General features: G+C 69.5%; 43 protein-coding genes (1 of these 43 running past the window's edge). 27 read left to right on the top strand and 16 right to left on the bottom strand.

All coding sequences use genetic code 11. The annotated features are described in order from the left end of the window. Positions 1-74, top strand: partial view of a nucleotidyltransferase domain-containing protein gene (locus ACFYW5_RS30785; protein WP_389420471.1) — the 3' end only. Its footprint begins 418 nt before the window's first position; 74 of the gene's 492 nt are visible here — the last part of the coding sequence; its start codon lies off the left edge, out of view; it ends in the stop codon at positions 72-74. A gap of 87 nt (positions 75-161) precedes the next feature. On the opposite strand, the gene ACFYW5_RS30780 is transcribed toward ACFYW5_RS30785, so the two are convergent. Further along, entirely contained in the window at positions 162-623 is a 462-nt protein-coding gene (locus ACFYW5_RS30780; protein WP_389420387.1) for an ATP-binding protein, read from the bottom strand. A 481-nt stretch (positions 624-1,104) separates the two neighbouring features. Here ACFYW5_RS30780 and ACFYW5_RS30775 point away from each other — a divergent pair, with 481 nt between their 5' ends. Further along, a complete protein-coding gene (locus ACFYW5_RS30775) occupies positions 1,105-1,419 on the top strand; it encodes a hypothetical protein (RefSeq protein ID WP_389420386.1) in 315 nt (104 codons plus the stop codon). A gap of 68 nt (positions 1,420-1,487) precedes the next feature. Here the strand turns inward: ACFYW5_RS30775 and ACFYW5_RS30770 are convergent, their stop codons facing one another. Both ACFYW5_RS30770 and ACFYW5_RS30765 read right to left on the bottom strand, forming a co-directional pair. Beyond that, entirely contained in the window at positions 1,488-4,274 is a 2,787-nt protein-coding gene (locus tag ACFYW5_RS30770) for a GH32 C-terminal domain-containing protein (protein WP_389420385.1), read from the bottom strand. A 267-nt stretch (positions 4,275-4,541) separates the two neighbouring features. After that, positions 4,542-7,475, bottom strand: coding sequence for a GH32 C-terminal domain-containing protein (locus ACFYW5_RS30765; RefSeq protein ID WP_389420384.1), 2,934 nt, complete (start codon positions 7,473-7,475; stop codon positions 4,542-4,544). Positions 7,476-7,738: 263 nt separating this feature from the next. Here ACFYW5_RS30765 and ACFYW5_RS30760 point away from each other — a divergent pair, with 263 nt between their 5' ends. The 9 genes from ACFYW5_RS30760 (at position 7,739) to ACFYW5_RS30720 (ending at position 15,319) form a co-directional block, all read left to right on the top strand. Further along, positions 7,739-8,773 (top strand): LacI family DNA-binding transcriptional regulator, encoded by a 1,035-nt coding sequence (locus ACFYW5_RS30760; protein ID WP_389420383.1) that lies wholly within the window; start codon positions 7,739-7,741, stop codon positions 8,771-8,773. 141 nt (positions 8,774-8,914) lie between these two features. Further along, entirely contained in the window at positions 8,915-10,219 is a 1,305-nt protein-coding gene (locus tag ACFYW5_RS30755; protein WP_389420382.1) for an ABC transporter substrate-binding protein, read from the top strand. A gap of 74 nt (positions 10,220-10,293) precedes the next feature. Continuing rightward, on the top strand, positions 10,294-11,229 hold the full coding sequence (locus ACFYW5_RS30750; RefSeq protein ID WP_389420381.1) for a carbohydrate ABC transporter permease: 936 nt from the start codon (positions 10,294-10,296) through the stop codon (positions 11,227-11,229). Between the two features lies 1 nt (position 11,230). Further along, complete coding sequence (locus tag ACFYW5_RS30745) at positions 11,231-12,103, top strand: carbohydrate ABC transporter permease (RefSeq protein ID WP_389420380.1); 873 nt, start codon at positions 11,231-11,233, stop codon at positions 12,101-12,103. Between the two features lie 40 nt (positions 12,104-12,143). Next, the gene (locus ACFYW5_RS30740; protein WP_389420379.1) at positions 12,144-13,628 is read left to right on the top strand and encodes a glycoside hydrolase family 32 protein; all 1,485 of its coding nucleotides are present in this window, start codon (positions 12,144-12,146) and stop codon (positions 13,626-13,628) included. Between the two features lie 112 nt (positions 13,629-13,740). Next, positions 13,741-14,181, top strand: coding sequence for an ATP-binding protein (locus ACFYW5_RS30735; RefSeq protein ID WP_389420378.1), 441 nt, complete (start codon positions 13,741-13,743; stop codon positions 14,179-14,181). Further along, positions 14,174-14,602 (top strand): phage holin family protein, encoded by a 429-nt coding sequence (locus ACFYW5_RS30730; RefSeq protein WP_389420377.1) that lies wholly within the window; start codon positions 14,174-14,176, stop codon positions 14,600-14,602. Before ACFYW5_RS30735 ends, ACFYW5_RS30730 begins: the two co-directional genes overlap by 8 nt. Further along, positions 14,599-15,027 (top strand): DUF3618 domain-containing protein, encoded by a 429-nt coding sequence (locus ACFYW5_RS30725; protein WP_389420376.1) that lies wholly within the window; start codon positions 14,599-14,601, stop codon positions 15,025-15,027. Before ACFYW5_RS30730 ends, ACFYW5_RS30725 begins: the two co-directional genes overlap by 4 nt. A 25-nt stretch (positions 15,028-15,052) precedes the next feature. Beyond that, positions 15,053-15,319 carry a DUF4235 domain-containing protein gene (locus ACFYW5_RS30720; protein ID WP_389420375.1) on the top strand — a complete coding sequence of 89 codons (267 nt, stop codon included), beginning with the start codon at positions 15,053-15,055 and terminating at the stop codon, positions 15,317-15,319. Between the two features lie 235 nt (positions 15,320-15,554). Here the strand turns inward: ACFYW5_RS30720 and ACFYW5_RS30715 are convergent, their stop codons facing one another. Beyond that, positions 15,555-16,262: a TetR/AcrR family transcriptional regulator gene (locus tag ACFYW5_RS30715; protein ID WP_389420374.1), complete on the bottom strand. Its 708-nt coding sequence runs from the start codon at positions 16,260-16,262 to the stop codon at positions 15,555-15,557. A 283-nt stretch (positions 16,263-16,545) separates the two neighbouring features. On the opposite strand from ACFYW5_RS30715, the gene ACFYW5_RS30710 reads away from it, so the two are divergent. The 5 genes from ACFYW5_RS30710 (at position 16,546) to ACFYW5_RS30690 (ending at position 22,870) form a co-directional block, all read left to right on the top strand. Further along, a complete protein-coding gene (locus tag ACFYW5_RS30710; protein ID WP_389420373.1) occupies positions 16,546-17,817 on the top strand; it encodes an MFS transporter in 1,272 nt (423 codons plus the stop codon). A 54-nt stretch (positions 17,818-17,871) separates the two neighbouring features. Further along, positions 17,872-19,659, top strand: coding sequence for a glycoside hydrolase family 3 protein (locus ACFYW5_RS30705; protein WP_389420372.1), 1,788 nt, complete (start codon positions 17,872-17,874; stop codon positions 19,657-19,659). 102 nt (positions 19,660-19,761) lie between these two features. Then, a complete protein-coding gene (gene surE, locus ACFYW5_RS30700; protein ID WP_389420371.1) occupies positions 19,762-20,856 on the top strand; it encodes a 5'/3'-nucleotidase SurE in 1,095 nt (364 codons plus the stop codon). Between the two features lie 21 nt (positions 20,857-20,877). Then, positions 20,878-22,335 (top strand): carboxylesterase/lipase family protein, encoded by a 1,458-nt coding sequence (locus ACFYW5_RS30695; RefSeq protein WP_389420370.1) that lies wholly within the window; start codon positions 20,878-20,880, stop codon positions 22,333-22,335. A 376-nt stretch (positions 22,336-22,711) separates the two neighbouring features. Further along, positions 22,712-22,870, top strand: a complete 159-nt coding sequence (locus ACFYW5_RS30690; RefSeq protein WP_389420369.1) for a hypothetical protein — start codon at positions 22,712-22,714, stop codon at positions 22,868-22,870. A 63-nt stretch (positions 22,871-22,933) separates the two neighbouring features. On the opposite strand, the gene ACFYW5_RS30685 is transcribed toward ACFYW5_RS30690, so the two are convergent. Both ACFYW5_RS30685 and ACFYW5_RS30680 read right to left on the bottom strand, forming a co-directional pair. Beyond that, positions 22,934-23,680, bottom strand: a complete 747-nt coding sequence (locus tag ACFYW5_RS30685; RefSeq protein WP_389420368.1) for an SAM-dependent methyltransferase — start codon at positions 23,678-23,680, stop codon at positions 22,934-22,936. A gap of 195 nt (positions 23,681-23,875) precedes the next feature. Further along, the gene (locus ACFYW5_RS30680; RefSeq protein ID WP_250072339.1) at positions 23,876-25,561 is read right to left on the bottom strand and encodes a ribonuclease J; all 1,686 of its coding nucleotides are present in this window, start codon (positions 25,559-25,561) and stop codon (positions 23,876-23,878) included. A gap of 199 nt (positions 25,562-25,760) precedes the next feature. Between ACFYW5_RS30680 and ACFYW5_RS30675 the strand changes: the two genes are divergently transcribed. Continuing rightward, a complete protein-coding gene (locus tag ACFYW5_RS30675; protein WP_389420367.1) occupies positions 25,761-26,120 on the top strand; it encodes a hypothetical protein in 360 nt (119 codons plus the stop codon). A gap of 108 nt (positions 26,121-26,228) precedes the next feature. Here ACFYW5_RS30675 and ACFYW5_RS30670 read toward each other — a convergent pair whose 3' ends face one another. The 3 genes from ACFYW5_RS30670 to ACFYW5_RS30660 form a co-directional block, all read right to left on the bottom strand. After that, the gene (locus ACFYW5_RS30670) at positions 26,229-26,543 is read right to left on the bottom strand and encodes an SCO5918 family protein (RefSeq protein ID WP_389420366.1); all 315 of its coding nucleotides are present in this window, start codon (positions 26,541-26,543) and stop codon (positions 26,229-26,231) included. A gap of 177 nt (positions 26,544-26,720) precedes the next feature. Then, positions 26,721-28,217 carry a DEAD/DEAH box helicase gene (locus ACFYW5_RS30665; protein WP_389420365.1) on the bottom strand — a complete coding sequence of 499 codons (1,497 nt, stop codon included), beginning with the start codon at positions 28,215-28,217 and terminating at the stop codon, positions 26,721-26,723. Between the two features lie 309 nt (positions 28,218-28,526). Next, positions 28,527-28,730: a cold-shock protein gene (locus ACFYW5_RS30660; RefSeq protein WP_014145516.1), complete on the bottom strand. Its 204-nt coding sequence runs from the start codon at positions 28,728-28,730 to the stop codon at positions 28,527-28,529. Positions 28,731-29,367: 637 nt separating this feature from the next. Between ACFYW5_RS30660 and ctaD the strand changes: the two genes are divergently transcribed. Together ctaD and ACFYW5_RS30650 are read left to right on the top strand one after the other, a co-directional pair. Continuing rightward, positions 29,368-31,017, top strand: coding sequence for a cytochrome c oxidase subunit I (ctaD, locus tag ACFYW5_RS30655; protein WP_389420470.1), 1,650 nt, complete (start codon positions 29,368-29,370; stop codon positions 31,015-31,017). Positions 31,018-31,162: 145 nt separating this feature from the next. Beyond that, positions 31,163-32,383, top strand: a complete 1,221-nt coding sequence (locus tag ACFYW5_RS30650) for a PP2C family protein-serine/threonine phosphatase (protein WP_389420364.1) — start codon at positions 31,163-31,165, stop codon at positions 32,381-32,383. A gap of 28 nt (positions 32,384-32,411) precedes the next feature. Here ACFYW5_RS30650 and ACFYW5_RS30645 read toward each other — a convergent pair whose 3' ends face one another. The 6 genes from ACFYW5_RS30645 to ACFYW5_RS30620 form a co-directional block, all read right to left on the bottom strand. Continuing rightward, complete coding sequence (locus tag ACFYW5_RS30645) at positions 32,412-32,849, bottom strand: VOC family protein (RefSeq protein ID WP_389420363.1); 438 nt, start codon at positions 32,847-32,849, stop codon at positions 32,412-32,414. A gap of 48 nt (positions 32,850-32,897) precedes the next feature. Next, on the bottom strand, positions 32,898-33,164 hold the full coding sequence (locus ACFYW5_RS30640; protein WP_389420362.1) for a DUF6199 family natural product biosynthesis protein: 267 nt from the start codon (positions 33,162-33,164) through the stop codon (positions 32,898-32,900). A 61-nt stretch (positions 33,165-33,225) separates the two neighbouring features. Continuing rightward, positions 33,226-35,658, bottom strand: a complete 2,433-nt coding sequence (locus tag ACFYW5_RS30635; RefSeq protein WP_389420361.1) for a glycoside hydrolase family 3 C-terminal domain-containing protein — start codon at positions 35,656-35,658, stop codon at positions 33,226-33,228. A 178-nt stretch (positions 35,659-35,836) separates the two neighbouring features. Then, positions 35,837-36,913 (bottom strand): DUF1996 domain-containing protein, encoded by a 1,077-nt coding sequence (locus ACFYW5_RS30630; protein ID WP_389420360.1) that lies wholly within the window; start codon positions 36,911-36,913, stop codon positions 35,837-35,839. An 86-nt stretch (positions 36,914-36,999) separates the two neighbouring features. Next, entirely contained in the window at positions 37,000-39,168 is a 2,169-nt protein-coding gene (locus ACFYW5_RS30625) for a discoidin domain-containing protein (protein WP_389420359.1), read from the bottom strand. A 284-nt stretch (positions 39,169-39,452) separates the two neighbouring features. Beyond that, on the bottom strand, positions 39,453-41,648 hold the full coding sequence (locus ACFYW5_RS30620) for a discoidin domain-containing protein (protein ID WP_389420358.1): 2,196 nt from the start codon (positions 41,646-41,648) through the stop codon (positions 39,453-39,455). Positions 41,649-42,508: 860 nt separating this feature from the next. Between ACFYW5_RS30620 and ACFYW5_RS30615 the strand changes: the two genes are divergently transcribed. The 8 genes from ACFYW5_RS30615 (at position 42,509) to ACFYW5_RS30580 (ending at position 57,180) form a co-directional block, all read left to right on the top strand. Beyond that, entirely contained in the window at positions 42,509-43,579 is a 1,071-nt protein-coding gene (locus tag ACFYW5_RS30615; RefSeq protein ID WP_389420357.1) for a LacI family DNA-binding transcriptional regulator, read from the top strand. 326 nt (positions 43,580-43,905) lie between these two features. Then, complete coding sequence (locus ACFYW5_RS30610) at positions 43,906-45,177, top strand: extracellular solute-binding protein (protein WP_389420356.1); 1,272 nt, start codon at positions 43,906-43,908, stop codon at positions 45,175-45,177. 86 nt (positions 45,178-45,263) lie between these two features. Then, positions 45,264-46,265 (top strand): carbohydrate ABC transporter permease, encoded by a 1,002-nt coding sequence (locus ACFYW5_RS30605; protein WP_389420355.1) that lies wholly within the window; start codon positions 45,264-45,266, stop codon positions 46,263-46,265. After that, the gene (locus ACFYW5_RS30600; RefSeq protein WP_389420354.1) at positions 46,262-47,155 is read left to right on the top strand and encodes a sugar ABC transporter permease; all 894 of its coding nucleotides are present in this window, start codon (positions 46,262-46,264) and stop codon (positions 47,153-47,155) included. The genes ACFYW5_RS30605 and ACFYW5_RS30600 overlap by 4 nt, the downstream gene beginning before the upstream one ends. A gap of 83 nt (positions 47,156-47,238) precedes the next feature. Next, on the top strand, positions 47,239-48,933 hold the full coding sequence (locus tag ACFYW5_RS30595; protein ID WP_389420353.1) for a glycoside hydrolase family 13 protein: 1,695 nt from the start codon (positions 47,239-47,241) through the stop codon (positions 48,931-48,933). Between the two features lie 116 nt (positions 48,934-49,049). Beyond that, positions 49,050-52,409: a pullulanase-type alpha-1,6-glucosidase gene (pulA, locus tag ACFYW5_RS30590; protein WP_389420352.1), complete on the top strand. Its 3,360-nt coding sequence runs from the start codon at positions 49,050-49,052 to the stop codon at positions 52,407-52,409. Between the two features lie 237 nt (positions 52,410-52,646). Then, positions 52,647-55,223, top strand: coding sequence for an alpha-amylase family glycosyl hydrolase (locus ACFYW5_RS30585; protein ID WP_389420351.1), 2,577 nt, complete (start codon positions 52,647-52,649; stop codon positions 55,221-55,223). 232 nt (positions 55,224-55,455) lie between these two features. After that, positions 55,456-57,180: a discoidin domain-containing protein gene (locus ACFYW5_RS30580; RefSeq protein ID WP_389420469.1), complete on the top strand. Its 1,725-nt coding sequence runs from the start codon at positions 55,456-55,458 to the stop codon at positions 57,178-57,180. A 98-nt stretch (positions 57,181-57,278) separates the two neighbouring features. Here ACFYW5_RS30580 and ACFYW5_RS30575 read toward each other — a convergent pair whose 3' ends face one another. Continuing rightward, on the bottom strand, positions 57,279-57,545 hold the full coding sequence (locus ACFYW5_RS30575; RefSeq protein ID WP_389420350.1) for a hypothetical protein: 267 nt from the start codon (positions 57,543-57,545) through the stop codon (positions 57,279-57,281). Positions 57,546-57,671 lie beyond the last annotated feature (126 nt).

The following is a 57,671-nucleotide window of genomic DNA, read 5'->3' as shown; positions in this document are numbered from 1 at the left end:
ACGAGCCCACGGACCGCGATCGGCAGGACATGGCGGAACTCCGCCGAGCTTTCGGGATCGCCACCCACTTCTGAGCTGCGATGCAAAACCGTCACGGCCACCAAACTCCCTCCCGTTCCGCTCCCCAGTCCGGTGCCGATCAACTCCGCACGGCTCATCCGTCACATCAGACGGCCCGCCGGATCCCCGCCGGGATCGTCGGCCAGCACGATGCCGGCCGTGATGCGCTTGCCGACCGGCTCGCGGCGCATCTCGAAGCTGTGGCACACGCCGATCACGATCTCCAGGCCATGCTGCCCGACCCGGCCCGGATCAGGACTCTGGGCCACCGGAAGCGTCGGATCGGTGTCCCACACGCTGACCTCCATAGCCCCGTCGATGACCTCCAGATCCAGCAGGCAGGGGCCCGGCGCGTACTTCTGCGCGTTGGTCACCAGTTCGCTGACGACCAGCTGCACCATGCCCATCGCACGATCCGACACCGGGATGCCGTGCACGGCTTGCACATCGCTCAGGAAGGCGCGGGCAGCGTCGCGCGCCTCGGCCACCGGCTCATGGCCGGCGAAGGTCACCGTCGCAAGGATTGGGCGGTCGGCCAGTGGCAGATCTTCGTTTTCGGGCATCACTGGGCCACACCGCCACCCTCGTCCTGAGCAATACGGCTAAGAAACCTCGCCTACCCCCAAAACCACATCCCACACCTGAGTCGTACCTGGCCGATTTCCGGCGTCCCGCGCGTCCCCGTCCGGCGGTGGCCTGCCGCGCTCCCGGAAGCTGATCACCGCCGCCCGGGCGGGCGGTGCCACCGCTAGCGAAGGAGCAGAGCCGCAAGTTCGGCAACGCGGTCAACCAGGCCGGTGTCGGCCCCGGTGTCACCACCGTGTACAACGAGACTCACCAGCGGCCAAGGGCAGCTGGACGTAAGACACTGTTCAAGCACCTGAGCTGGGGAAAATGGACCCGTCTGTAACAATCCTGGGGTCTTCTACTCCTCATAGACAACACTTCGCCGTCATGGCCGCCGTTTGCGCAGCCACTCTGTTGGTGTGGCTTGTGGACGGCCCGCCCGGCAGTCCGGGCAGGGGGACCGCGCTCAACGGCGGTATGCAATCCGCGGGGGACATCGGCTACGAGCATGCGCAGATCGGCGACGAGTACTGGGCGGCGCTTCCTCTGACCTGGAACGTCTCCGATGAGGATCTGCGTATCACGCGCGCCGAGTTCGGGCACGTCAAAGTGAAGGCGAAGTCCGGAGCCGACCACTACTACATCGCCCGCATCAAAGTCACCGGCCCGGTCGACGAGGCGCTGAAGGACTGCCGCTACTGGTACGACCAGGACGGCGAGCACTACCGCCAGCAGTTGGACTGCTCGACGATCATCCGCCTGGGTCCGCCCATCGTGTACGACGACGTATAACAAACGGACGCCCCTGCTCTGCCGCAGGGGCGTCCATGAACGCGATCTCCGCTGTGGGTGTTGCTGGGTCAGCTGGTCATGCTGTTCATCTTCCAGACGGTCATGGACTTGACGGTGCTGCCGTCTCCGAAGAGGCGCAGGCCGAGAGAGTCCTGGCGGAACGGGTAGGCGCGGGTGGTTATCGACTTGTGGGAGTTGGCGTAGGCCTCGATCACCGAGCGGTCGACGAAGACGTCCAGGCTGAGGGTGCCGTTGGAGAGTGTCAACGGGCCCTTGTGGATGCCGAGGTTGGGTTCGGCGCTGGAGTTGTTGCCGGATTTGGTGCGGTCGACTCCCAGTTGGGCGGCGGCTGCGTCGTAGAAGAGGCGGGTGCGTTCTTCGTCTCCCGGGCTGCGCAGGACATCGAGGCCGAAGGTGCCGGCGGTGCCGCGTTCGAGGGTCAGCTTGATGTGGAGCATGTCGCCCTTGATGGTCGCCAGGCGGTCGTTCGCGGCGGCGATGGATGTGGGTGTGGTGATGTTGAGGAGGGGTTCGCCGTCGTGGAGGCGTGAGACCTCTTCGACGGGACGGAATCCGAGGTCGCCGTCGGGCCGCATGGACAGCTCGATGGGCAGACCGGCGTTGTGGGCCCAGCCTGCGTCGTAGTGGGCGCGCTCGGTGCGGCGGTCCTGTGCGATGCTGAAGACCAGTGAGCGTTCCTTGTCGTCGACCATTCCGCTGGGGCCGGTGAAGTGGTCGCCGTAGTCCATCAGTTTCGGCTCCGTGGTGTCCGGCGTCCAGCGGCGGGCCTGCGCGTCCCAGGTGCCGACCCAGTAGTAGACGTACTTGCTGCTGTACTCACCCGGGCCGGCCGGGAAGGCCGGGTTGATGAGCAGGGCCCGGCGTTCGCGGCCCTGGGCGTCCTTGCCGATGGGCAGGAACGTGGGGAGTTCCCAGACCTGGCCGGTCTTGGGGTGGGCCGCCACGTCACCGACCATCAGCGGCCCGGAGTACGTCCAGTCGGTGAGGTTCTTGGAGGTGTACAGCAGGGCCGTGCCGCCGATGTCCTTGCCGTCGGTGCTCTGCACGCCGGAGCCCATCAGCTGGAACCAGGTGTCCCCCTCCTGCCACACGAACGGGTCGCGGAAGTCTCCGAAGCGGACCTTGCGCCCGGCGCCGACATCGAGGTCGGCCCTCTGGCTGGTGACGAGGGTGGGGTGCATCTTCCACTCGACCAGGTCGCTGTCGCCGGGGTCGACGGGGCGGGCCAGTCCGGTCGCCTGGTTGGGGCGCTGGGAGTCGTTGCCGGCGGTGAACAGCAGGACGGGCACGCCGTTCTCGTCGTAGGCCGCGTCGCCCGACCAGACTCCGTCAGGGGCCACGCTGTCCTCGGTCGGCGCGAGTGCGACGGGCAGGTCGCGCCAGTTGACCAGGTCCTCGCTCACCGCGTGTCCCCAGGCGATGTTGTGCCAGTAGGGGCCGTGGGAGTTGTGCTGGTAGAAGAGGTGGTACTTGCCCTTGTACTGGATGGGGGCGTGGGGCTCGTTCATCCAGTGGTTGGGTGCGGTGAAGTGGTAGCCCGGACGGTAGCGGTCGCCGTCGTAGCGCGAGCGGTCCATCGTCATGCGGGCCGTGGGTGTGACGCCTCCGGCGAAGGTCTGTACGTCCTTGGCGTGTCCGGCGGCCACCGATGCGGGGGTGAGCGCTCCGGTGTGGATCTTCACCTCGTCGATCAGTCCGTTGAACATGTTCACCGCGAACGTGCCGTTGATGATGGCGGGTTGGTTGTGCCGGCCGACGATCAGGGGCACGTCGGCCTTGGCCAGCCGTGCGCTGGTGGGGACGGCGGTCTGGGCGACCTGCTCGCCGTTGAGGAAGAGCCGGATCGCTCCGTCACCCGGCGCGAACACGGCCGACAGGTGAGCCCACTTGCCCGCCGCCAGCGCGGCCGGCTTGGGGACGGTCAGCTCGTACCACGCGTCGCCGGTTCCGACGCCGAACTGCCACCTGCCGTGCCGGCCGACGCCGAGGGAGAAGCCCCGTTTGGCCCCCTTGTCCTGCTGGTTGACGACCGCCGAGGGCTTGCCGTCGTCACCCCACTCGAACGCGCGCGGCGCGACCCACGCCTCGACGCTCAGGCCGTCCGTGGGCAGTTGCGTCTGCGCGGCGCGGGTGACCCAGGTGGAGTAACCGTCGAAGAGCAGCGCGCCGGACAGTACGCCGTCGCCTTCGCGCCGAGGGCGCCACAGCGGATCGCTGTCCGGCTTGTACTGGGCGTCGTTGAAAACGTAGCTGATGGGGTCGGCGGCCTCGCTGATCTTCTCCCTGGTCGTGGTGCCCTTGCCCTCGGAGAAGTCCCAGTGGGCGGCGAGCCCCGTCGGTGAGGGATCGGGCGCCTTGTCGGTTCCGACGCGGACGTCGTCGAGGTTGATGTGGCCCCAGCCGCCGGTGGCCTTGTCGACGACCGTGACGCGCAGCTGTTCGCCGAGGTGTGCGCGTGCGTCCCAGGTGACGCGGCGGTAGGTCTCGTCGTCCGTTCCGGTGGCCTTCTTCAGCACCGTCCCGTCGAGGGTGGTGAGCGCGACATAGAGGTCGCTGTCGTTACGGCCGCCGGAGACCAGGGCGCTGACCATGCCCGTGCCGGTCAAGGTGAACGGCTCAGACGTCGCCGTTCCCGTGGCAACATCCCCGCCCGCGGCGAAGCCCCACAGGTGGTAGGTGCCCTGCTGATTGAAGCAACAACCCCAACCCCAACCCGGCTTGTCGGTCACCGCTCCCGTGAACGGCGTCCCGGTCGTCGTCCAACCGCTCAGATCGCCGGACTCGAAATCGGGGTTCGACAGGGCGGTCCCGCTTGCTCCGGCGGGTGATGCCATCAGGGGCGAGGCCAGTCCGAGACACATCGCGAATGCCAGGAGCAGCCTCAGGAGGATGGGTGAGGGCCTGGTCGTGGCTCTCACCGGTGAGCGTGGGCGCATGCGTACCTCCGGTTGTGGGGTGTGGTGCAGGGCTGGGGAGAGCGGTCGCCGTGAAGGGCGGCGGTCGCGGTCAGGTGAGGGGCAGCGAGTGCCGGACCGTCTGGTGGGGAGCCAGCCTGGTCGACCGGGCGCCTAAGGGCAGTTGGCCGCCGTAGCGGCCGAGGCTTACTTGCGGCGGACGGGGACGTTCACGTCGTCCACGTTGATGTGGCCCCAGCCGCCCGTCGCCCGGTCGACGACCTCGACGTAGATCCGCTCACCGAGGTGGGCGGCGAGGTCGAACACGACGCGGCGGTACTGCTCGCCGCCGCGGCCGGTCGCCTTGGCCAGGATCTTGCCGTCGTCGGCGCGGACCACGGCGGCGTAGAGCCGGTCAGGGTCGTTGCCGCCGGAGACGAGGAGGTCGACCACGCCGTCTCCGCCGAGGACGACCGTGGCGGAGCGCAGCACCCCGGTGGCGTCGTCGCCCCCCGCGTCCGGGTTGAAGCCCCACAGGTGGTGGCCGGCTGCGTCGTCCTGGGTGTCGGCCTGGTAGAAGGGGCCGCCCCAGCCCCAGTCGGTGCGGGTGGTGACGTTGGCGTCGCTGAAGGTGGTGCCCTCGACGACGGTCCATCCGGTGAGGTCGCCGGTGGCGAAGTCGTGGTTGGGCAGGGCGTCGACGTCCGTGGGGCGGGGCGGATCGTAGACGGCCGGCGCGACGGGGGTGTCGTAGGCGCCGTTCATCCGCCAGACGTCCAGCACCAGCACGCTCGGGGAGCCCTCTTCCGCGGTCAGGCGCAGGCCGGTGGCGTCTTCCCTGGTGGGGTAGACACGGCTGGTGATGCTGTTGGCTCCGTTGACGTACGCCTCCAGCATCGAACGGTCGAGCAGGACGCGCAGGTGCAGGCGGCCGTCGTCCAGCTCGACTGTGCCGCCGTGGACGCCCTTGCGTACGTCCGGATCGAGGCTGGAGCGGTCGCGGTCGATGGAGAAGCGGCGCTTGGCGGTGTCGTAGGTCAGCAGGGTCTCCTCGGTGCCGTCGGGGCAGGCCCGCACTGCCAGGCTGATCGATCGCGCGCCGCGCGGTTCGATGACGGCGTGGAGGTCGAGGAGGTCGCCGCGGACTCCGGCGAGTCGGCGGTTCGCCTCCTTGAGGGAGGTCCGGCGGATGCGGGCGAGTTGCTTGCCGCGCAGTCCGGCGGCCTCGGCGATCGGCTCGACGCCGAGGCGGCCGTCGCGGCGCAGCGAGAGGCTGACGGGCATTCCGGCGTTGTGGGCCCAGCCGGACTGGGCGTGCTGCTGTTCGCTGCGCCGGTCCTGGGTGATGCTGAAGACGACGGAACGGCCGTCGGGGGTGACGAAGCCGGACGGGCCGGTGAAGTGTTCGCCGAAGTCGAACTCACGGGGTTCGTCGTGGTCGGGCAGGAAACGGCACGCCCGCTTGTCGAAGGTGCCGATCCAGTAGTAGGTGTGCTTGACGGCGTTCGGGTTGAACCCCTCCCACCAGGGACAGATCAGCAGGATGTGCTTGCCGGTGCGCCTGCCGCCGGGTCCGGGCAGGGGAAGCAGGACGGGCAGCTCCCACACCTCGCCGGGCTCCGGCCGGGTGGCGAGGTCGTTGGAGTGCAGGGGGCCGCGGTAGGTCCAGGGGCCCTCGGGCCGGCGGGCGGTGTAGACGAGGGCGGTGCCCCCGTGCTTGCGGGCCACCCGCGTGCCGTCGTAGTCGACGATGCCGCTGCCGACGAGCTGGTACCAGACGCCGTCCTCCTCCCAGACGAACGGGTCGCGGAAGTTCTCCGCCCACGCGGTGCCGGGACCGGCGGGCAGACCGGCCGGCGCCTCGGTGACCGGCTCGGACTTCATGGTCCAGGTGGGCAGGTCGGTGTCCTTGTCGGTCGGGTAGGTCGACACGGCGAGCCCGGTCCGCTGGCGGTAGGGCAGCCGGTCGTCGCCGCCGGTGAAGAACAGGACCGGCCCCCGGTCGCCGTCGACGAAGGCCGAGCCCGACCAGCAGCCGTCCGGCCCGACCGAGCCGGCGGCGGGAGCGAGGGCGGGGGGAAGGTCGCGCCAGTGCACCATGTCGGTGCTGACCGCATGCCCCCAGTGGATCTGGCCCCAGAACGGGCCGAGCGGGTTGTGCTGGTAGAAGATGTGGCATTTGCCCTTGAAGTAGACGGGCGCATGGGGCTCGTTCATCCAGTGCCAGGGCGGCAGCATGTGGAACTGGGGGCGGTGCCGGTCCCCGTCGAAGCGGCTGCGGTGCGGGGTGAGGTCCGGCCTGGGTATGCGTCCGCCGGGGAGGGCGGCGAGCTGCTCGGTGTGCTCCTGCCGCGCGGTCGGATCGTCCAGGGCGCCCGGTCGGATGACGAGGCTGTCCATCAGACCCATGTACATGTTGGCGTGGAATTCGCCGTTGAGCAGCGTGGAGCGGTTGTGGCGGCCGATCAGCAGCGGCTCGTCCGGGGCGAGGACGGGGGCCTTGTCCGAGGTGTCGGCGGTGCCGATCGGCCGGCCGTCGCGGTACAGGCGCAGCTGCTGGGCGGCGGGGTCGTAGGTGGCTGCCACATGCGTCCAGCGGTTCTTGGCCGCGGGCTGGTCCGGGGCGCCCTTGACCGCGATCAGGCTGTCTTCGAAGCCGAGCTGGAAGACGATCTGTCCGAAGCGGCGCAGGCCGAGCAGGAATCCGCGTCCGGTGTCGGGGTTGTGCTGGTTGACCAGCGCCTGGGGCTTGCCGTCGATGCCGTGCTCGTAGGCGTAGGGCGCGATCCACACGTCGAGGGTGATGCCGGTCGAGGCGTCGAGGTCGCCGGGGCCGTCGGCGGTGACGAGGGTCGAGTAGCCGTCGAAGTACAGGGCCCGGCCGCGAACCCCACGGCGCCGCACGGGGTCACTGTCGGGCTTGTGACGGGCGTCGTTGAAGACGTAGCCGACCGGGTCGGTGGCGCCGGAGACGGCCTCGAGTGTGACGGCTCCGGTGCGCTCGTCGAAGTCCCAGCGGGCGGTGGGAGATGCGGGCCGGGCCCGGGTGCGTGCGGCGGCGGGAGCGGAAGCGAACGAGAACGGGACGAGCGCGCCGCCCACGGCGGCGGACACGACGCTGAGGGCCGTTCTTCTCCTCATGGCTGACTCCTGGAACAGTGCGGCAGGGCATCGCCGTGCCAAATCGGTTTAACTGCGTGGCTCGGCATCGTTCGCCCGCCGTTGCCGCTAAAGCAAGAGCTAATGCACGGCGATTTACCTGCGCGTCATCAAGAATCGGATGAAAGGTGCAAAGCCTCGCCGTTGCCGGTTCGAGATGTCCCGAGTGTTGACATCGAGCCACCAGCGATTCACTCTCGTCACAGCCTTGCTAATACGATTTAACGATGGAGCGGGAGCCGCTGATGTCTGAACGCCGCGTAACGATGGCCGACGTAGCCCGTATGGCGGGCGTCTCGCCGACCACCGCGTCGTTCGCGCTCTCCGGCCGCACCGACATGCGCATCTCGGAGGCATCCCGGGCACGCGTGCTCCAGGTCGCCAAGGAACTGGGCTACCGCCCCAACGTCACGGCGCGCAGCCTGCGCACGAAGTCGACCCAGACCATCGGGTTCGTGTCCGACATGATCACCACGACCCCGTTCGCGGGTGACGTGATCCGCGGCGCGCTCGAGGCCGCCCGCGCACGCGACCACCTGCTGTTCATCACGGAGGCCGGCGGCGACCGCGCCGCCGAGTCGTCCCTGGTGCACGCGCTGCTCGACCGCCAGGTCGACGCGGTCATCTACGCGACCATGTTCACCCGCTACATCACCCCGCCCAAGGAACTCCACGGGCAGCGGATGGTGCTGCTGAACTGCCTGGCACCCGGCTTCGACGCGCCTTCGGTGGTGCCCGACGAGCTGGAGGCCGGCCGGGACGCGGCGCGCGCCCTGCTCGCGGCCGGTCACACCCGCGGCATCTGGGCGATCGGCGGCCACCTGGCCGTGCCCGCCACCCCCGAGGGAAACATCGCCGGCAACGAGCGCATGCGCGGACTGGAAGAGGTCCTGCGGGCGGGCGGGGCCCGCCTGGACGGTGTCATCGAGTGCGACTGGAACACGCAGGACGGCTACCGGGAGGTCACCGCGCTGCTGAGGGCGGGCCACCGCCCGCGGGCGCTGGTGTGCCTGACCGATCGGGTGTCCTTCGGGGCCTATCAGGCGCTGGGCGAGGCGGGACTGTCCGTGCCCGGTGACGTGTCGGTGGTCTCCTTCGACGACCAGGACATCGCGGCGGCTCTGCGCCCGGCGCTCACCACCGTGAAGCTGCCGCACTACCAGCTCGGCCGCCTGGCCGTGGAGCTGATCCTGCGTCAGGGGCCGCTGGAGGCAGCCGTCCACCGGGTGGCCATGCCGTTGCAGGAGCGCGATTCCATCGGCGCCCCCGCTGTGGACTGACGGGCGGCCCCCAAAAGACGGTCGTCCTGCCGCCGGGCGAAGACCCGGACGGCAGGACGGTCACCGAAAGACAGCGACCGACGCAACCGGTCGCACCGGCGGGTCCGGCAAGACCCGCCTCAGTGAGATGGAGGAAACCCCGTGGTGTGGAAAACAAGGCGCCTCGCTGGTGCGAGTGTAGCCGCAGCGGCGGCGACCGCGCTGGTCGCCGGATGCGCCTCCGGAGACGGCGGCGCCACGTCCGGAGCCAGCGGCGACACCCTGACCCTGTGGACGCACAACGCCGGCAACTCGGCCGAACTCGACGTCGTCAAGAAGATCATCAAGGATTTCAACGCCTCCCAGACCACGTACAAGGTCAAGCTCCAGGCGTTCCCGCAGAACGACTACAACAGCTCCGTCGTGGCCGCGGCCTCGGCCCGCAAGCTGCCCTGCCTGCTCGATGTCGACGGCCCCAACGTCGCGAACTGGGCCTGGGGCGGCTACCTCTCCCCCATCGACGTCTCGGGCAGCGAGGTCCCCCTCGACGACCAGCTCGCCAGCACGGTGGGCCGCTACCAGGACAAGCTCTACGCCTTCGGCTTCTACGACGTCGCCCTGACCCACTTCGCCCGCAAGTCGGTGCTCACCGAGCACGGCATCCGCATCCCGACCCTCGGCAAGCCCTGGACGAAGACCGAATTCGACGCGGCCCTGGCCAAGCTGAAGAAGAGCGGGAAGTTCGACTACCCACTGGAGATGGGCACCGGCGGCAGCGGTGAGTGGTGGTCCTACGGCTACTCCCCGCAGCTGCAGAGCTTCGGCGGCGACCTGATCAACCGCGACGGATACAAGACCGCCTCCGGCACCCTCGACGGCCCCGCATCCGTCGAGTGGGCCACGTGGTTCCACTCGCTGGTCTCCAAGGGCTACATCGCCAAGAAGTCCGGCGCCGATCCCAACAAGGACTTCCTGGCCGGCAAGAGCGCCATTCAGTGGGACGGCAGCTGGAACGCGGCCAAGAACGCCGACAAGCTCGGCGACGACCTGGCGATCATCCCGCCGGTCGACTTCGGCAACGGTCCCAAGATCGGTGGTGCGTCCTGGCAGTGGGCGATGAGCTCCAGCTGCTCCAACAAGGACGGCGCCCAGGCATGGCTGAAGTTCTCCCGCCAGACGAAGTACTTCGTCGACTACGCCAAGGCCACCGGCACGCTCCCCGCCACCGAGGCCGCGGCCCGGCAGATCGACGGCTACCAGCCCGGCGGCAAGTTCAACGACCTCGTCGAGTTCGCCCGCAGGTTCCCGGTGGTACGTCCGGTGACCCCGGCCTACCCCTACATCTCCACCGAGTTCGAGAAGGCGGCCAAGGACATCCTGGCCGGCGCCGACCCCGAGGAAGCGCTCGGCCAGGCCGCGAAGGACATCGACAACAACCTCAAGACGAACAACTACTACGCCGGCTGACCCACCCGGTCCGGTTCGGGCCCTGAGCGCGCTCGCCCACGTGCCCGAACCGGACCGGCCCTCCTGGAGCTACCGTGACCACCAAGACCGCAGCCCTCGGCCGGCTGCGTCCGGTAAGAAGAGCACGACCGACCCGCACCCGCCGCCGTGAGAGCCTCACCGCCGTCGGCATGGCCACCCCGGCCATCGTGCTGCTGATCGTCTTCCTCGTCGTACCGGTCGTCCTCGCCTTCGCCCTGGCATTCACCGACGCCCGACTCATCTCCCCCACCCCGGCCCGCTTCGTGGGCCTGCGCAACTTCCGGCTGCTCTTCGAGGACCCGGTCTTCTACAAGTCCCTGCGCAACACGGCCTACTTCGCCGCCGTCGTCGTCCCGCTGCAAGCCGGCCTCGCCCTCGCCCTGGCACTGCTGGTCAACGCGAAGGTACGCGGCGTCAACTTCTTCCGCACCGTCTACTTCCTGCCCGTCGTGACCTCGATGGTCGTGGTCTCCCTGCTGTGGACCTTCCTCTACCGCGAGGACGGCCTCGTCAACCACGTGATCTCCACGCTCACCTTCGGGCACATCGAGGGCCCGGACTGGCTGGGCGCCCCCCACACCGCCATGCCCGCCATCATCCTGATGTCGGTGTGGCAGGGCGTCGGCTTCCACATGATCATCTGGCTGGCCGGACTGCAGACCATCCCCGCCGAACTGTACGAAGCCGCCGACCTCGACGGGGCCACCCGCTGGCACCGCTTCCGCCACGTCACCTGGCCCGGACTGCGCGCCACCCGCACCTTCGTGCTCGTCACCATCACCATCGCGGCGTTCAGCCTGTTCACCCAGATCAGGGTGATGACCCAAGGCGGGCCCCTGGACTCCACCACGACGGTCGTCTACCAGGCGGTGCACTCCGGCTACGACCAGCAGCAGACCGCCTACGCGGCGGCCATCTCCCTGGTCTTCTTCGTGCTCGTCCTGAGCGTGTCCCTCGTCCAGCGCTTCCTGACCCGGGAGAAGGACTGACATGACCTCCTTCCTCAAGCACCTCGGCGGTCACGCCGGCCGCGTCGTCCTCGCCCTGGTCTTCGCGCTGCCCCTCGTCTTCATGCTGGTCTCCTCGTTCAAGACGGACGACCAGATCTTCGACGACCTCGGCTCCCTGCGCGCCTTCCTGCCGACCGGCGCCCTGTCCCTGGACAACTACACAGGCGTCTTCGACCGCGTACCCGCGGCACAGTTCCTGCTGAACTCGGTGATCATCTCGTCGGTCACCGTGATCCTCGGCGTCCTCATCAACAGCATGGCCGCCTTCGCCCTGTCACGCATGGTGTGGCCGGGCCGCAAGGTCGTCATGACCGCGGTCATCGCCACCCTCATCGTGCCGTTCGAGACCTTCGCCCTGCCGCTGGTGTGGTGGGTCAACCAACTGCCGCTGCTGCGCGTCAACGGCTTCCACCTCGAGTGGACCACCGGCTGGATGGACACCTACCAGGTACAGATCGTGCCGTTCGTGGCCAACGCCTTCTCAATCTTCTTCTTCCACCAGTACTTCCAGAGCATCCCCAAGGAGATCGACGAGGCCGCGGTCATGGACGGCGCCGGCTGGTTCACCGTCTACCGGCGGATCATCATGCCGCTGTCCGGACCGGCCGTCGCCACCGTCGCCATCCTCACCTTCCTGCCCGCCTGGAACTCCTACCTGTGGCCGCTCATGGTCGTCCAGAGCGAAAACCTGCGACCGGTGATGGTGGGCATCTCCTACTTCTTCCAACTCAACGTCGGCTGGGGCCAGATCATGGCCTACTCCTCCATGATCACCGTGCCGATCCTGGCCCTGTTCGTGGCCTTCCAGCGCTCCTTCGTCAACAGCATCGCCTCCACCGGTGTCAAGGGCTGACAGCGCCTTTTCGACACCCCCCTTTGGAGAGGACCTCCGCGTGTCCGTCCTGCCCGCAGACCCCCACCTGCCCGTCGCACACCTGCGCCCGCCCCGCAACTGGCTCAACGACCCCAACGGGCTGGCCTTCCACGACGGCTATTACCACGTGTTCTTCCAGTACAACCCGTACGGACCCGAGCACGCGCACATGCACTGGGGCCACTTCCGCAGCACCGACCTGCTGACCTGGGAGGAACTCCCGGTCGCCCTGTCCCCCACGCCGGGCGGCGAGGACGCCGACGGCTGCTACTCCGGCAACGCCGTGTCCGACGGCGACCGCATGGTCGCCTTCTACTCCGCCTTCCGCACCGACCGCTGGGCGCAACCCGTCACCACCGCCGCGTCCATCGACGACGGCCGCACCTGGACCCCGCGCGGCAGCCTGCTGATACCCGAACTGCCCCCGGGCGTCAGCATGTACCGCGACCCCTATGTCTGGCACGAGGGCGACCGCTGGCGGATGCTGGTCGGCTCCGCCCTGACGGACGGCCGCGCGGCAGCCCTCCTCTACGAGTCCGCAGACCTCGAACAGTGGCAGTACCGCGGCCCGTTCCTGGACCAGGCACCCCAGCCGGTGGCGCCGGGCGCCGATACGGGGCTGGGCTGGGAGTGCCCCCAGTACCTGCACGCACCGGACGGACGCGGCGCACTGATCGTCAGCGCCTGGGACCCCGAACTCGGCCCCCGAAGGACGGTGGTCTACGCCGGACGCGAGCAGGAGGGCCGCTTCCTCGCCGACGCCCCCGTGCTGTTCGACCACGGCCCCGACCTCTACGCACCGGCCCTGCTGCCCGCCCCCGACGACCGGTGGCTGCTGTGGGGCTGGTCATGGGAGGCCCGCGACCCTCAGTGGGTGAGCGCGGCCGGCTGGGCCGGGATGCTGACCCTGCCGCGCGAGGTCACCCTCGGCGAGGACGGCTCCGTACGACAGCAGCCGGCCGCGGAACTCCTGTCGCTGCGCGACGGACGTGCCCTTACGGCTTCCGGGGAGACCTCCGCAACTGCCGTACTGGGCACGGTGGATGCGAGCTTCGACCTGACCGCCCGTCTGGAATTCCACGCGCCGGGCGGTGGGCTGCGGCTGGTGACCTCCGCGGAGGGCAGCGAGTTCCTCGACATCAGGATCGACCCCGCCACCGGCGACCTCGTCGTGGACCGTGACCACGCCTCGCTCGATCCGCGCGCCCACGGGGGCACGTACCGCATGCCCTGCCCCGAGGCGAAGACCGCCTCGGGTGCGGCCATCGAGCTGCGTCTGGTGGTGGACCGTTCCGTCGCCGAGCTGTACCTCCCGTCGGGCCGGACGCTGACCTTGCGGTTCTATCCCACCGGAGGCAGCCCCTGGCGGATCGAAGCCCATGCCTCGGCAGAGGGCCACGCCGCGGGAGAGGGCCGCCTCGGTTACACCGTCGCCGCGTGGAACCTGCGCCCGTACACCATGCGACGCGAGGCGGAAGCGAGTGCCCGGCCCGCGCTCAGGTAGGGCGCGTTGCCCTTGAGCCCTGGCGGACGCCCGTGAGGCGGCGGCCCCGGCCCCGAAGCCGGGGCGGCCGCCAGGGCGGACCGCCAGGACGGACCCCGGGGTCGCCTTCGCCATGGACGCCGACGACCGGAGCACGGCGGAACTGGTGATCAGCGAGCTCCTGACCAACGCGGCGCTCCACGGCCGCGGCACGATGACGCCGGCGATCGGCCGCACAGGCCCGACGCTGGAGATGTCGGTCACCGATCACGGGCAGCCCAAGGCGGCCATCCCGCCTGCCGAGCCTCACGAGCACGGCCGCGGCCTGGCCATCGTCGCCGCAGTCACTCATGACCTGCGGATCGATGAGACGCCGCGCGGCCGGTGCGCGCGGCCCGCGTGGAGCTGGACGCCCCGGCGACCGACTAACGGAACGTTCACCTGCGGCACCTGTCCGCCACCTCCGCATGTTGATCTTGTGAACGGTCTGTGTCAGTCCCCCAGGACGCGTGTCCGCCGCCGTATGCGTGGGACTCGGCGGGCACGAGGGACGAAAGGGGATGACGATGGCTGAGACAAGCCGTCCCGCCACCGGCAGCCACACCGCGATGGGTGAGGAGCCGGTGGGACAACTGGTGCAGCGCGCGTCGCAGCAGCTCACCGAGCTGGTGCGGACCGAGATGCGGCTGGCGCAGACGGAGATGAAAGAGAAGGGCAAGCACTACGGCAAGGGCGGCGCCCTGTTCGGCGGAGCCGGCCTGGTCGGCTTCCTCACCGCGCAGGCGCTGGTCGCCACCGCGATCGCCGCCCTGGCGACGGTACTGCCGGTGTGGGCCGCAGCCCTGATCGCCACCGCCGTGCTCGGCCTCGTCACGGCGGTGCTGGCACTGGGTGGCAAGAAGGAAGTCTCCCGTGCCGCACCACCGGCCCCCGAAGCGACCCTCGACAGCGTCAAGGCCGATGTGGCCAAGATCAAGGAGAGTGCCAAGCGATGACCCAGCCGCCCCACGACGAACCCACCGCCCAGAGCCCGGAAGAACTGCGCGAGCAGGTCGAGCAGACCCGCCAGGAACTGGGCGAGACGGTCGAGGCGCTCGCCGACAAGACGGACGTCAAGGCCCGCGCGAGTGAGAAGGCCGCCGCGGTCAAGGAGCAGGCGACGGCGACGGCGGCCGTGCTGAGCGAGCAGGCGAAAGCCAAGGCCGGCGAGGCCGCACAGCTGGTGCAGGACAAGCTGCCCGACCCGGTCAAGGAGAAGGCCGCCACGGCCGCCGACCAGGCCAGGGCGAAGGCGGAGCAGGCCCAGCACCTGTGGCAGGAAAAGGCCCCCGAACCCCTCCGCGACAACCGGGGCGCCCTCATCGCGGCCGGCGCGGCCGTCCTCATCGCCTGCGTCCTGCTGCGCCGCAACAAGAGCTAGACCATAGAACGAGGAGAGATCCGAGATGAAGGCATCGAAGATCGCCTATAAGCCGGTCGGCCTGGCCCTCGGCGCGGTCACCGGCATGCTGGCAGGCGCACTGTTCAAGCAGGCGTGGAAGATGTTCGGCCACGACGAGGACGCACCCGATGCCACCGACGAGGAACGCCAGTGGGGCGAGATCCTGGCCGCGGCCGTCCTGCAGGGTGCGATCTTCGCCGGGGTCAAAGCAGCCGTCGACCGCGGCGGCGCCGCCGCAACCCGCCGCCTGACCGGCACCTGGCCCGGCTGAGCCCTGCCCTCGTGACCACGTCCTGTCGGCGGGCGTCGTAGCGCATCATCCTGCCGAAGCGGCCACATCGCCTGCCACGGTGAGCAGGAGGCCTACGATGCCTGCCGTCATCGGAACCATGCGCACCGGCAGCATGATCCGAGATCAGGCAGGTCAGAGACCTTCTGACGCCATGCCGGCCGTGATCAGGTGGGTACGAGCGTCAAGCGAGCGTCACCCCTGACTGCTTCCCGGCTCAGCGGCCCGGTTCGTCGGCGTCGTCCGCGGGTCCCGGTGGCAGAGCGGCCCCCGTGGTCGAGATCGAGCAATACACGCGGTCCAGATACCGGCGCATCCGCTCGGTCATGTCCAGCCGCTCCGGCTCCAGCGCCCACTGGAGCTGGAGCCCGTCCATGACTGCCATGATTTCCTGAGCCTCCGCCAGGTGCTCCGTGCCAGGCTTGAGTTCCCCCGAGTCGACACCGCGACGCAGGGTGTCGGACAGGTCGCGCAGGACCGTGCGGTAGCGCCGGGTGAAGAAGGCGTGAGCGGGGTGACCGGGGTCCGACGACTCGCCGACAAGGACGTTGAACATCCGGGTCCGGCCGGGGCGGCGGCTGTTGTAGTCGACGAGTTCGAGCAGGCGCAGGAAGCAGTCGGCGGCGGAGTCGAACTCGGTTGAGAAGAACCGTTCGATGTCGTGCTCCTCACTGCGCTCCAGCACGGAGACAAGCAGGTCCTCCTTGCTGCGGAAGTGATGCAGCAAGCCGCCTTGGGTGATGCCGACGTCCTTGGCGATGCGGGCGAGCGACGAGGCGTGGAAGCCCCACTGGGCGAAGTGCTCCACCGCGGCGTCCAGGATGCGCAGGCGCCGCTCGTCCCCCACGGCGTAGCCGCCGCGAGCTGCGGTTCTGCCGCTCCCCGGGGTCTTCGTGCGCGCCGTCCGCTCGTCCTTGTGATCCATGGGCAGCACCTTAACCAGTCGGCGAGCCAGGCCGAGATTGCTGTGACCCACGTCACATTCACGAAACCTACTACCTACTCGGTATTCGTGATTGCCTGTGCTCGCCCGAACCGCGGGGCCACCCCCCATGCCCGGTACGGAGCATTCCGGCGATCACGGCCGTCCCCTCGTCTGCGCCTCCCCACGAATGCCCCGTTCCTCGTTCCCCGTTGCCTGTTTCGGCGTCCCCGTCCCCCTTCCCCTCTTCCGTCCGCGAGAGCCGCCGCACCCCGAGGAGCCGGACATGTCCAGACCCGAGACCGACCCCGTACCCGTCCCCGTACCGCCGTCCGTACCAGCGTCCGCAGCGACGCATGCCGGGCGCCCCCTGGCCAAATTGCTGCTCCTGCTCGGCGTCGGCAACACCGCGATGTTCATGGTCTACATGGGCGTCGGACAGGTGCTGCTGCCCGTGCAGATCGAGCTGCTGGATCCGGCCGAGAAGATCGCCAACCTGGGCCTGGTCTCCGGGGTCGCCGCCGTCTTCGCGACCCTGTTCAACCCGCTGGCCGGATTGCTGTCGGACCGCTCCCGGCGGCGCAATCCCTGGATCCTCGGCGGCGGCCTCGCCGCACTGGGGGCGCTCGCGCTGCTGGGCTCGATGAGGACGATCCTGCTGGTCACCATCGGCTGGTGCCTGGTGCAGGCGATGATGAACGTCTACCAGGCCGCCATCACCGCCGTCGTCCCCGACCGGGTGCCCATGGAGCGCCGGGGGCTCGCCTCCGCCATGGTCGGCATGGGCATCCCGATCGGCACGATCATCGGCGTCACCATCGCCGTCGCGTTCATCCCGCACGACGTGCGCATGGGCTACCTCGTCCTCGGTGCGGTCATCGCCGGCGCGGGGGTGCTCTTCACCGCCCTCGTACAGGAGCAGAAGCTCCCCGAGGTGGAGACGGTGCCGCTGGGTCGGCAGTTCGCCGCGTTCGGCTCCGCCCTGAAGGCGGGTGACTTCCGCTGGGCGTTCATCGGCCGGTTCCTGATGATGCTCGGCTACTTCGCCGTCTTCCTGTACCAGCTGTACATCCTCCAGGACCACATCGACCTGCCCGAGGGGCTTTCGCCCGCCGCCGCGGTGGCGATCATCTCGCCGGTCAGCGCGGTCTGCACGCTGCTGTCGACGGTGGTCGGCGGTGTGCTGTCCGACCGGATCGGCCGGCGCAAGCCGTTCATCGCGGTCTCCTGCGTCTTCACCGCGCTCGGCATGATCGTGCCGGTGGTCAGCCCCACCTGGACCGGCATGCTCGCCTTCTGCGTGATCACCGGGCTGTCGTTCGGCTGCTTCATGGCCGTGGACACGGCCTTGGTCACGCTGGTGCTGCCGAGTGCGGACGACGCCGCCCGCGACATGGGCGTCCTGAACATCGCCAACGCCGGTCCGCAGATCATCGCGCCCTTCATGGCGTCGCTCGTCGTCGCCTCGCTCGGTGGCTACACAGCCCTCTTCATCACTGGCGCCGTGATCACCGTCCTCGGCGCCCTGTCCGTCGTCCCGATCCGCGGCGTCCGCTGACCGCGCCGTTCCCTGATCCCCCGCTCCTGCCCCAGTCCTGCCCCCGGAGAACCCATGCCTCCCGCACCGCCCCGCAACGACGGCCACCCCTACCAGGACCCTTCCCTCCCCGTGGACGCGCGCGTCGCCGACCTCCTCGCCCGGATGACGCTGGAGGAGAAGGCCGGCCTGCTCTTCCACACCATGCTGCCGATGCACCCCGACGGCCGCCCGGTCGAGGCGGGCGACGACGCCCTGATCCCGTCCGACACCACCGGCCTGCTGCGGTCGAAGCTGATGAGCCACGTCAACCTGATCGGCACTGCCGGGCCCCGGCAGCTGGCCGAATGGCACAACGCCGTCCAGGAGATCGCCGCCGGCACCCGCCTCGGCATCCCGGTGACCGTCTCCACCGACCCCCGCCACTCCTTCACCGCCAACATCGGCGCGTCGATCCAGGCCGGCGCGTTCTCCGCCTGGCCCGAGCCCACCGGCCTCGCCGCCACCCGCGACCCCGAACTCGTCCACCGCTTCGCCGACATCGCCCGCCGCGAATACCTCGCCGTCGGCCTGCGCGTCGCCCTGCACCCGCAGATCGACCTCGCCACCGAGCCTCGCTGGTCACGCCAGTCCGGCACGTTCGGCGCCGACGCCACCCTGACGAGCGAGCTCGTCCAGGCGTACATCCGCGGCTTCCAGGGCGAGACGCTCGGCCCGCACAGCGTGGCCACCATGGTGAAGCACTTCCCTGGCGGCGGCCCGCAGAAGGACGGCGAGGACCCGCACTTCCCGCACGGCAAGGAGCAGGTCTACCCGGGCGGCATGCGCGACTACCACCTGGAGCCCTTCAAGGCCGCCATCGCCGCCGGGGCGTCGCAGATGATGCCGTACTACGGGCAGCCCATCGGCACCGACTGGGAGGAGGTCGGCTTCGGCTTCAACAAGGGCGTCATCACCGGGCTGCTGCGCGAGCGGCTGGGCTTCGACGGGATCGTCTGCACCGACTGGGGCCTGTTGACCGACGCGTCGATCTTCGGGGAGCTGCACCAGGCCCGCGCCTGGGGCGTCGAGCACCTCACCGTCGCCGAGCGCGCGGCGAAGGCCCTCGACGCGGGCGCCGACCAGTTCGGCGGCGAGGCCTGCCCCGAGACCGTGGTTGAACTGGTCCGCTCCGGCCGCGTCGCCGAGGAGCGCGTCGACGCCTCCGTACGCCGCCTGCTGCGCGAGAAGTTCGTCCTCGGGCTTTTCGACCGCCCGTACGTCGACCCGGACCTGGCGGAGGAGGTCGTCGGCAACAGCGAGTTCCGCGCCGCGGGCGAGTCCGCGCAGCGCCGCTCCCTCACCGTCCTGCGCAACCGCGACAGCACCCTGCCGGCCGGTGGCGCACCGGACCGGCGCCCGAAGCTGTACGTCGAGGGCGTCGACGCCCGCGTCGCGAAAGAGTACGGCGACGTGGTGACCGACCCGGCCGACGCCGACCTCGCGGTGCTGCGCCTCCACACCCCGTACGAACACCGGGACAACCGGTTCGAGTCGCTGTTCCATTCGGGGCGCCTCGACTTCACCGACGAGGAGCTGAAGCCGATCCTGCGGCTGCTCGACGCCGTACCGACCGTCGTCCTCCTCAACCTCGAACGGCCCGCCGTCGTCCCGGAGATCGCCGAACGCGCCGCCGCGCTCATCGCCGACTACGGCGCGAGCGACGAGGCACTGCTGGACGTCGCCTTCGGCCGCGCCACCGCCGAGGGGCGGCTGCCCTTCGAGATGCCCCGCTCAATGGCCGTCGTCGAGGCCTCCCGCCCCGACGTACCGCACGACACGGCCGACCCGCTCTTCCCGTACGGGGCGGGCCTGGCCATCTGAGCCACCGCACCCCCGCCCGAGCCGTCGGGGGCGGCGACACCTGACCCGCGCCGCCCCCGGCCCCGAAGTGCCATCGCACGACCGAAGGGACACCCCTCAGCCATGCCCACCACCCCTCGTAGAGTTCTCGCCGCCACGGCGGCCGGGATCGCCCTCGCCTGCCTCGGTGTGACCGCCGCCGCCGACACCGCCGACACCGTCGGCCCGGGGCCAGGCGGCGACCGCCACCCGCTCGCCGGGCTGCGCGTGCTGCTGTCCAACGACGACTCCATGCAGGCCGCCAAGGCGTCGAACTCCGACGGACTCGGCCTGTACGAGATCCGCAAGGCGCTGTGCGACGCAGGCGCCGACGTCGTCGTCATGGCGCCGTGGCAGGTGCAGTCCGGCAAGGGCACCGCGGTCACCAACGGCGGCACGCTCACGCTCGCCCGGCGCATCCACCTGCCCGCCGGTTACGAGAACGACTGCGCCGGTACCCCCTCCGGCTCCCCCGTCTACGGCATCTGTCTGTCCGACGACCGGTGCGGCACCGACAGCCCCAGCGCCACCCCGGCCGACACCGTCAAGTTCGCGCTCCGCGGGGGCCTCTCCGCGAAGGCCGGCTGGTCGGACGGTCCCGACCTGGTGGTGACCGGCATCAACTCCGGGCCCAATGTCAGCGCCCAAGTCAACGACTCGGGCACGGTCGGCGCCGCCATCGCCGCCATCGACCAAGGCCTGCCCGCCGTGGCCTTCTCCTCTTCCGGGGACGCCTCCCAGATGCGCTTCCCGCTCGCCAACTACCGTGCCCACGCCCGGTTCGCCGCCGCCTTCCTCGGCGGGCTGCGCCAACGCGACCTGTTCACCGACCGGTTCGCGCTCAAGGTGGACTACCCGGACGTGAGTGCCGGACAGCGGGCCAAGCCCCCGGTCTGGACCAGCATCGGCCACGGCCAGGTCGTGTGGCACGCCTACCAGGCCAAACAGCAGGACGGCGGCGGTGACAGCTACGACATCACCTTCGGCGTGTGCCCCAACCGCCCCGGCGATCCGTGCACCGAGACCGTGAAGGATGCGGACTCCACCGCCATGCTCGGCCGGGGCCACATCGCCGTGGCACCAGTCACGGCCGACCGTACGTACGGGGTCAGGGCCGGCGCCACGAGCGAGCTCGCCCGGCTGAAGCATTACGTCACTCACGACGCGCCCCGCGCCTGACCGCATCCCAGGAGACCCATCATGCCGCATCTCACCGTCCGTACGCCACGCGGCCCCGTGCGCGGGGAGCGCCACGCCACCGGCGTACGGTTCCTCGGCATCCCGTACGCGCAGCCGCCGGTCGGCGAACTCCGGTTCGCCGCACCCGTACCGCCCGAGCCGTGGACGGACGTGCTCGACGCGACCGCGTACGGGCCGACCGCGCAGCGTCGGCCGTTCGCCGAGGTCACCACGATCCCCGAGCCGACCATCCCGGGCGAGGGCACGCTCAACCTCAACGTCTTTACCCCGGACCCGTCCCCGGGCGCCGGGTTGCCGGTACTGGTGTGGATCCACGGCGGCGGCTTCGTCGCCGGATCCGCCGCGAGTCCGTGGTACGGCGGCGGGGCCTTCAACCGGGACGGCGTGGTCCTGGTCTCCCTCGGCTACCGGCTCGGCATCGAGGGCTTCCTCCACCTGCCGGACGCGCCCGACAACCGGGGGGTACGCGACTGGATCGCGGCCCTTGAGTGGGTGCGCGACACCATCCCCTGCTTCGGCGGCGACCCGGCCAAGGTGACCGTCGCCGGCCAGTCCGCGGGCGGCGGGGCGGTGCAGACGCTGCTGGCCACGCCCGCAGCGCGCGGCCTGTTCCGAGCCGCCATCTCGGTGTCTGGTGCCGTGATGCAGCCGCAGGGCCGGGGTGTGGCCGAGGCCGTCACCCGGCTGTTCACGGCCCGTACCGGCGTCCCGGCGACTGCCGCCGCGCTGAAAGACGTGGCGGACGGCGACCTGCTCGCCCACCAGGACGCGCTGGCCTCGCCCGGGCCCGACCGGGGGCAGCTGCCGATGCTCGTCCTCGCGCCCTTCGCCGACGGCGAGTTGATCCCGCACGCGGTGCCGGACGCGCTCACCGCGGGCGACACGGGCGCGGACATCCCACTGATGGCGGGCTTCACGGCGCACGAGTTCAACGGCATGCCGCGGCCGGGAGCCACCGACGCCGACGTGCGCGGCCTGCTCGCCTCCCTCGGCCTCGACGAGAAACGCACCCGGGTCTTCCTCGAGACGTACGAGCAGTACGCGGACGAGCCGGCGACCCTGATGGGCCAGGCGGTCACGGACACCACCTTCCGCGCGCCCACCCTGGACATCGCCGACGCGCGGGCCCGGCGATCCCAGCCGACCTGGCTCTACCAGTTCGAGTGGTCCGGCACCGCTCCGGGCTTCGCGGGTGCGGCGTACCACTGCGTCGACCTGCCGTTCGCCTTCGACCTGCTCGGCGCGGAAGGCGTCACCGACGCCCTCGGCGAGGACCCGCCGCAGCATCTCGCCGACGCCGTGCACGCCGCCTGGACTGCCTTCGTACGCGACCTGGACCCCGGATCGGCCTGGCCGCAGTACACCAGTGAAGGACGGGAGGTGATGCTCTGGGACGGCGAGCCGCGCGTCGCACGCGACCCGCTGCGCCCGGTGCGGGAGGTCTGGCTGTCCGCCTGAGGCAGGCCCGAGGGGCGGTGGCCAGTCGGCAAGTCGACCGTCTGGTCGCGGTCAAGGTCCTCCCTCCTGGCAGACCTCACCACGCGCACCGACTGCACCGACGTCCTGCGAGTTCCCACCCTGCCGGTCGACCACCTGTACGACCATGGATAATCCATCGGCTACGCCCGACGTGGGGCACTGTTCCACCAGCCGCGTTTCATCGATCCCACACGCTGGCAGGGCCTGCAACGACAGCTCCGCTCCAAACTCGAGCGCGTCCGCAATCCACGCGCAGCGGTGGCTCTTTGCTGTGGTGACCGGCTCCCCGGTGCATCGCACACCCGGGCACAGCCGCCTCGACCCGTGCTCAGCGCCAGCAATACCAGCGCTTCTGGTGGCCATCGCACTCACGCAAGCGGTCGCCACCGACCAGCTGGCCCATTTCGACTCGCGAGACAGCTACATGTGTCTGTCCAGCGGCCTGGACCCGCAGGACCTGACCGACCTGCTCGACAGCAGGTACGGCACCCCGCGCACCCTCGTCGGATGCTGAGCGACCAGTCAGCGACGCGCGGGTCCGGGCATCAGGCTGCCCAGACCCGCGCTGCCCGGAGTGTCAGCGCCTCATCAGCGCAAAGACGCCCCAGCCGAGGTACTCGCGGGTGTACTGCACGTAGCGGGCGGGCCCGGTGGCGAGTTCGGCCCGTACATCGGCGGCCAGCTCGTCATCGGGATTCTGGTCGAGCCAGCGGCGAAGGTTGAACCACTGCGCCGCCTGATACCGGTCCCAGCTGTCCTGATCGGCCAGCACCATCTCCACGACGTCGTACCCGAGGTCGCCGAAGTGCCCGATCAACTCCGGCAGCATCCGAAAGTCGGCTCTGCTGCCGGCGTGGCAGCCCTCGATGACGTCCTGGGTCGGCGGTGTCCGACGCCAGTACGGCTCTCCGATCAGCATGAGGCCGCCTGGGCGGAGGCTGCGGCCCAGCAGTTCGACGGTGCCGGCCACGCCGCCGCCGATCCAGGTGGCGCCGACGCACGAGGCGAGATCGACCGGCTCGTCCGCGACGTAGCCTGCGGCATCGCCGTGAACGAAGTCGAGACAGTCGGCGACTCCGAGTTCAGCGGCACGGGCGCGGGCCTTCTCGGTGAACACTGTGCTGATGTCCACCCCCGTTCCCGTGACGCCGTGGTCACGCGCCCAGGTGCACAGCATTTCGCCCGTTCCGCTGGCGAGGTCGAGCGCTCGCGTGCCAGGTGCCAGATGGAGCGACTGGCCCAGTACAGCGAGCTTGTCAGCGGTTATCGGGTTGTGGACGCGGTGGCTGCTTTCGCGAATGGTCCAAATGCGTGGAAGATCCACAGGAGGGATTCCTTAGGTCGATGAGGTCCTGCCGTTCCTGAAGGGCAGCCGTCGCCAGTCGGGCTGTCCCTGCTTGAACCCTCATCAAATGCACCCCTCTTGGACGTTTCGATCTTGGAAGGTCCGTGCAACCGGTTTGGTGCGTACGGGCCGGCCCGGCAGGCGATTGACCTCGCACGCCTGCCGGGCTGACGCTCAGGCGTCGATGATGACGGGGATGATGAGCGGCTTGCGGCGGTGGGTGCGGAACGCCCAGTTCGCCACGGCGCGGGCGACCAGCTGTTCGAGCTGGTGTGCGTCCCCGACGCCTTCCTCGGCCGCGGTGGCCAGGGTCTTCTCGATGACGGGAATGACCGGCTCGAAGGTGGCGTCGTCGTGGACGAAGCCGCGGGCCAGGAAGTCCGGGGCCTCGGCGAGGGCGCCGGTGTCCGCGTCGACGATCGCCACCACCGTGACCACGCCTTCGGAGGCGAGGGTCAGGCGGTCCTTGAGGGAGGCTTCGGTGGCGCCGCCGACTTCCATGCCGTCCACGTAGACGTTGCCGGCGGGGACCTTGCCGGTGATGGACGCGCGGCCGTCGACCAGGTCCACGACGACGCCGTCCTCGGCGATGACGACCCGGTCGGGATCGACGCCGGTACGGATCGCGAGGTCGCCGTTGGCCCGCAGGTGGCGCCATTCGCCGTGCACGGGCATGACGTTGCGGGGTTTGACGATGTTGTAGCAGTAGACCAGTTCGCCGGCGCTGGCGTGCCCGGAGACGTGCACCTTGGCGTTGCCCTTGTGGACCACGTGGGCGCCCCACCGGGTGAGTCCGTTGATCACCCGGTAGATGGCGTTCTCGTTGCCGGGGATGAGGGAGCTGGCGAGCAGGACGGTGTCGCCCTTGCCGATGCGGATGACGTGGTCGCGGTTGGCCATCCGTGACAGCGCGGCCATCGGCTCGCCCTGGGAGCCGGTGCACACCAGCGTGATCTTGTGGTCCGGGAGCTTCTCCAGCTCCTTGGTGCTCACGACCAGACCGGACGGAACCTTCAGATAACCCAGGTCACGGGCGATGCCCATGTTGCGGACCATGGAGCGGCCCACGAAGGCGACCTTGCGGCCGTGCTGGTGGGCGGCGTCCAGGACCTGCTGGATGCGGTGCACATGGCTGGCGAAGCTGGAGACGATGACCCGGCGCGGCGCGGTGCGCATCACCTGCTCGATCGCCGGGTTCAGCTCACGCTCGGAGGTGGTGAAGCCGGGCACTTCGGCGTTGGTGGAGTCGGTGAGGAACAGGTCCACGCCCTCTTCACCGAGGCGGGCGAAGGCGCGCAGATCGGTGATGCGCTCGTCGAGGGGGAACTGGTCCATCTTGAAGTCACCGGTGTGCAGCACCATCCCGGCGCCGGTGCGGATCGCGACGGCGAGGCTGTCCGGGATGGAGTGGTTGACCGCCACGAACTCGCAGTCGAAGGGCCCGAAGCTGCGCCGGTCGCCCTCTCGCACCCGTACCGGGCGCGGCCGGATGCCGTGTTCCTTGAGCTTGGCCTCCAGGAACGCCAGCGTCAGCTTGGAGCCGACGACGGGAATGTCCCTCCGCTCGCGCAGAAGGTAGGGCACACCGCCGATGTGGTCCTCGTGCCCGTGGGTGAGTACCACCGCCACGATGTCGTCCAGCCGGTCCCTGATCGAGGTGAAGTCCGGCAGGATCACATCCACGCCGGGCTGGGTCTCCTCGGGGAACAGCACGCCGCAGTCGACGATGAGCAGCTTGCCGGCGTACTCGAAGACGGTCATGTTGCGGCCGATCTCACCCAGGCCGCCTAGGGCGATGACCCGCAGCCCTCCTTCGGGAAGAGGCGGTGCGGCTTTCAGCTCTGGATGTGGATGGCTCATACCTTGACGGTACCCGGAGTGTGGGACGGGTTGATCCATTGGCTGTGATCTCTCTTCCCGACCGGCGGGTCGCCCCACCTGATGTCTCGGGAGCATCGGACGAGCCGACGGCCGGGACAAGGGAGTGATCAAGGCGATATCGCCCGGTAGACCTACCGCATGAACCGCAGGGAGCAGCCGGTGCGTACAATCTGACCCCATGCCGAAGCCTGACGAGCTGATCGTTGACATCGCCGCCCGTGTGGAGTCCGGGCAGAGCACTCAGATGTCTCTGACCGTGGTCACCGGTGGCGCTGTCATCACCGGTCGCCTCGCTCCCGAAACCGTGTGGAGACAGAGAGTGTCGGAGGTTCTGACGGATTCCGCCCACCTGGGCGAGTTCTCCGCCGTCTTCGAAACACCCCCGAAGCAGGACGGGCCGCCCACGCATCTGCACTTCCATGTCGCCCGGATCCTGCAGGGCACGGTGGGGATCCCGGAGACCGGCGGAATGTACCGCGTCGCGATCGAGGACGTCGGTGCCTGGACCGTGGGCGACTTCAGCTACTCCGACCACTGACCCACCGCCCCACCCGGAGCGGCACGACACGCAGGGAGGGCCCCACCGGCGCGCGCCGGTGGGGCCCTCCCTGCTGCCGTGGTGTCGGCAGCGCGGCCTTCGCGTCCGTCAGACGGACAGGGGGCTGCCGAGCAGGGCGGAAGCCCGCTGCAACGGGCTTTCGACGCGTGCGGGCGCGGGTGCGGGCTCGGCGAGGGTGCGACACGTGAAGCCGAGGCGGGCCATGGCCCTCAGGACTTCCGCGGAACTGAAGTCGCGGGGGTCCTGGCGGGTGATGACCTGGCCGATCTGCTTGACCGGGTAGTGGCGTCGTCCGACGATCACGGACTCACCGGTGACCGGTTCGGGCTTGATGCCCTTCATCGATTCCAGCACTCCGCCCTTGGTCAGGTCGAACGGGAAGCGGGCGATGACACAGCGCATGATGCCTCACATGGAGAGGGAGAAACGGGGCCGACCTGCACTGAAGCCTTCTACTGGCAGAAGGCGAGGACGCTCGGAGCGCGGTCGTCCCTTGGTGGTCGACGGTGAAGCGAAGGGCCTGATGACGTCGGCGATGTCACGCAGCCGACCCGGTCGCTGTGTCCGGAGACGAAGGTGCTATGCCGCCGCACCAGCGGTGGACTGCCCCAGGGGCGCACGGCGCGTCGCCGAGGCAGGACGGCGCCGCCCGCGCGAGGTGGCGCCGCGCTTCTTGGGGCGCTCGACCACCGGTGCGGTGATGACGACGGGGATGCCGGAGGGCGCCTGGGCCCCGGTGATGCGGTGCAGGGCCTCTTCGCCGGTGCGGACCTGGGTGGTCTGCGGGACGATGCCGGCCGACGCCATGAGGCGGGTCATGCCGCGGCGCTGGCTCGGTGTGACCAGGGTGACGACGCTGCCGGACTCACCGGCACGGGCGGTACGGCCGCCGCGGTGGAGGTAGTCCTTGTGGTCGGTCGGCGGGTCGACGTTCACGACGAGGTCGAGGTTGTCGACGTGGATGCCGCGCGCCGCGACATTGGTCGCCACCAGCACGTTGACGTGCCCGGTCTTGAACTGCGCCAGCGTGCGGGTGCGCTGCGGCTGGGACTTGCCGCCGTGCAGGGCGGCGGCCCGTACCCCGCTGTTCAGGAGGTGCTCGGTGAGGCCGTCGACGGCGTGCTTGGTGTCGAGGAACATGATCACGCGACCGTCGCGAGCGGCGATCTGGGTGGTCGCCGTGTGCTTGTCGGCGCCATGAACGTGGAGCACATGGTGCTCCATCGTCGTGACCGCCCCGGCCGACGGGTCGACGGAGTGAACTACCGGGTCCGTCAGGTAGCGGCGGACGAGCAGGTCGACGTTGCGGTCCAGGGTGGCGGAGAACAGCATGCGCTGGCCTTCGGGGCGGACCTGGTCGAGCAGGGCGGTGACCTGCGGCATGAAGCCCATGTCGGCCATCTGGTCGGCCTCGTCGAGGACGGTGATGGCCACCTGGTTCAGCCGGCAGGCGCCGCGGTCGATGAGGTCCTTGAGGCGTCCCGGCGTGGCGACGACGACCTCGGCACCACCTCGCAGAGCGCTCACCTGCCTGCCGATCGACATGCCGCCCACCACTGTGGCCAGCCGCAGCTTCACGGAGCGGGCGTACGGGGTGAGCGCGTCGGTGACCTGCTGGGCCAGCTCACGCGTGGGTACGAGGATCAGCCCGAGCGGCTGCTCCGGCTCGGCGCGCTGCCCGGCCGTACGGGCCAGCAGCGCCAGCCCGAAGGCGAGGGTCTTGCCGGAGCCGGTGCGGCCGCGGCCGAGGACGTCGCGGCCGGCCAGCGAGTTCGGCAGGGTCGCGGCCTGGATCGGGAACGGCACGGTCACGCCTTGCGAACTCAGCGCGGACAGCAGGACCCGCGGCATGTCGAGATCGGCGAAGCCCTCCACGGCGGGAAGCGGGGGAGTGATCGTCTTGGGCAGCGCGAACTCCCCCTGAAGGGCGGCGGGCCGACGGCTGTAACCACCGGACCGGCTCGGCCCGCTGGAGCGGCTCGTGGCCGACGAGCCGAATCGGCTGCCACCCCTTGTGGAGTCGGCGCTGCCGTTACGGGTGCGGGCGTACCGGTCGTTCGTGCGTGTGCGGTTCATGCGGGACCTTCCTCGATGCGGCACATATCAAGGAATTCCCGCAGCGATGAGCAGCACAGAGAATTGCAAGAATGAGCCGGTGGAACCGGAAAGCGAATTCTGGACGGCGAAAAAGTCGCGCGGGCCCAGTCGCTGGAATGAGTGACGCGAAGTGAACGCAATGTTCGGTCGTTCACCGCGATGAAGCCATGAAGCTATGAAGGCGGGTTTACTGATCGTTGCCCACAGGGGAAGCCACTGCGGAAAACGCGAGCAGCTGGGGCCCGCACCCCGAGGGATGCGGGCCCCAGCTACAAAGTGCGCGTGACGTCAGGCGAGAACGATGTTCTCGGCCGTCGGGCCCTTCTGGCCCTGCGCGATGTCGAAGGTAACCTTCTGGCCCTCGAGCAGCTCGCGGAAGCCCTGGGCGGCGATGTTCGAGTAGTGGGCGAACACGTCAGCGCCGCCACCGTCCTGCTCGATGAAGCCGAAGCCCTTTTCCGCGTTGAACCACTTCACGGTACCAGCAGCCATGTTATTTCTCCTTTGGGGCAGTGCATCGGGGTCCGCACTGCGCGAACCCCGTGTCGCCGCGTTGATCACCCCGCCGGAAAGACCGGAAATACAAAAGCGCTTCCAGCGGCACGGGAGCCGCCCGGAGGCACTTGAAGTCGGGAACCACAACTGCAACTGAGATCGACATTAGCACGTCGCGGCGGCCTGTGTGCGGTGAAAAATCCGGGTCGCCTTATTGCGGCAGAGAATCTGTCCGCACGTTCCCGCGAAATCTCAGTCCGCGGGCACAGATATTGATCCAGCCGGGGCGCAGCGTTTCGACGGGCAGAACGCCGTACGACCTTTCCCGGCCTGGTCACACGCCACTCCCCCGGTGCGGGCCGCTTCGCGGCGGCTGCCGGAGCGGCTGCCACGGACGTACAACGGCCCGAGGACCGTCGGCTCGTAGATCCGGCGAGGAAGACCCGTGTGGACGCGCGCCAGGGGGTTACACAGTATGCGCTCCGCGTCTCACAGCGCGTCAGCCCGCGATGCCTGTGCGTTTACGGAATTCTGACAACTGGATACCGCACTTCAACGGATAAGGGACTCGATGGCTGCTGAAGCTGCACCGGTCACGTTGGTGCCGGTCAAGGGACGGCGCAGCCGGGGCCGGATGATCGTCTCCTGGCTGACCACCACCGATCACAAGAAGATCGGTCACCTCTATCTGATCACCTCGTTCGCGTTCTTCCTGATCGGCGGGGCGCTGGCGATGGCGATCAGGGCGGAGCTGGCCCGGCCCGGGCTGCAGTTCCTGTCCAACGAGCAGTACAACCAGGCGTTCACGATGCACGGCACGATCATGCTGCTGCTGTTCGCCACCCCGACGTTCGCCGGCTTCGCCAACGCGATCATGCCGCTGCAGATCGGCTCCCCGGACGTCGCCTTCCCCCGGCTGAACATGTTCTCGTACTGGCTGTTCGCCTTCGGCGGCCTGATCGTGCTCGGCAGCTTCCTGACCCCCGAGGGCGCCGCCGACTTCGGCTGGACCGCCTACACCCCGCTCAGCGGCGGTGAGCGCACCGCTCAGATCGGGGGCGACCTGTGGATCATGGGGCTGGCGCTGGCCGGGTTCGGCACGATTCTCGGCGCGGTCAACTTCATCACCACGATCATCTGCATGCGCGCCCCCGGCATGACGATGTTCCGGATGCCGATCTTCACGTGGAACGTCCTGCTCACGTCGGTGCTGGTCCTGCTCGCCTTCCCGGTCCTGGCGGCGGCGCTTCTCGCGCTGGAGGCGGACCGCAAGTTCGGGTCCCACATCTTCGACCCGCAGAACGGCGGGGCGCTCTTGTGGCAGCACCTGTTCTGGTTCTTCGGCCACCCCGAGGTCTACATCCTCGCCCTGCCGTTCTTCGGCGTGATCACCGAGATCCTTCCGGTCTTCTCCCGGAAACCGATCTTCGGGTACACGGGGCTGGTCGGCGCCACGATCGCCATCACCGGTCTGTCCGTGACCGTGTGGGCCCACCACATGTTCGCCACCGGTGCCGTGCTACTGCCGTTCTTCTCCTTCATGAGCTTCCTGATCGCCGTGCCGACCGGGGTGAAGTTCTTCAACTGGATCGGCACGATGTGGCGGGGCTCGATCTCGTTCGAGCCACCGATGCTGTGGGCGTGCGGCTTCCTGGTGACGTTCCTGTTCGGCGGGCTGACCGGTGTTCTGCTCGCCTCACCGCCGCTGGACTTCCACGTCACCGACAGCTACTTCGTGGTGGCCCACTTCCACTACGTCCTGTTCGGGACGATCGTGTTCGCGATGTTCGGCGGATTCAGCTTCTGGTGGCCGAAGATGACCGGCACGATGCTGGACTTCAGGCTGGAGAAGATCCACTTCTGGACGCTCTTCATCGGCTTCCACACCACCTTCCTGGTCCAGCACTGGCTCGGCGCGGAGGGCATGCCCCGCCGCTACGCCGATTACCTCGCCGCCGACGGCTTCACCGCCCTGAACACCGTCTCCTCCATCGGCTCCTTCCTCCTGGGTCTGTCGACCCTGCCCTTCCTCTACAACGTCTGGAAGACCGCCAAATACGGCAAGAAGATCGAGGTCGACGACCCCTGGGGCTACGGCCGCTCCCTGGAGTGGGCCACCTCGTGCCCGCCGCCCCGCCACAACTTCAACGCCCTGCCGCGTATCCGCTCCGAATCCCCCGCCTTCGACAACCACCACCCGGAACTCGCCGAAGTCGAGGAGCAGGTGAACGCCGGCAGGCGTGACGCCGTCGACGCCAGTGACCACAAGGGCGAGCCGACCTGATTCCCAGCCCTCCCCCGGCCCGCCGGACCGGTAGGGATCCGACCGGCCGCCGAAAGCTCCGAGCGGCCGGTTGCGGGTAGTCGGTAAGTCTCGAAGTCTTCGCAGTGGGTCGCTGGGGAACGCCAGCCGGAAGGAGACACGTCCTGTGACCGAACGGGCGCGGGTGGGCAGGGCGCTGACCGATCTGATGATGGTCAGCCATGAGGCGGCACTGGAGGACCTGCCGGCTCTGGTGGCCGACCACGCCGAAACCATCGGCTTGCACGACGTGGCGTTCTTCGTGGTCGACTTGCAAGGCAAAGTGCTGCGCCAGGTCACCGGGCAGGGCCTGGACGCCGGTGCGGGTGGCCTTGAGCTGGCCGTCGACACCACCGTGGCGGGGCTGGCGTTCCAACGGGTGGATCTCGTCGTCGAGCCGGATGCGTCGGGCGGGCGGGAGAGCCACCGGTGGTGGGTGCCGGTCACCGACGGCGTGGAACGCCTGGGCATGGTGCGCGCCGACACCGACCGGGACGACGACGCCACCCGTGACGCGCTGCGCGAGCTGGCGTCGATGGTCGCCCTGCTGCTGCTGAGCAAGCGGGCCTTCAGCGACTCCTACGCCCGACTGATCCGGACCGAGCCCATGAGCGTGGCCGCCGAGATGCAGTGGCATCTCACCCCGCCCTCAGCCTTCGCCGGCCACGCCACCACCGTCGCCGCCGCCTCGGAACCGGCCTACGACGTCGGAGGCGACGCCTTCGACTACGCCGTCGCCGACCGGGTGCTGCACCTGTCGGTGTTCGATGCCATGGGGCACGACGCCACCGCGGGCCTGACCGCCAACATGGCCGTCGCCACCTGCCGCAACGCACGCCGCCAGGGCGCCGACCTCGTCGAGACCTCCCAGGCGGTGGAGGACACCCTGCTCGCACAGTTCGGCACCAGCCGCTACGTCACCGGCATCATCGCCGACCTCGATCTGAACACCGGACGGCTCACCTGGGTCAACCGCGGCCACCACCTGCCGATCCTGCTGCGCTCCGGACGCTGGCCCCACGAGCTGCGCTGCCGCCCGGCCGGCCCCATGGGCACCGACCTGGGACTACCGGTGACCGTCTGCCACGAACAGCTACAGACCGGCGACCGCCTCATCCTCTACACCGACGGCATCGTCGAAGCCCGTGACGCCAAAGGTCGGCAATTCGGCCTGGACCGTTTCCTCGACTACGTCGTACGCCACCACGCCGACCAGTTCACCGTCCACGAGACCCTGCGCCGCCTCACCCACGCCGTCCTCGCCCACCACGACGGCCACCTGGACGACGACGCCACGGTCGTGATCGCCGAATGGGGCGACCGCGACCAGGACCACCTCACCCCCTGATCTGCGCCCCTCTTGGATGCGAGAGGGCTCAGTTCTTCTTCAGCTCCTGGGCGAGCATCACCAGGATGCCGCTGGGACCGCGGAGGTAGGTGAGCTTGTAGATGCCCTCGTAGGTCGCCACCCCGCGCAGCGGACGGCATCCGTGCTTGGCGGCTGTCTCAAGGGCCTTGTCGATGTCGTCGACCGAGAAGGCGACGCGATGCATGCCGATCTCGTTGGGACGAGTGGGCTCCGACTCGATCGCTTCGGGGTGGACGTACTCGAAGAGCTCAAGGCGCCCTTGGCCATCCGGTGTCTGGAGCATCGCGATCTTGGCGTGGTTGCCGTCCAGGCCGACGGCGGTGTCGGTCCACTCGCCACTGACCATGTCACGGCCGACGAGCGTGAGGCCGAGGTCGGTGAAAAAGGCGATCGTCGCTTCGAGGTCGCGGACGGCGATGCCGACGTTCTCCAGTTTGATGGCCATGCGCCGCATGCTATCGAGCCGGGCCGATCAGGCGCTTCCGGTGAGGGATCAGAACTGCTGTATCAGCATCCATATGACAAACCCCAGGAAGATCACGCCGACCACCCGGTTCATTGCGTAGCCCTTGCTCGTGGGCTCGGTCGCCTCGGGATTTTTCACCCAGCCTCGCTGGAGACGGCTGTTGGCCTTCCACAGCAACTGAGGGCGTACGACTTGGATCAGCCCCATGACCAGGAAGAAGCACAGGACCAGGACGAATACCCAACTGCCGCCATCGTCGTTCGGGGCGGCCTGCACTACCGCATCGAGGCTCATGAAGGGTCGGTTGCCCTGGTCTCGCACCAAGTAACGGGAGTTACTCGGTCGACGCTCTGCCTCAAGCGCAGCCGACGGTGACCTTCCCCTCCCACCTCAGGTCCCCCGCCGACCTGCCCACCAGGAGCCGGTAGGAGCCGGGCTCCACGCCCCAGTCGTGGTCCGCCTCCGACCAGTGCCGCACGGCACGCGGGCCCACCGACACCTCGGCAGTCACCGTCCGGCCCGCGTCCGCCTCAACGGCCGCGTACCCGGCAAACCAGCGCACCGGACGCTCCACCACCGAATCGGGCCGGGACAGATAGACCTGTACGACCTCGCGCCCGGCGCGGGTGCCGGTGTTGCGCACCGTCACCCGGACGGTGAACGGCTCGCCCGCGGCGACGTCGGCGGGTGCCTCCACGGCCGTGTACTGCCATGTCGTGTAGCCGAGTCCGTGGCCGAACCAGTAGGCGGGCTCGCGTCCGGCTCGCAGCCACGCCCGGTGGCCGATGTGCAGGCCCTCGTCGTAGTCGAGCCGGCCGTCGACCGGCCGAGTGCGGGTGACGGGGACGTCCGCCAGGGACGCCGCCCAGGTGGTGGGGAGCCGGCCGCCGGGTTCGGCGAGGCCGAACAGGACGTCGGCCAGGCCCGCTCCGGCCTCCTGTCCCGGGAACCACGCGAGCAGTACGGCGCCCGCTTCCCGGCGCCAGGGCAGCTCGACCGGACCGCCGCTGTTGACGATCACGACCGTGCGCGGGTTCGCGGCGGTCACGGCGCGGACCAGGTCGTCCTGATGCCCTCCGAGCGACAGTCCGGCGCGGTCGTAGCCCTCGGTCTCGCTGTGCTCGGTGGTGCCGACGACCACGATCGCGGCATCGGCGTCCCGCGCCGCCCGCACCGCGTCCGCGAGCGCGGTCGCCGCGTCCGGTTCCGGTGGCGCCGCGGCGACGACGGTGGCGCGCCCGCGTCCGGGCACCAGTTCGCGCCGAGCCACCACCCGCACGGGCCGCTTGGCGGTCAGTACCGTGCGCGCCGTCTGCAGGGGCGGGTTGACGTGGACGACGGCCGGGTCGTCCGTGTCGCCGGGGAACTCCCCGTCCAGCAGCGTGTGGTCGTCGACGGTGAGCGTCATGCGGCCGAAGCCCCCGACGCCGAAGGTCCACTCCCCGGCGTCCCGGGGATGCAGGATCGCGGCGATCTCCACGGTGTGCGCGCCGGGGGGCAGGTCCGGTTCCAACTGGCGTCCCGAGAGCCTGCGTTGCGCGTACAGCTCCTGCCCCGTCGCGTCCAGTACGCGCAGGCGTACGCCGGGGGCACCGGACTCGGGATCGGTGCACCGGTCGGTGTCGAGGGGCGCGGGTGGACAGCCCAGGGCCGGGCCGGGCTCGTACACGACCCGAGCCCTGCCTCGCAGCCGGGCCCGGATGCCGGCCAGCGGGGTGACGACGTCGGAGCAGAAGACGCCTGCGCTGCCGCCTCCTTGGACGCGCGGGGACGCGGCGTGCACGCCGAGGACCGCGACGGTGGAGAGGCTGGTGGGGGCGAGCGGCAGGACGGCGTCGTTGTGCAGCAGGACCGAACCGGCACTGACGGCGCGGCGCAGCAGCGCCCGGGTGTCGCGCGACGCCATCGCCGCGGGCCGGCGTCGGTGCTGCGGTTCCAGCGCGCCCACGCGATCGGCGAGCCGGAGCAGTCGGCGGACCTTGTCGTCGACCGCCTCCTCGGGGACCAGGCCGTCCTTCACCGCCCGTACCAGCGCGGCGCCCCAGGGGCTGTCCGGGCCCGGCATGGCCAGGTCGAGGGCGGCACGGCCGGTCTCCTCCGTCGTACGCACGGCCGCCCAGTCGGAGACGGCGACCCCGTCGAACCCCCATTCCCCCTTGAGGGGTTCGGCCAGGAGCGGGCTGGCCGTCATGGTCGTGCCGCCGACGGCGTTGTAGCCCGCCATGACCAGCCACACCCCGGCCTCGACGGCCGCCTCGAAGGGCGCGAGATACACCTCGCGCAGGGTGCGTTCGGACGCGCGGACGTCGACGGTCAGCCGGTCGGTCTCGGAGTCGTTGCCGACGTAGTGCTTGGCGGTGGCCGCCACTCCGAGGGCCTGGATGCCTCGGATCAGCGCGGCCCCGGTGCGGCCCGTCAGTTCCGGGTCCTCGGAGAAGCACTCGAAGTGGCGGCCGCCCAGCGGGCTGCGGTGGAGGTTGAGGGTCGGGGCCAGGATCACGTCGACGCCCTTACGGGCGGCCTCGGTGGCGAGCAGGCCGCCGAGCCGCTCCACCAGGTCCTCGTCCCACATCGCTCCCAGGGCGGAGGCGGAGGGCAGCAGGACCGAGGTGCGCCGCTCGTCCCAGGCCTCGCCGCGCACCCCGGCGGGCCCGTCCGAAGTCACCATCTCCCGCAGCCCGATCCCGGCTTCACCGGCGGTGCGCCACGTCGTCGCGCCGGTGAGCAGGCGCACCTTCTGTTCGAGGCTCAGCCGGTGGATGAGCCGGTCGCGTGTCTCGTCGTCCATTCCCGCCCCCACGTCCCTGCCCCCCACTCGACTGGGAGAGCGCTCTCCCAACCATCAGCTGAGCTTGTCGTCCCGTCAAGGCCCTCAGCCCGCACCCCGAAGGAGGCGCCCGGGCAGCGAAAGGGGCCCGACGGCACCCGCACCGAGCGGGTGGTCGGGCCCCGGACGACCGGCCCGGTCAGGGCAGTCGGTAGTCCGCGTTCAGAACCGCGCGCCGCTCCGGGTGGTACAGGTCGTAGCCGCGCGCGTCGCACTGGAAGCCGCCCACGATGCAGCTGTCGACCAGCGCCTTGAGGGTGCGCTCCTCCCACGCGTTGAAGAAGTCGTAGTGGAAGGAGTAACCGCGCCCGCTGGCCAGGCGGACCTGGCTCATGTCGCCGTTGACCGGGAAGGCCATCTTGAACTCGATCATCGGCACGGCGACCGGGTGGGAGGCCGGGCACATGTTGTCGTTGGTGCCGGGCTTGACGACCGGGTAGGCCATGTGGCTCTTGTGGTCGGGGGTGTCGAGGTACTTGCCGTCCCAGCAACTGGGCGCCTGGAAGCGGATGTTGAGCTGCACGTCGGGCCTGCTCGGGCAGCTGGTCGGGAAGTCGACGTTGAAGAAGCTGTCACCGCACTCCCAGCCCTCGACGAAGCCCTTGTGGCTGCGGAACTGCTGGGCGCTCTGCATGGGGTCGCCCACGACGTACCGCAGTCCCTTGGGGAAGGGTCGCACGCTGGTGTAGTCGGTGATTCCGGACTTGTAGTAGATGACCTGCGGGCCGACGGGGAGGATCTTGGTGTCCCCCTTGTACAGCGACGGCATCCAGTACGCGGAGGCGTCGGCCGGAGCCAGGCAGGTGGTGTTGCCGCCGTAGAGGCTGGCCGTCGTGCTGCCGGCGTTCGTCGTCCGGTTGCCCATGAAGGTGTGGTCGTGGGACTTGCCGGGCTGCCTCGGGTACACGATCGGGTCGTCCGGCGCGGTGTGCGTGACGGAGCAGTTGGCCTGGAACTCCTTGTGGTAGCGCGGCGGCGGGGTGGCCGTGGACGGGGTCACTCCGGTGACCTGGGGCACGGCCGGTATGTAGCCGTCGCCGTCGGGGTCGTCGGCGGACGCCTGGTTCGACACCGCCATCGTGTGGCCGGTGTGAGTGCCGGCCGAGGTGCTACTGCCCGGATCGGCCGCGGTGGCGACCGTGCCCAGGCCGAGGACCACGGCGAGGAGAGAGCCGCCGACAAGGAGTGTGGGGAGTCGTTTTGAACGCCATCTCATGGAGGGCCTCCAGCCCTTGAGTGGGGAGGGTGGGGACCCGGCAGGGGGCTGAGCGCCGCCCCCTGCCGGGGGCCTGGCGTGCTGCGTCAGCTGTAGACGCCGAACTCGTGCAGCGAGTAGCCCCAGCCGGTGCCACGCGCCGTCAGGTGCAGTCGTACGTGCCGTGCGGTCGCCGCGACGTCGATGGTGTCGATGTCACCGTTGCCGGTCGTCGTGGTGTGCACCGTGCGCCAGGTGTTTCCGTCGTCGGACACCTGGACGTCGTAGGACTTGGCGTAGGCCGGGTCCCAGACCAGCTGGAGCTTGCGAATGGCGGTGGGGGCGCCGAGGTCGACGCGGATCCACTGCGGGTCGCTCCAGTCGCTGGCCCAGCGGGTGTCCGTCCTGCCGTCCGTCGCCTTGGTGGGCTCGCAGGGGCAGTCGCCGTAGGAGGCCTGGAAGGAGGAGGCGGTGGTGGGCTTGTTCAGCGCCACGTTCGTGCCGGTGACCGGCGGGGCGACGACCTTGACGGACTTCGTCTCGATGCCGGCGTTGCCGCGGCCGTCCTGGGCCTGGATGTACACCTTCCACACGCCGAGCTTCTCGGGGGCCGTCACCGCGAAGGTCCCGGCGCCGGTGGAGCGCCACTTGGCCTCGACCAGGCGCTTGTCGCCGTTGGCGTAGTTGCCGCTGAGGAAGACCTTGTACGTGATCGGGTCCCCGTCGGGGTCGCGGACGTCGGCGCGAACGGTGAACTCGCCGCCCGCCGGGGCGGACGAGGCGGGGTTCACGGCCATGTTCGTGATGACCGGGGGCGTGTTGTCACCGCTGGTCGACCCGGTGTAGGCCCGCTTGACCGCGTAGTAGGACAGCCGCTTCAGTCCGTCGGGCACGAGGTTGAACCAGATGCCGCCGAAGTCGTGCTCGATGCCGTAGTGGAAGAGGGTGGCGCCCAGCGCGACGCCCCGGTGCCCGGTGACGCAGTCCCAGGCCTTGGTGTAACCCTCCGCCTTCTGCACGTCGGTCGGCTCGTCGGGGACGCCGTTGGCGTCGTCCGGGACCTCCCACTCCCCCGCCGGTCCGCCCTCGGTGATGATGTACGGCTTGGTGTAGCCGCCCTCGTTCCAGTCCTCCTGGACGCCGCAGATGTCGCCGTAGGAGTTCATCGAGTAGAGGTCGAGGTCGGGCGCGTTGCGCTTGTAGTACGGCCAGGCGCCGGTCCAGGCGTCGGTCGAGGTGACCGGGTGGTCGGGGTCGATGGAGTGGATCTTCTTGGCGACGTCGTTGACGAAGGAGGTGTAGGCGTTGCGCTGCGTCTCCAGCTCGGTACCGCTGTAGCAGTTCTGCAGACCGAGCACCGATTCGTTGCCGACGTTCCACATCAGCGTGGCCGGATGCGACTTGTAGGTCTCCACCCACTTCGCGAACTCGGTCAGCATGTTGTTCTTGTACGTCGTATCCGTCACGTAGTTGACGCAGCCGCCGCTGCCCGGGCCGCCGCCCGGCTGGAGCCAGAAGCCGTTGATCACGCGGATGCCGTTGGCCGCCGCCGAGTCCAGCAGCGGCTTGGTACCGGCGTCGGTACCCCAGGTGCGGATCGTGTTGACGCCCATCGACTTCACGTCGGGCATGTACTTGGGAGCATCAGCGATGGCCGGACCCCAGGTCAGCCCCTTCACCGTGTACGGCTGCCCGCCCACGGTCAGTTGCCAGTTCCCCTGCGAGCCCGACACCCGGACCGCGCCGGTGGGGGGCGGCGGGTCGTCGGTGGTCCCGTAGACCTGGAACTCCCAGAGGGAGTAGCCGTAGCCGCCGGAACGCTCGGTGCCCAGCATGCGGACGTAGCGGCCGGACCCCGTCAGGGCGAGGTCGTCCGTGCCGCCGTCGCTACCGGTCACGGTCCTCAGGGTCCGCCAGTCCGTGCCGTTGTCGGACGCCTGGATCTGGTAGCTCTTGCCGTACGCGGCTTCCCAGGTCAGGACGGCACGGCTGAGGTTCGCGCGTCGGCCGAGATCGACCTGGAGCCACTGCGGGTCGGTCCACTGACTGGACCAGCGGGTGCCGGTGAGGTTGCCGTCGACGGCCGCCGACGCGGCGTATCCGGCGCCCTCATGCGACGAGGCGGTGGCGGTCTTGCCCTGCGACAGCAGGATGTCGGCCGCCTGGGCCTGCGGGGCCGCGAGGCCGAGCGAGGACGCCACCAGCGCGCCCAGAGCCAGCACGGAGAGACCGGCACGGCGACGGGTGGGGGCGGGGGGTGAGCTGGATCTGGACACGTCTGCTCCTGGCAGGTTGGGGGTGCCGGGTGGGGAGCGCTCTCCAGGGGGTCCCCGGTCCCCGTTCGGCGCGTGACCGCGGCGTGCCGCCCGGTTCGGAACGGCACGTCGCATGGGGTGGTGCCGGGGGGGGTAGTCCGGCGGGTGCGGGCCCGGTTCGGGCACCGGGCCGCGGGGCCCCTCCGGACCGGGGCGCGGGGATGTCACCCGGGCCGGAGGGGAGTTGGTGCCGGCCTTACCGGGTCATCCGGCGGTCGGCAAACGGTGTGTCAGCGGACGGTGTGTCAGGGGAAGGACACGAGGGTGGACGGCACGGTCGAGGTTCCCGCGGGGACCGTGGACGCTCCGGTGTCATTGATGACGTGGTTGTAATGGCCCATCCCGCCGAGGGACACCACCAACAGGCTGTGGAACTTGATCCCGGGCTTGACCGGCGTCTTGAAGCCGTGGTGCTGACGGATGCTCGGGTCCACGTTGTAGTTGCAGTAGCTGCCGAGACCCCACGCCTCGTGGGTGTTCACGGAATCGTCGACCCGGTAGGCGGCGTATCCCTGGGTGGAGCCGTTCTGGATGGCGGCCTGGTTGGGCGCGTCGTAGGCCTTCTCGTTCTGGTAGAAGATCGTCCGGCCGCGCTCGCCGTACCACTCGACGTCGTACTTGTTGAAGTGCTCGACGAACAGGCCAGTGGCCAGGACGTCGTCGCCGTTGACGCGGACGCCGTAGTCGGCGCGGTTGGTCTCCCAGCCGACGCCCTCGCCGTGGTCGGCGCGCCACACCCAGGTGTGGTCGATGATCGTGTCGTCACTGTTGACGACCATGCTGGTGGTGGCCTTGCCGGCGTGCGCGCCGCCGATCCGGATGTAGACGTCCTGGACGGTGGTGGGGTTGGCGGCGTGGTCGGCGGAGGCACCCTGCGGGCCGACCTCCAGCAGCGTCGGGGAGTTGACCACGCCGGCGTCGATGAGGAAGCCGGCCAGGCGGACACCGTCGACGTCGGCGACCTTCATCGCCGTCACGCCGTTGTCCGGGATGATCGTGGCCAGGCCGAGACCCAGGACGACGGTGTTCGCCCGGTTGACGTTGATGGTCTGGTCCACGTGGTAGATGCCCGGGGTGAACAGCAGGTGCAGGCCCTGCGCGAGCGCCTGGTTGATGGTGGCGGCGGTGGCGCCGGGCTTGACGACGTAGAACTTGCTCAGCGGGATCGACTCGCCCTGCGGGGTGCCGCTCGCCCAGGTGGTGCCGCGCGCGTTGGTCCGCTTGGCGGGCGCGAAGACCTTGTACTCGTTGCCGTCCAGGTAGAGGAACGGCTTCTCGCGGGAGATGGGAGTGGTGTTCAGGGTCGTGTAGCGGGGCTCGGGGAAGCTGTTCGCCGGCGCACCCTCGACGCCCGAGAAGACCTGGTTCCACACGGAGTTGGACCAGCCACCGATGGCGCTGTCCCGGGTGTACCACTGCTGCTGCGAGTAGTTGCCGACCTGGCCGTCGACCTTGGAGTCGGCGATGTAACCGCCGCTGGCCCAACCGTAGCCGTTCGGGGCGAGGTTGAGACCGCCCTTGACGTGCATACGACGGAACGACGCCGCCTGGGAGACCGCCCACCGGTTGGTCCCGCTCACCGGGTTCAGCGCCAGGTTCTCGGCCGCACGCCAGAAGTTCTGCGTGGCGTTGCCGTTGAACCAGCCCGCGTCGACCGTCACGTCACCGTTGATGGTCGTGTCGCCGGGCTTCAGGCCGAGGCCCGCGATCTGGGTGTAGAAGCCGATCTGCGCGTTGAGGTTGTTGTACGTGCCCGGCTTGAAGAAGAAGGCGTGCCGGCCGGAGCCGAACTGCGCCGACTCCTGCTCCTTGAAGACCGCGTCCAGCTTGGCCTGGATACCCGGCGTCGACGGGTCGAAGACATGCACGTTCGATCCGAGGTCACCCCCGCCGGGCAGCTGCGGGCCGCCGGTGCCGGTCTCGCCGTACACCTTGAACTCCCAGAGCGAGTACCCGTATCCGGTGGCGCGGGTGGTGCCGTACATCCGTACGTAACGGGCCTCGCCCGTCACGGCGATGGTGTCCGTGCCGCCGTCACCGGTGGCGGTCTGGTAGGCCGTGGACCAGTCGGAGCCGTTGGTGGAGAGCTCGATGCGGTAGCCCTTGCCGTATGCCGCCTCCCAGTCCAGGACGACCTGGCTCACCTTGGTGGTCTCGCCGAGGTCGACGCGAATCCACTGCGGGTCGGAGTGGGCACTGGACCAGCGGGTGCTGCCGTTGCCGTCGACGGCGTCGGCGGCCGGAGTGCCGTAGTGCTCCTGGCTGGAGGCGGTGACCGGCTTGCCCTGCGACAGCAACACCGGCGCGGCCTCGGCCTCCTGGGCCGGTACGAAGGTGAGAAGGGCGGCGGCGAGAGCGGTGACCACCGCACCGACGACCCCTCTGCGAGTGGATCTGCGGGGTGGCGGAGGCGCCACTGACGGTATGCCAACTACGGGCATGCGGGGGCTCCTTGGAAACGAGAACGACATGGGAGAGCGCTCTCGGGAACCTTGCCCGTAACAAGAGGGGGCGGTCAAGGGATCTGTCATCACTTATCTTTCGTCTTTCATTAAGTGGCAGTTGGCCAACGCCCGGCGCTTCGGGCCATCTCCCCAGGCGGCGGCCAGGGCCACTCCCCAGACCCCGGGACAGTGATCTGGAACGAGGAAGATCCGTGGCCGTTCGGCCACTGAGGGGATGGGTACGATCCCAGCGGGCATGGCCGGAAACGGCGGGGAGAGGCGACCACCCCAGGACGGGGCCGCGCCGGACCGGAGGGACGTGCGACCCGTCGCCGACTGGAAGCAGGCCCAGGAACGGATGCCGCGCGCAGGAAACCCGCGACCGGAGGGCGCGGTGCAGATGGGGCACCAGGCCCGGGGTAGCCACCGAGGGCGAGCAGCGCGCCGGTATGACGGATCCCCGCGGCGAGCCGCCGCGTGCCGCGCGCCCAAGGACCCCGTCCCCATCCCTCTGGGCTCGGCGCGTAGGCGAGGGCGACCAGCTGTGACGGCTCGGCGACCACCTCGCGGCAGACTGCCTTGGGAAGGGCAACCGGCCCCAGCGCGCCAAGAGGATGCCGCACCCAGGTCGTTGTCGCCCTTGCCCCGGCGCACCGAAGCCGGGGTGACGGAATGTCAGAGATGTGTCGCAGCAGGTTTGCTAACTCAATTTATTAATGAGTTAATGGCCGCTCTGGGCGGCGCGACGGGTGAGCGCTCTCCGCAGCTCGCGGCGGCATTGCTCCCGGCGCCGGTGGCGCCGGAGGGCGGCCGTACGCTATACCGTTAGTAATCGTTTACCGACACGGGGGACTGACATGCCGGCCACAAGGCCCGGGGCCACGGCGAGCGACGGGAAGGCGCGACCTACCGCCAACGACGTCGCGAAAGCCGCAGGCGTGTCGCGGTCGGCGGTGTCCTTCGCGTTCAACAGCCCCGAGAAGCTCTCGACCGCGACCCGGGACCGCATCCTGGCGGCGGCCAAGGAGCTCGGCTACGCCCCGAACACCCTGGCCCGCATGCTCAAGGCCGGCCAGACCCAGTCGCTGGGCGTGCTGCTGCCCCAGAACCTCGCCCGGATCATGGAGAACCCGTACTACTCCCGGTTCCTCACCGGCGTGGGACAGGTCTGCGACGAACAGGGATACACGCTGCTGCTCACCCCGCCGCTGCGGGACAGCATGCTCAAGGCGATTCCCTACGCGGCGGTCGACGGCTTCATCGTGTGCGGCCTGGAGCACGACCGGGGCGAGGTCGCCGAGCTGCGGCGGCGCGGTATCCCCTTCGTACTCGTCGACAGCAGCCCTCACGACGGCGTTTCCAGCGTGGACGTCGACGACGAGGGCGGCGCCTACGCAGCGGTGCGGCATGTCCTGGACCTCGGCCACCGCCGGATCACGCTCCTGTCGATCGATCCGGGCCCCGAGCGGGCCGAGCGCGGTTACCGGGGCCCGCTCGCGCGCCGCATGGCCGGGGTGACCCGTGCTCTGGAGGAGGCCGGGTTGAGCCCGGCGGACATCGAGGTCGTCGAGGTTCCCGCCACGCGTATGGACGGCTTCCGGGCCACCAAGGAGTTCATGGCCGCCCGGCCTGCCACAGCGATCGTCACGATGTCGGACATCCTCGCCTTCGGAGCGGTGGACGCCCTCCACGACCTGGGGTTGGACGTCCCCCGGGATGTCTCCGTCACGGGCTACGACGACCTTCCGGACGCCTCCTGGATGAGGCCTCGCCTGACCACCGTGCGGCAGGCGATCACGACCAAGGGCCGCACCGCGGCAGATCTGCTGTGCTCGACGATCAGAGGAGAGGACCAGCATCCCCACCAGATGCTGGGCACCCACCTGATCGTGAGGGACTCCACGGCTCACGCCGCCTCCAGCACCTGACCGCCCGCCTCCTGCCCCGCCCCGTCCGCCCCGGCGTGACGGGGCTCGTTGCTTTCCCCGGTTGCCCCAGGCCAACGGCACTTTCGCTCGTTCGCACCGGGCCGTGAGCGGCGGGTAGCCAACGGGCTTTCGCGTTACAAAACCGTTAGCTAACTCCTGTTAATAACCTGCTAACGTCTGCGACACCAAAGAGCCCGCGGCCTGGCCTCCCTGCACGCCGATATGTGCGGGAGGCGCTTGATCGCCAGCTGCCGCCGGTTCCGTCCCGCTCCGGCGGCAGCGTCCGGGCCGCCGTTCCGGTCAGACCTTTCCCCGAGGAGTTCCCCATGCGCCGTGGTCTTGCGGCAGCCGTCGTCGTAGCGGCTCTCACCATCTCCGCGACTGCCTGCTCCAGCGGCAGCTCCGACTCCGACAGCTCCGGCCCGGTGACGATCACCTGGTGGGACACCTCGGACGCCACCAACGAAGCCGGCACCTTCAAGGCGCTGGTCAAGGACTTCGAGAAGGCCAACCCCGGCATCAAGGTCAAGTACGTCAACGTGCCCTTCGGTGACGCCCAGACCAAGTTCCAGACCGCGGCGGGCAGCAAGGGCGCCCCGGACGTGCTGCGCGCCGACGTCGGCTGGACGCCCGGCTTCGCCCAGGCGGGCTTCCTCGCCCCGCTCGACGGCACGCCCGCGGCCGAAGAGAGCGCGAAGTTCAAGCCGAACCTGATCGAGCAGGCGAAGTACGACGGCAAGCTCTACGGCGTCCCGCAGGTCACCGACACCCTGGCCCTGATGTACAACAAGGCGCTGTTCGAGAAGGCGGGCATCACCGAGGCCCCCGCCACCTGGGGCGAGCTCAAGGCGGACATGGCGAAGGTGGAGAAGGAGACCGGCGTCGACGGCTTCGCCTTCAACCCGCAGGCCTACTACGCCATGCCGTTCCTGTACGGCGAGGGCACCGACATGGTCGACGCCGAGAAGAAGCAGATCACCCTGAACTCACCGGCCGCCGTCAAGGGCATCGACACCCTCAACTCCGTTCTCGCCGCCCCGGGCCTGCGCAAGCTCGACACCACCAGCAACGCGTACGCCAACATCATGGACGCGTTCAACAGCGGCAAGGTCGCCTCGATCATCCAGGGCCCCTGGGAGAACGCGAACGTCTTCAAGGGCTCCGCGTTCAAGGACCGCGACAACCTCGGCATCGCTGCCCTGCCCGCGGGCGGCGCCGGTCAGGGCGCGCCGCTGGGCGGGCACAACCTGGTCGCCTACGCCGGCTCGGACGCCGCCCACCAGGAGGCGTCGCAGAAGTTCATCGCCTTCATGACCTCCGCGGACGCTCAGCAGAAGGTCGCACTCGCCAACGGCACCCTGCCGACCAGGGACGACGCCTACAGCGCGGAGGTGACCGCCAACCCCGGCATCGCCGGCTACGCGAAGCTGCTGGGCGCCGGGAAGCCGCGCCAGCCGCTGGCCGAGTACTCCTCGCTCTACACGCCGTTCGAGACGCAGCTGATCAAGATCGTCTCGAAGCAGGAGAGCACCGAGGCCGGCCTGGACAAGGCAGCCGCCGAAGCGAAGAAGCTCCTGCCGGAGTTCAGCACCCCGTAAGGCCGCCGAGGGCCGCCTTCTGCCACACCAGGGGGCGGCCCGATCCGCTGACGCTCCTTTTCCTCCTTGTCCCCTGAGGTGCCGAGATGACCACCGTCGTCGAGGGCAAGCCTGCCCGCCAGAGCCACCGCGACCAGGGCTCCGGCCGCGGTCCGATGCGACGCATCAAGAACTCCTACCACCAGTACTGGTACGCCTGGGCCATGTGCGTGCCCGTCGTCCTGGTCCTGGGCGCTGTCGTCGCCTACCCCCTGATCCAGGGGGTCTACCTGACGTTCACGGACGCCACCAGCCAGAACGTCGGACGCACCATCGGCGTCAACGAGATCCCGGACTCCTTCTCCTGGGTCGGGCTGAAGAACTACACCGAGATCCTCACCGGCCCCAACAACCAGTTCTGGCCGCACTTCACCTGGACCGTCGTGTGGACCATCGCCTGCGTGGTCCTCACCTACGGCATCGGGCTCGGCTTCGCCGTGGCCATCAACCGGGAGATCAAGGCCCGCGGCTTCTACCGGATGCTGCTGATCCTGCCCTGGGCCGTGCCGACCTTCGTCACGGTCTTCGCGTGGCGGCTGATCCTCGCCGACGACGGCGTCGCCAACCAACTCCTGCTCGGCATCGGCCTGGACGGACCGTCATGGCTGAGCGACCCGTTCGCGCAGAAGGTCGCCGCGATCGCGGTGAACATCTGGTGCGGAGTGCCGTTCATGATGGTCTCCATGCTCGGCGGGCTGCAGTCCATCCCCCGCGAGCTCTACGAGGCCGCCGAGATGGACGGCGCCACCCCCTGGCAGCGCTTCGTCAACGTCACCCTGCCCGGTCTGCGCCCCGTCAGCAGCACCGTCATCCTGCTCGGCGTGATCTGGACCTTCAACCAGTTCAACGTGATCTTCCTGCTCTTCGGCGGCAACAGCGACAGCGTCCAGATCCTCGTGACCTACGCCTACCGGCTCTTCTTCGGCCAGCAGCCCCAGGACTACGCCCGCTCCGCGACCGTCGGCATCCTGTGTCTGTCGCTTCTCGTGGTGTTCACGAGCGTCTACCGCCGCTGGCTCAAGCGCCACAACGAGGGGGTCCTCGCATGACCACCACGACCACCCCGCCGGCAGGACGCCTGAAGGCCGCGACCGACCCCCGCCGCCTGCGCAGCAGCCGCCGACGCCCGGCCTCCGTCTCCCTGCACGCTCTGCTGGCGGCGGGCTCCTTCATCGCCGTCTTCCCGGTCCTGTGGATCCTCTACATCTCCCTCGGCCCGGACAAGAACGACTACCAGCACCCCGCCCGCATCCTGGGCAACGCGACGCTGGACAACTACACCCATGTCATCCAGAACACCGGCTTCGGCACCTGGATGCTCAACAGCCTCATCGTCGCCTTCTGCACCATGCTCATCGGTGTGCTCATCGCGGCCAGCGCCGCCTACGCCGTCTCCCGGATGAAGTTCCTCGGCCGCGGCTCGCTGATGTACACGTTCCTGCTCACCCAGATGTTCCCGGTCGCCGTCCTCATGGTCCCCCTGTACCGGATCATGGGCAGCCTCGGCCTCCTGGACACCTACGGCGGTCTGGTCCTCATCTACTGCTCGACCGCGGTGCCGTACTGCGCCTGGCTCCTGAAGGGCTACTTCGACACCATCCCCGTCGAGATCGACGAGGCCGGCCGCATCGACGGGCTCTCCCCCTTCGGCACCTTCTGGCGCCTGATCCTCCCGCTGGCCCGGCCCGGTCTCTCGGTCGCCGCCTTCTACACCTTCATCACCGCCTGGGGCGAGGTCGCCTTCGCCTCCAAGTTCATGCTCACCGAGGAGAGATACACCCTCGCGGTCGGCCTGCAGACCTACGTCAGCCAGTTCAACTCCCAGTGGAACTACCTGGCCGCCACCTCGGTACTCATCGCCCTACCCGCCGGCGTGGTGTTCTACGTCGCGCAGAAGCACCTCGTGGCCGGCCTGACGGCCGGCGGCACCAAGGGCTGAGCCCAGGCACACGGCGCCCTTCGATCCACTCTGTTCACGCCGGCGCGCCCCTCCGCCGCGCCCTGACGTGAGGACTCGTCTTCATGACCCAGTTGCTCGCTGCCGCCCACCCGCCCGCCTCGTCGCGTCCCGCCACGGACTGGTGGCGGGAGGCGGTGATCTACCAGGTCTACCCCCGCAGCTTCGCCGACGCCGACGGAGACGGCATGGGCGACCTGCCCGGCATCACCAGCCGCCTGCCCTACCTGCGCGACCTCGGCGTGGACGCCGTGTGGCTGTCGCCGTTCTACTCCTCGCCGCAGGCCGACGCCGGCTACGACGTCGCCGACTACCGCGTGGTCGACCCGATGTTCGGCACCCTGGACGACGCCGTCGTCCTCATCGGCGAAGCACACCGCCTGGGCCTCAGGATCCTCGTCGACCTGGTGCCCAACCACTGCTCCGACCAGCACGCTTGGTTCCAGCAGGCCCTGCGTGAAGGCCCCGGCTCCCGCATCCGCGAACGGTTCCACTTCCGCGACGGCAAGGGCGAGCACGGCGAACTGCCGCCCAGCGACTGGGAGTCCGTCTTCGGCGGACCGGCCTGGACGCGCTCGAAGAATCCCGACGGCACCCCGGGCCAGTGGTACCTGCATCTGTTCGCGCCCCAACAGCCCGACTTCAACTGGGAACACCCGGCGGTCCGCGACGAGTTCCGCTCCATCCTGCGGTTCTGGCTCGACCTCGGGGTGGACGGCTTCCGCATCGATGTCGCGCACGGCCTGGTCAAGGCCGACGGGCTGCCCGATCTCGGCGACCACGAGCGGACGCGGCTCCTGGGCAACGACGCCGGTCCCTGCTTCGACCAGGACGGCGTCCACGAGATCTACCGCGACTGGCACACCGTCTTCGCGGAGTACGAAGGCCAGCGGATCGGCGTCGCCGAGGCATGGACCCCCACCCTGGAGCGGACCGCGAACTACGTCCGCCCCGACGAACTGCATCAGGCGTTCAACTTCCAGTACCTGGCCACCGCCTGGCAGGCGCAGGCGCTGCGTGACGTCATCGAGGGCACCCTGCGCGCGATGCGGCCGGTCGGCGCACCGGCCACCTGGGTCCTGTCCAACCATGACGTCACCCGGCACGCCACCCGCTTCGCCAACCCGCCGGGCCTGGGCACCCAGATCCGCGAAGCCGGTGACCGCGAACTCGGCCTGCGCCGCGCACGGGCGGCGACCCTCCTCATGCTCGCCCTTCCCGGGTCGGCCTACATCTACCAAGGCGAGGAGCTGGGCCTGCCCGACGTCACCGACCTGCCCGACGAGGTCCGCCAGGACCCCGCCTATTTCCGTGGGGCCGGCCAGGACGGCTTCCGCGACGGCTGCCGGGTCCCGATCCCCTGGTCCGGCACCCGCGCCCCGTACGGCTTCAACAGCGCCGAAGACGGCCCGAGTTGGCTTCCCCAGCCCAAGGCGTGGGCGGCCCTCAGCGTCCAGGCGCAGACCGGTGACCCTGACTCCACCCTGGAGATGTACCGCAGCGCGCTCGCCCTGCGGCGCAACCACCCGGCGCTCGGCGGCGGCGACAACCTGCGCTGGCTCCCGAGCGCCGAGGGAGTCCTCAGCTTCGAGCGTACGAGCGAGGACGGCGCGGTGTTCCTCTGCACCGTCAACGTCACCGGCGCGCCCGTCACCCTCTCCACCCCCGGCCGGCTCCTCATGGCCAGTGACCGTGTCACGGCCGGTGACACCCACACCGTGCTGCCCGCGGACACTACCGCCTGGTGGACCACCGCCTGACCCGCCCCGTTTCTCCGCCCCCGTTTTCTCCTGCCGACGGCCCCGCTCCCGCCTGACCGCGGTGCCGTCGGCAGGCGTACCCGCACACCCCACCCCGCGACACAACGAGGTGTTCCATGACGTCACGTTCCACCTCCGTGCCCGGCCGAGGCCGGCTGACCAGAAGGTCGGCGGCCCTGGCCCTCAGCCTCGTCGCCGGCACCGCCGTGATACCGGCCCTCGCCGCCGAGACCGACACGCCGCCCCCGCAGCCGGACAGCGTCGCAGTCGCCTCCGACTTCGACACCCAGCTGGGCTGTGCCGGAGACTGGGCCCCCGACTGCGACCAGGCCCAGATGCACCTCCGCCCCGACGGCACCTGGACGCTGACCGCACGCCTGGCCGCCGGCACGTACAACTACAAGGCAGCCCTGGACCGGAGCTGGGCCGTCAACTACGGCCTGAACGCCACGCCCGGCGGCGCGAACATCCCGCTGACCGTGCCCGCCGGGGGCGCCGAGGTCACCTTCGTCTACGACCCGGTCACCCACTGGATCACCGACACCCTCAGCACCACTCTGGTCACCGCGCTCGGCGGCTTCCAGAGTGAACTCGGCTGTGCGACGGACGAGGCCACCGACTGCCTGGCGTCCTGGCTCACCGACCCCGACGGCGACGGCATCGCCACCTTCACCACCACCGAGCTGCCCGCCGGCACCTACACCGCCCAGTCCGGCCTCGGCCTGCCCGCCCGGCCCACGAGTGACAGAACCACGTTCACCGTGGCCGCCGACGGGGCGGAGACCACCTTCGCCTACAGCACCGCCTCCAGGACGCTGAGCGTCTACCCGGGCAGACCGAAGCCGAGCCTGGCGCCCCGCTCCGGCTACTGGCTGGCCCCGGACCTCATCGCCTGGGACGCCTCGGACAGCCCCGCCGGCACCACGTACCAGCTGGCGACCGCCCCCAACGGCGGCCTGGCGGCCGCGGGGACCGGCATCACCGGCGGCACCACCATCCCCCTGCGGTACGAGCCGGAGGGCCTGCCGAAGTCCGTGCAGGCCAAGTACCCGCACCTGGCGAAACTCGGCGCGCTGCGCGTCCCCGCCGCCTGGGCCGCCAAGGCACGCGACCTCGTCAAGGGCCAGAGCGCCGTCGCGGCCATCGGCCCCGACGGCCGGCTTGTCGATGCCACGGGCCTGCAGACCGCCGGCGTCCTCGACGCCCTGTACGCGGCCGAAGCCGGCAAGGCCACCCTCGGCCCCGTCTTCCGCGACAACCGCCCGACTCTCTCCCTGTGGGCGCCGACCGCCCAGTCCGTCAGCGTCGAGCTGTACGACTCCCCCGACTCCACCAGGTCCCGGGTCCTGCCGCTGACGCTCGACCGCGCCACCGGCGTGTGGTCGGTGCGCGGCGAGCGGAGCTGGAAGGGCCTGTACTACCGCTACCAGGTCAAGGTGTGGTCACCCGCGGCGCAGAAGACCGTCACCAACGCTGTCACCGACCCGTACTCGCTGTCCTTGTCGGCGAACTCCCAGCGCAGCCAGATCGTCGACCTCGACGACCACGCCACCGCCCCCGAGGACTGGGACGCCACGCGCTCCCCGAAGGCGCTGCCCCTGGAGAAGCAGCAGATCCAGGAAGTCCACATCCGTGACTTCTCCTCCGCCGACCCGAGCGTGCCCGCCGACAAGCGCGGCACCTACCTCGCCTTCACCGAGCCCGGCTCGCGCGGCATGAAGCACCTGAAGGACCTCAAGGCCGCCGGTGTCACCACCGTCCAGCTCCTGCCCGCCTTCGACTTCGCCGGCACCCCCGAACTCCGCGCCGACCAGGCCACCCCGGCCTGCGACATGGACGCCATGGCCCCCAACTCGCCCGAGCAGCAGGCGTGCGTCGCCTCCACCCAGGCCCGCGACGCCTACAACTGGGGCTACAACCCCTTCCACTTCACCGTCCCCGAGGGCGCCTACGCCACCTCGCCCGACGGAACCGACCGCATCGTCCAGTTCCGTCGGATGGTGAAGGCCCTCCACGACGCCGGCCTCAGCGTCGTCATGGACGTCGTCTACAACCACACCGCCGCCGCCGGACAGGACCCCGCCTCCGTCCTCGACAAGATCGTCCCCGGTTACTACCAGCGCCTGGACGACACCGGCACCGTCACCCGCGACAGCTGCTGCGCCGACACCGCGCCCGAGAACGCGATGATGAACAAGCTCGTGGTGGACTCCGTCACCACCTGGGCCAAGCACTACCGCATCGACGGATTCCGCTTCGACCTCATGGGACTCGACCCCAAGCAGACCATGCTCGACGTCAAGTCGTCCCTGGCCAAGCTCACCCCCGGCCGCGACGGCATCAACGGCAAGGCCAGCCTGCTGTACGGCGAGGGCTGGGACTACGGAATCGTCGCGGGCGACGCCCGCTTCGTCCAGGCCACGCAGCAGAACATGGCCGGCACCGGCATCGGCACCTTCAACGACCGGCTCCGTGACGGCGCCCGCGGCGGCGGCATCTCCGACGCCGACCCCCGGCGGCAGGGCTTCGCCAGCGGCCTGTTCACCGCCCCCAACGGGGCCAAGATCAACGGCACCCCCGAGCAGCAGAAGGCCCGCCTGCTCCACGACATGGACCTCGTCAAGATCGGCCTGACCGGCAACCTCGCCGACTACGCCTTCACCACCAGCGACGGCACCCGCCGCACCGGCGCCGAGATCGACTACAACGGCCACCCGGCCGGCTACACCGCCGCACCCGCTGAAGCCGTCAACTACGTCGAAGCCCACGACAACCTCGCCCTGTTCGACGCCCTGGCGTACAAGCTGGCCCCCACCACCACTCCGGCCGCCCGAGCGCGCCTCCAGGCCCTCGCGCTCGCCACGAGCACCCTCTCCCAGAGCCCGTCCATGGCCCAGGGCGGCACCGACCTGCTCCGCTCCAAGTCCCTGGACCACAACTCCTACGACAGCGGCGACTGGTTCAACGCCATCCAGTGGAACTGCCAGGACGGCAACGGCTTCGGTCGCGGCCTGCCGCTCGCCGAGTCCAACAGTGCTCAGTGGCCGCTCGCGGGGCCGCTGCTGGCCGACCCAGCGCTGCGCCCCGGCTGCACCGAGATCAGTGACACCACGGCCCAGTTCCAGCAGTACCTGAAGATCAAGCGGTCCACGCCGCTGTTCTCCCTCGGCACGGCCGACGCCGTCGGCAAGCGCCTCACCTTCCCGCTGTCGGGGACGAAGGCGGAGAAGCCCGGCGTCATCACCCAGCACCTCGACGGTCACGGCCTGGACACCTACCGGTCCGTCACCGTCGTCTACAACGCCACACCCACCGCTCAGACCCAGAAGGTCAAGAGCCTCGCCGGGACCCGGCAGATGCTGCACCCCGTCCAGAGCGGCGGCAGCGACCCCGTCGTCAAGACGGCGGCCTTCGACCGGGCGACGGGCACGTTCACCGTCCCCGCCCACACCGTCGCCGTCTTCCTCGAGAAGTAGCGTCCCGCGGGTCCTGCCGGATCCATTGACGCCTCACAACTATCAGGTTACTAAGTGGAGTTACACACGAATTAGCAGTCGCCGGGGTGAACCGGCGACATGCCGATCCGTGACGGCGGGCGGACTCCCGCCGCAGAGCCGCGCCGCTGGTCAGGACGCCAGCGCCGCCTTCCCTCCATCACCCGCACCCGGCGGCATCCCCGGGTGCGGGTGATGCCCACCCCGAGGAGGCACCCCTTGCACGGCACCACCACGCGCCGCCCCCGGCGCCACAGAGCACGAGCCGCGTCGGCGGTCCTCGCCGCGACCGCCATGGGACTGGCGCTCGTGCCCGCCCTGTCCACGGCCGCCCAGGCCGAGACACCCGCCACCGCCGTCTCCGTCCCCGGCACGTTCAACAGCGAGATCGGCTGTGCCGGTGACTGGGCTCCCAACTGCGCCCAGGCCCAGCTCAGCGCCCGCACCGACGGCTCCGGAGCCTGGTCGAAGACCATCACCGTGCCGGGCGGCTCCCACGCCTACAAGGCGGCCCTCAACAACAGCTGGAACGACAACTACGGCGCCCACGCCAAGTACCACGGCGCCGACATCCCCCTGCAGATCCCCGCCGGCGGCAAGAACGTCACCTTCGTCTACGACCCGGTCACCCACTGGATCGCCGACGACATCAACAACAAGATCGTCACCGCCGCCGGCTCCTTCCAGTCCGAGCTCGACTGCGCGGCCGACTGGGCACCCGACTGCCTGACCTCCTGGCTCAAGGACATCGACGGCGACGGCACCTACACCTGGTCCACCACCGCCATCCCGGCCGGCACCTGGAAGGTCAAGGCCGCCATCGGCCAGTCATGGACCGAGAGTTACGGCCAGGGCGGCAGCCCCACGGGCGCCGACATCAGCTTCACCGTCCCCACCAACGGCGCCACCACCGACTTCGCGTACGACAGCACCACCCACGTCCTGAGTGTGCGCACGCAGGAGCCCCCTGGCCCCGCCCCCGACGGCACCCTCGGCGCCCTCTACACGCCCGCCCGGACGACCTTCCGGATCTGGTCACCCGACAACTCCCAGGTGAGCGTTACCGTCGGCGGGCAGACGCACGCCCTGCGGCCCGCGGACGTCAGCGGCTACACGGACGTCTACCAGGCCATCGTCCCCGGCGACCTCAAGAACCAGCCCTACCAGTTCCGCGTCGGCAACAACCCGGTCCGCGACCCGTACGCCCGTATGGTCAAGCCCGGCACCACCGAGGGCATCGTGATGGACGCCGACGCCGTCCAGCCCACCGGCGGCTGGGCCCCCAGACCCGCCATCACCAAGCGCGAGGACGCCGTCGTCTACGAGCTGAGCGTCCGCAACTTCACGATCGACCCCAGCTCCGGAGTCGACAGCGCCAAGCGCGGCAAGTTCCTCGGCCTCACCCAGACCGGCACCACGCACAACGGCGTCAGGACCGGCATCGACCACCTCAAGGAACTGGGCGTGACCCACGTCCAGTTGCTGCCGGCCTTCGACTTCAACAGCACCGTGCCCAACTGGGGCTACGACCCGCTCAACTACAACGTCCCCGAGGAGCAGTTCTCCCAGTTCACCGCGCCCGAGGACCGGATGCGCGAGTTCAAGAACATGGTCAACGAGTTCCATAAGAACGGCATACGCGTCCTGATGGACGTCGTCTACAACCACACCGCCAACAAGGACGTCTTCCAGAACATCACCGGCAAGTACTACACGCAGACCGACCTGTCGGCAACCGGCAACTCCATCGACGACGGCAACCCGATGGTCAGCCGCATGATCCGCGACTCACTGGAGTACTGGGTCAAGAACTACAACATCGACGGCTTCCGCTTCGACCTGCTGGGCATCCACCACGCCAAGAACGTCGACGCCTGGGCCAAACACCTCAACGACACGTTCCCCGACCGTGCCCTGCAGATCCACGGCGAGCCCTGGAGCGGCGGAGTCAGCGACCCCCAGGAAGCCGTCAAGGTCCGCTACGGCACCACCCCCACGCTGGCCGGCGGCCACGTCGGAGTCTTCAACGGCGCCTACCGCGACGCCATCAAGGGCGGCACACGCGACCGCGTCCTCGGCTACATGGGAGGTTCCTCCCCCAACACCTCCGCCATCGCCCTCGGCATGCGCGGCTCCCCGCTGGCCACCAAGAGCACCAACGCCCTGTCCGACCCCTGGGACCCGGCCTTCGCCTACGACCCCGAGCAGACCATCAACTACGTCTCCGCCCACGACGACCTCAACCTCTGGGACAAGATCACCTACTCCGGCGTGACCGGCGGCCCGGCCGGCCGCGCCGGACAGATGAACCGCTTCGCCGCCGGCATGGTCCTCACCTCCCAGGGCATCCCCTTCTTCTACGAAGGTGACGAGTTCCTGCACTCCAAGGTCGTCAACGGCGACTACGAGACCGCGAAGAACTCCTACGAGGCAGGCGACAACGTCAACGCCCTCCAGTGGGGCGAGAAGGCCCTCAACGCCGCCACCTTCCGCTACTACAAGGACGCCATCGCGCTCCGCAAGAACAGCCCCGCCCTGCGCCTGGGCACCTGGGACGCGGTGAAGGCCCAGATGTCCACCACCACCGACGGATCCGTCGTCACCTCGGCGATCAGCTCCAACGCCGGCGCGCCCGGCAGCCACGACACCGTCGTGGTCTACAACCCGACGAACAACGCCTACAACGTGTCCCTGCCCACCGGAACATGGCGGAAGGTCCTCGGCACCAACGGCGCCGTCGACTCCACCAGCACCACGGCCGACGGCCTCGCCGTCACCGTCTTCAAGAAGTCCTGACCGACGCCGGACTGTGTGCCGCCACCTATGTGGCGGCACACAGTCCGGCGCGCTGGGTCCGGCAGCCGAGTCAAAGGCGAGTTGATGGTCCCTCAGGCCGAGATTACGTGTTTTCTCAAGGCGAACGTAAACCCTTGACACGTCTCTCCTACCGCAGCAGGCTCCCCCTCCAGAGAGCGCTCCCTGGCTTTCTCGCCCCACCTCATCGCTTCGAGGAGCCGCCGTGAGTCTGATGCGCCGCCGCCTGGGCCTGCTCATAGCCCTCGCGGTCATCCTGTTGTCCTTCGCCGGCATACCGGGCCCCCCGCCCGCTCACGCCGCCGACCCTCTGCTCTCCCAGGGCAGACCGGTGACGGTCTCGTCCACGGAGAACCCGTTCGTCGGCGCCAACGCCGTGGACGGCGATCCGGGCACGCGCTGGTCCAGCGCCTTCGCCGACCCTCAGTGGATCCAGGTCGACCTGGGCTCCGCCGCCAAGATCAGCGAAGTCGCCCTGAACTGGGAGGCGGCCTACGCCAAGGCGTTCCAGATCCAGGTGTCCGCCGACGGCCGCACCTGGTCCACCGTCCACGAGACCGCCACCGGCACCGGCGGGAATCAGCGGCTGACCGTCTCGGGAACCGGCCGGTACGTCCGCATGTACGGCACCCAGCGAGCCACCCAGTACGGCTTCTCCCTCTGGGAGTTCCAGGTATTCGGCACCAAGGACACCGGCGGCAACCCGGATCCCGATCCCACCGAGAAGCTCCTGTCCTACGGCAAGACCGGCGCGGCCTCCAGCTCGCAGCACGACGGCCACTGCTGGGAGTGCAACCCGGCCCGCGCCTTCGACCGCGACCCCGCCACCCGCTGGGCGACCAGCCCCACCAACGGCTGGACCGACCCCGGCTGGATCTCCGTAGACCTGGGCGCGACGGCGCAGATCAGCAAGGTGGTGCTCCAGTGGGACCCGGCGTACGCCAGGTCGTTCCAGATCCAGGTCTCACCCGACAACACGAACTGGACCCCGATCTACTCGACCACGTCCGGCACCGGCTTCAAGCAGACCCTGACCGTCTCCGGCACCGGCCGGTACGTCCGCATGTACGGCACCCAGCGGGCTACTGCGTACGGCTACTCACTGTGGGAGTTCCAGGTGTACGGCACCGGCGGCGCCCCGATCACCCCGCCCCCGCTGCCGCGTGACCCCGCCGACCCGCCCCGGATCGTCTGGCAGGACGAGTTCAACTCCCCGGCGGGCACCAAGCCCGACCCGGCCAAGTGGTCCGCGGACCCCGGCACCGGCCCCAACAACGAGCTGGAGTACTACACCAACCACGACAACGTGAGCATGGACGGCGCGGGTCACCTCGTCCTCGAGGCACGCAAGCAGGCCACCCCCGGCACCTCGTGCCCGACCGATCCGCTCACCGGGAGCGGCACCTGCCAGTACACCTCCGCCCGGATCAACACCGGCAACAAATTCGAGTTCACCTACGGCCGGGTCGAGGCGCGGATCAAGGTGCCCAAGGGCAATGGTCTGTGGCCCGCCTTCTGGATGATGGGCGCCGACTTCCTCGACGGCCGTCCGTGGCCGTACAACGGCGAGATCGACATCATGGAGGTCCTCGGAAAGGACGTGAAGACCTCGTACTCGACCGTCCATGCGCCGGCGTACAACGGCGGCGGCGGGATCGGCGCTCCCTACAAGCTGCCGGGGGACGCCGACTACTCGGACGACTTCCACGTGTGGGCGGCCCACTGGGACAGCAAGGGCATCGTCTACAGCCTGGACGGCCGGACCGTCCTCACGCTCGACAAGGCACAGATCGAAGAGACCCGCGGCCCTTGGGTCTTCGACCACCCCTTCTACCTGATCCTCAACCTCGCCGTCGGCGGCGACTGGCCCGGCCCGCCCGACGCCTCCACCCCGTTCCCGGCGAAGATGCTGGTGGACTACGTACGGGTCTACCAGTGACACGCTCTGCAGGGCTGTCACCGGGCTGACGCCGAAAGGCCGGTGACCGGGTGGCCGGGATCCAGCGATCCCGGCCACTTGGCGTCCACCGACGGTGATCAGCTTCGTGGGAGCCCGGCCTCGGGTACGGGGTCGGCGCGGCGGGCGCGGCGGGCTCCGATCAGCAACAGGGCGCACGCGAGCATGAAGAGCGGCCAGGGCGTGAACGGCAGGACCACGGCGTCGACGACGGTCCAACTCCCCAGCGTCCAGGCGATGAAGGCCGGCGGGGTGATGCCGCGGCGGTCGACCGTCAGGCCGATCAGGATGAGCGGTATGCCAAAGCTGTCCAGGCTGAGCCAGTACGCGCTGCCTGCCGGGCTCATGTCGGCGAGGTCCTCGTTCCGCAGCCCCCCCCGTTACCTTCTTCGTGGCTCCGCAATGGGGCCTCCGGCCTTCGGGTCCGGCATGACTTCCCCCCCTTGTTGCGGTTGATGATCCGGGGGGTGGTG

The organism is Streptomyces sp. NPDC002779, from assembly GCF_042888685.1.
Taxonomy (GTDB): domain Bacteria; phylum Actinomycetota; class Actinomycetes; order Streptomycetales; family Streptomycetaceae; genus Streptomyces.
This window is presented reverse-complemented; position numbering and strand designations above follow the sequence as displayed.

Excerpts from the sequence above, each read along its gene's own strand:
- ACFYW5_RS30780 (WP_389420387.1), bottom strand. The coding sequence starts at position 623 with ATGCCCGAAAACGAAGATCTGCCACTGGCCGACCGCCCAATCCTTGCG.
- ACFYW5_RS30775 (WP_389420386.1), top strand. The coding sequence starts at position 1,105 with ATGCAATCCGCGGGGGACATCGGCTACGAGCATGCGCAGATCGGCGAC.
- ACFYW5_RS30770 (WP_389420385.1), bottom strand. The coding sequence starts at position 4,274 with ATGGCATCACCCGCCGGAGCAAGCGGGACCGCCCTGTCGAACCCCGAT.
- ACFYW5_RS30765 (WP_389420384.1), bottom strand. The coding sequence starts at position 7,475 with ATGAGGAGAAGAACGGCCCTCAGCGTCGTGTCCGCCGCCGTGGGCGGC.
- ACFYW5_RS30760 (WP_389420383.1), top strand. The coding sequence starts at position 7,739 with ATGTCTGAACGCCGCGTAACGATGGCCGACGTAGCCCGTATGGCGGGC.
- ACFYW5_RS30745 (WP_389420380.1), top strand. The coding sequence starts at position 11,231 with ATGACCTCCTTCCTCAAGCACCTCGGCGGTCACGCCGGCCGCGTCGTC.
- ACFYW5_RS30735 (WP_389420378.1), top strand. The coding sequence starts at position 13,741 with ATGGACGCCGACGACCGGAGCACGGCGGAACTGGTGATCAGCGAGCTC.
- ACFYW5_RS30730 (WP_389420377.1), top strand. The coding sequence starts at position 14,174 with ATGGCTGAGACAAGCCGTCCCGCCACCGGCAGCCACACCGCGATGGGT.
- ACFYW5_RS30725 (WP_389420376.1), top strand. The coding sequence starts at position 14,599 with ATGACCCAGCCGCCCCACGACGAACCCACCGCCCAGAGCCCGGAAGAA.
- ACFYW5_RS30720 (WP_389420375.1), top strand. The coding sequence starts at position 15,053 with ATGAAGGCATCGAAGATCGCCTATAAGCCGGTCGGCCTGGCCCTCGGC.
- ACFYW5_RS30715 (WP_389420374.1), bottom strand. The coding sequence starts at position 16,262 with ATGGATCACAAGGACGAGCGGACGGCGCGCACGAAGACCCCGGGGAGC.
- ACFYW5_RS30710 (WP_389420373.1), top strand. The coding sequence starts at position 16,546 with ATGTCCAGACCCGAGACCGACCCCGTACCCGTCCCCGTACCGCCGTCC.
- ACFYW5_RS30705 (WP_389420372.1), top strand. The coding sequence starts at position 17,872 with ATGCCTCCCGCACCGCCCCGCAACGACGGCCACCCCTACCAGGACCCT.
- surE (WP_389420371.1), top strand. The coding sequence starts at position 19,762 with ATGCCCACCACCCCTCGTAGAGTTCTCGCCGCCACGGCGGCCGGGATC.
- ACFYW5_RS30695 (WP_389420370.1), top strand. The coding sequence starts at position 20,878 with ATGCCGCATCTCACCGTCCGTACGCCACGCGGCCCCGTGCGCGGGGAG.
- ACFYW5_RS30680 (WP_250072339.1), bottom strand. The coding sequence starts at position 25,561 with ATGAGCCATCCACATCCAGAGCTGAAAGCCGCACCGCCTCTTCCCGAA.
- ACFYW5_RS30675 (WP_389420367.1), top strand. The coding sequence starts at position 25,761 with ATGCCGAAGCCTGACGAGCTGATCGTTGACATCGCCGCCCGTGTGGAG.
- ACFYW5_RS30670 (WP_389420366.1), bottom strand. The coding sequence starts at position 26,543 with ATGCGCTGTGTCATCGCCCGCTTCCCGTTCGACCTGACCAAGGGCGGA.
- ACFYW5_RS30665 (WP_389420365.1), bottom strand. The coding sequence starts at position 28,217 with ATGAACCGCACACGCACGAACGACCGGTACGCCCGCACCCGTAACGGC.
- ACFYW5_RS30660 (WP_014145516.1), bottom strand. The coding sequence starts at position 28,730 with ATGGCTGCTGGTACCGTGAAGTGGTTCAACGCGGAAAAGGGCTTCGGC.
- ctaD (WP_389420470.1), top strand. The coding sequence starts at position 29,368 with ATGATCGTCTCCTGGCTGACCACCACCGATCACAAGAAGATCGGTCAC.
- ACFYW5_RS30645 (WP_389420363.1), bottom strand. The coding sequence starts at position 32,849 with ATGGCCATCAAACTGGAGAACGTCGGCATCGCCGTCCGCGACCTCGAA.
- ACFYW5_RS30640 (WP_389420362.1), bottom strand. The coding sequence starts at position 33,164 with ATGAGCCTCGATGCGGTAGTGCAGGCCGCCCCGAACGACGATGGCGGC.
- ACFYW5_RS30635 (WP_389420361.1), bottom strand. The coding sequence starts at position 35,658 with ATGGACGACGAGACACGCGACCGGCTCATCCACCGGCTGAGCCTCGAA.
- ACFYW5_RS30630 (WP_389420360.1), bottom strand. The coding sequence starts at position 36,913 with ATGAGATGGCGTTCAAAACGACTCCCCACACTCCTTGTCGGCGGCTCT.
- ACFYW5_RS30620 (WP_389420358.1), bottom strand. The coding sequence starts at position 41,648 with ATGCCCGTAGTTGGCATACCGTCAGTGGCGCCTCCGCCACCCCGCAGA.
- ACFYW5_RS30615 (WP_389420357.1), top strand. The coding sequence starts at position 42,509 with ATGCCGGCCACAAGGCCCGGGGCCACGGCGAGCGACGGGAAGGCGCGA.
- ACFYW5_RS30610 (WP_389420356.1), top strand. The coding sequence starts at position 43,906 with ATGCGCCGTGGTCTTGCGGCAGCCGTCGTCGTAGCGGCTCTCACCATC.
- ACFYW5_RS30605 (WP_389420355.1), top strand. The coding sequence starts at position 45,264 with ATGACCACCGTCGTCGAGGGCAAGCCTGCCCGCCAGAGCCACCGCGAC.
- ACFYW5_RS30600 (WP_389420354.1), top strand. The coding sequence starts at position 46,262 with ATGACCACCACGACCACCCCGCCGGCAGGACGCCTGAAGGCCGCGACC.
- ACFYW5_RS30595 (WP_389420353.1), top strand. The coding sequence starts at position 47,239 with ATGACCCAGTTGCTCGCTGCCGCCCACCCGCCCGCCTCGTCGCGTCCC.
- pulA (WP_389420352.1), top strand. The coding sequence starts at position 49,050 with ATGACGTCACGTTCCACCTCCGTGCCCGGCCGAGGCCGGCTGACCAGA.
- ACFYW5_RS30580 (WP_389420469.1), top strand. The coding sequence starts at position 55,456 with ATGCGCCGCCGCCTGGGCCTGCTCATAGCCCTCGCGGTCATCCTGTTG.
- ACFYW5_RS30575 (WP_389420350.1), bottom strand. The coding sequence starts at position 57,545 with ATGAGCCCGGCAGGCAGCGCGTACTGGCTCAGCCTGGACAGCTTTGGC.